A 57671-nucleotide genomic window follows, 5' to 3' on the forward strand; every position below is an offset into this window, starting at 1 on the left:
ACTCCAATGCGGGAGTAGCTCAGTTGGTAGAGCGCAACCTTGCCAAGGTTGAGGTCGAGAGTTCGAGACTCTTCTCCCGCTCCAGAATTCGAATGGCAGAGCTTAACCGGCTGCCGTTTCAGACAAGTCTCCCTCGGCGAGGTAGCAAAGCGGTTATGCAGCGGCCTGCAAAGCCGTCTAGGTCGGTTCGACTCCGATCCTCGCCTCCAGAATTGATGAAGAAATCGCCGCCAGCCGGCGATTTTTCATTTCCGGGTCGACTTTTCAATATAGCGAAAAAGACCATGGGCCACGACATCAAAACCATCAAAGAAGCCATTGCCCTCACGCTGCGCGTGTGGCGCACCGCGTCCGCCTTCTTCCTCAGCATCGAGCTGTGGCTGATGGTGCTGGTGGCTGTGGCGACCGTCAGCGGCGTGTTTTTGGCCTTCATGGGCAGCCCGCTCAGCATGCTCGCCTTCGGCTTCGCCGGCGCCTATGTAGCCACGCGCTCGGTGCTGCACGCCAAACGCATCCTTAACTGGCCGTTCATCTGACGTAGGCACTACTGCCGGGTAGCCTGCACGAGGCTCGTCATTGCGTCGACGTACAGCGTTTTGTCGTCGGCATACAAGGGCAACAGCGGCGTGACCGAGACTTGGTTTAGCTTTGTTCGGCGGCGCTGGCCGGAGGTTGGGTCATCAAATATGGCATACGGCACGTCCTGGATGACATAGGGCTCGCCGTTGACGTGGCCGACAATCATGAGCACATGGCCCGGCACTACGATCAAGTCGCCCACCTGTGCCTTGGCCAGTGCGCGCACGCGCTCTGCGTGCGTGTCCTTTTCGCCGAACGTGCGGTGGCGCAGCGCGGTGCTGGTGCCTTGGATGCTCGAACTGTGCTGCAGCAACACGCCCATGCTGCGATACACCTCGCTGGTGAGGCCGCTACAGTCGCGCGCGTTGAACTGGTGTCCCCAGCCGTAACGTTCTCCCAGGAATTTGAACGCCTGGCGCAGGATGTTCGCGCGCGTCAGCGGCAGATAGCCGGCGGACGTATCCGCCGTGCGGCGCAGCAGTGCGCTGCGAATGGCCAGTGTACCGTCGGCCTGGCGCACAGGCAGTTGAACCACCCATGAGGCGACGCTGCTGGCGCCGTTGACAGGCTCGCCGGGCGGGACATCCGCGCGCGGCAAGGCCAGCCCCATGTCCAGGTCCACTTCCGATACCTCCGGCGCCTCCGGCGTGTACACCGTGCGGACCTGTTCACCCGTCACGACGCGGCTTGGCTCCCGGGCCGCGTAGGCAAATACGGATGCCGCTGAACCCTCGGCGATATCGGTGGCCTTCACCCACGCCGGTCCTTGCGTCGTCACCACCAGCAGCCACGCTCGGTCAGCGCTGTGGTGCGCTATCAGCACTGGCTCGCCTGGAAACAGCACGCCGGCAGTCAGGCTTTCATAGTCGCGCTGGTCATCGGCGGCAAAGTAGCGGCGGTCGGATGGCAGGGTTCTCATCGGGCTGCGACGCACGCTGAGGCCGTATCGTGCCTGCGCCGCCGTGACGCTCTCCGTGGCTGTGTTGCGGCGCAGTGCATCAATCAGCGCATCCGAAACCGGCTGGCCCTTGTCGTCCACGGCGAGCTTGACCGGCGACTGCTCCGCCTGCCGCAGCCATTCGGTGATTTGTTCCCGTGTGAGTGCGGATGGCAATGCTGCGAGGTCGATGAAGCCCCCGCCAGACGCGTAAGCGGCTTTGCGCTGCGCGGCGAGCTGCACTTTGCTGCGCAGGGTCACATCCGGGGACGGCGCTCTGCGGATCCAGTACTCGGCGGACAGCATGTCTTCGCTAATGGCGGGAACCCCCGAGGGGGACACGCCCAGCGGCACGGCTTGGGCTGCATTGGCCAATAGAAGGGCGATCATGAGCGCGGCGGGGGTATGGAAACGCATCGGTGCCCTTCGGATGTTTGGTGGACTCAATATGATAGCCAAATATTCCGGATGGCGCAGGCAGGGTAGCCCTCGTCTTGCCATGCTTCTGTAAATTTGGCCAGTCCGCCTTGCTGTTCTGGTCTGACCAATTTATAATCATTTGATTAAATAAATTGCACAGCCTCAAGAAAGGCCGCTGATATGCACATTGTCAGGCATCATGCATGGGCGAATACGCTCGCCTCCTTGTTCATGGCGTTGGTACTTTTTGCACTCGTGGCTTGTAGCGGAAGCGGCAAGTGGGCCGAAGCTGCCGCCCCGGCTGTCTGCCCGGTTTCCTACGAAGTGGATGGCGTCCCCGCTGTTACGGTCCAGGCGGGCTGCGGCACGCTGCTGACAGCGCCTGCACGGCCGGCCAATGCGGGCGCCTACTTTGTCGGCTGGTTCATCGCCGGCAAGGGCGAAGGCCACATGTGGGACTTCGCGCACCAGACGGTGCGGTCCGGCCTGGTGCTCACGGCAAAGTTTGTAGACTTGTCCGCTTCCAATGTGATCGTGGACGCGTATCTCGACGAAGGGCGGCGAACGGCCTTTACCTTCAGGACGCTGCAAGAACTGAAGGCGGCCAACATTCCGGACGGCGCCACTGTCAACTTCGCGCCCGGCGTTTACTGGACCGACGACTACAAGGATCCCGCCACCGCCAACACACCGGCGCACCCCGGCCTGATCGGCATTTCATTTCCCCAGGCTGGCCTGACCTTCAAAGGGTTGACCTCCAATGCCGACGATGTGCGTATCGCAGGCAACCGGGGCCAGACCGTCGGTTCCAACGGCAACTGGAACGTGATCGGCATCGGTACCAGCTTCTCCGCCTATAACCTGACGGTGGCCAACTACACCACGGTCGACCTGGTCTTCCCGCGCGATCCGTCCCGAAATGTGGCGAGAAGAACCGATGCGCGCGTGCAAGCGCAAACGATTACGGCCGCAGCAGGCGTCTCATCCCTGGACCGGATGTATTTCGAAAACGTCCGCTTCATCAGCTTCTTGAACCTGACCGCCATCGGTCCGGTCCGGGCTTACTTCAGGAACGCCCATTTCCAGCTGACGGATGACGCGATCGCCGGCGGCGCCATCAATGTCTACGATCACTGCAGCTTCGACTTCCACGGCAGCCATCCGTCCTACAGCGGCTCATCGGCTGTCGCCGTGTTCCTGCATTCCACGTTCAACTTCCATAACGGCAGCCCTGTCTTCTGGTGGGCGAAGAATGGCAGGGGAGGCTGGGTCCTGATCGACAACACCTTCAAAGGACCGAAAGAGGAAATCCGCTGGGAGAACATCCAGCGGCCCGACGTCAAGCAGTACGTCCACAACAACCGGTATGCCGACGGCGCGCCCGTCGTCTTCGATCCCAGGTTCCCGGATGTGACCCAGGCGCTGACGCGCGAATCGCTGAAGATCTTCAAGATCGGCGAGGAGTACAACGTTTACAACCTGCTCAAGGGCGGCGACGGCTGGAACCCGTCGAAGCAGGTGGCGAGGCACGACACTGCATACAGGTTCACGCTGGCGGCCAGTACTGCCACCGTCCAGTCGGATCTGCCCTCCAATGAGGTCGTCATCACGCCGGCCGTGGCGCCGGCCTCGTTCGGCGATGCACCGGTCAAGTTCCAGTACGACACCGCGTTGTTCAATGTGCTTGCATCGAGCGACAACACGCTGCGCCTGAATGCGAAGCTGAACGCGAGCGGGAAGGCGCTGGCCACGGTGGTCAAGGCCAGCTTGCCGAACGGGCTGGTGGCCCAGGTCACCTTGCGCATCGACCCGCAGACCGTCGCTGCCCCTGTTGTCGCGGGCGCGCCTTCGATCAGCATCGCCCAGGGTGCGGCAGCCCTGCAAATCGCATACGACCATCCGGAATTTACCGACAGCTCGAGCATCACCTGGTTCAGGGGCAGCGCCCCGGGCGACAAGGCGGTGCAGGTTGCGGTCAGCACGCTTGGCAAGCCCTACAAGAACTACCAGCTGTCCGCCGGCGACATCGGCCACTACCTCACCGCCGTGGTACTTCCCAAGTACGAGTTCAGCCCGGCCGCTGCCAAACCGGTCCAGGTCGCGAGCGCCGCCGCCATCGCGGCCGGGGACGTCGCCAAACCGTCCGCCATCTCCACCAACTTCGCCAATATCAGCTGGACCGGCCATGCGCTCAACCAGCCCGACGTCTGGTACGCCGACGCATTCAAGCCGTCCGATATCGATCAGGCTTGGGCGCCGTCGGGCGCGGCACCGTGGGTCTATGCCATAGGCGACCGGGACGGGGCCGTGGGCGTTGCCGGACTGCAGACCGCCACGCAGGGCGCGCGCCTGCTCTACCATCCGCAAGGCGCCTGGTCGGACATGTCGCTCGCGGTGGACCTCACGCCGGAGAAAATTGCCGGGCAGGGCTTCGGCAGCGCGACCGGCCAGTACTTCGAGGTCTACATCAAATGGAACCCGCTGACGCAGACCGGCTATGCGCTGCGCTTCCAGCGTTTGTCCGCGGACCCGTTAAATGGCGGTAAACCAATCCTGTCTTCGGGGAACTCGGTCCGGGTGTCGATGATGGAATACGTCAATGGGGCAAGGAGGATCTTGCCGGGCGCCTATGCCGAAAGCTCGGTCTATATGCCGGGGGCAAGGGCGGTATTCAGCCTGGTTGGCGATGTGCTGTCGGCGGACGTGGTGACGGCATCCCCCCAGACCAGCACGCAGGCGGGCTACGCATTGCCCGGCGAACTGCATTTCAAGGCGCATGTGGCAAGCGCCGCCAGCACCTCGGGCGGATTCGGTTTCCAGTTCACCGGCACGCCATCGCCGGGGAACCGGACTTTGCTCGAGAACCTCGAGGTAACGCTCAAGTCCCGCTAGGCGGCGGCACCGCCGGTGTGCTGCGCGATGTGCTGCGCCACTTGCTGAAGCAAGGTTTGCAGTTGTTCCACGAGGGCCGTGGCCTGCGCGTACCCGCTGTCCTGCGCGCGCGGCGCCAGCTGCTCCAACTGCTCGCACAAGTCGCCCATGCGGAAGGCGCCGACGGTGCGTGCCGATCCTTTCAAGCGGTGGCCCAGCTCGCGCAAGGCCGCCACGTCGCCGCGCCCCAGCGCAGCCTCCATGTCGCCGATACCTTCCTGCGCACTGTGCAGGAATTTCGCGGCGAATTTGCTTACCTTGCCCTGGTCGTAGCCCAACAGCATGGACAGCACCGTCAGATCGATCACATCCGGATCGCCGCCGCGCATGGCTGCGGGGACAGGCGCCGGCGGCTGCGGTTCTGCCTGCGGCGCGCGCTGCGGCAGCCACTTGGCGATGGTTTGATACAGCAGCGCCGGCTGCACCGGCTTCGAGATGAAATCGTTCATGCCGGCATCGATGCAGCGCACCCTGGCTTCGGTGGTGGCGGTGGCCGTCATGGCCAGCACCGGCAAGTGGCTGAGCCGCGGCGCGGAGCGGATGCGGCGGGTCGCTTCCAGCCCGTCCATGACAGGCATTTGCAAGTCCATCAGTACGCAGTCGAAATCGCCCGCGTGCAGCAGCTCCAGCGCGGCGGCGCCGTTATTGGCAAGGTGAACGGCCGCGCCCACTTCCTCCAGCATCTCCTGCGCGATTTGCTGATTGAAGATATTGTCCTCGACCAGCAGAATGCGGGCCGTCTGCAGCGCCGCCAGCATGGCCGACATGCGGGAACTGGCCAGCAGTTCGCCGGCGGCGTCGCTGATCTGGTTGATCAGCGTGGGCATCGGTATGGACGATACGCCGAGCCGGGCCGTAAACCAGAAGGTGCTGCCCACGCCGGGCTGGCTCTTGACGCCGACGTCGCCGCCCATCAGCTGGGCCAGCTCCTTGCAGATGGCCAGGCCCAGGCCGGTGCCGCCGTATTCCCGCGTGGTCGATGTGTCGGCCTGCTGGAAGGAGACGAATAATTTGGCCATCTCCGCTTCGGACAGGCCGATGCCCTGGTCGCTCACTTCGAAGCGCAGCAGGCAATCGGCGGCGCTGCCGGCCACCATGCGCACGCGAAACACGATCCTGCCTTGCTCGCTGAACTTGATGGCGTTGTTGGCGTAGTTGATGAGCACTTGCTTGAGCCGCAGCGGATCGCCCACCAGCACCGGCGGCAGGGAGGGATCGAGGTCGAACACCAGTTCCAGTCCGCGCGAGGCCGCCTTCGGCGCCACCACCGCCGTCAGCGTCTGCACCACCTGGTCGAGCGAAAAATCGGCATGCTGCAGTTCCATCTTGCCGGCCTCGATTTTCGAAATATCGAGTATGTCGTCTATGATGCCCAGCACGTGCTCGCCGGCAAAGCGGATCTTTTCCAGGTAGTCGCGCTGGCGCGGGTCCAGCTCGGTCTTCAAGGCCAGATAGGCCATGCCGATGACGCAGTTCAGCGGCGTGCGGATTTCATGGCTCATATTGGACAGGAACTGGCCCTTGGCCATGCTGGCCGCCTCGGCCAGCTGCTTGGCCTGCTGCAGCTCCTCGTTCTTGGCCTCGAGCTGCTGCTCGTAGCGCCGTTCGGATGTCACATCGTGATAAATGGTAACGAAGCCGCTGACCGCGCCGTCCGCAGCGTAGATGGGGCGGCCGATGATATTGAGCACCACGCCATCGACCCTGATGCGGGTGAAATTGTGGGGCTGGAACTGCAGGCAAAGCGCCTCGCGGGCCGACACCAGGCCATCGATGGCGCCCGGCCCGTAGTCCCCGCGCGCGGCAAGGGCGCGGAACACGTCGCCCATGGTGACGCCGCTGCGCATCACGCCGTCCGGCAAGCGCTGCAACTGGCAAAACGCCGGGTTCCAGAACCGGATGGTGAGGTCGCTATCGACGATAGTCACCCCAACCGGCATGTATTCCAGCGCGGCCGCCAGCCTGGGGAAATTCAGCCGGATGAATTCTTCATTTTGAGCAGTTGATTCCATAAGCCGATCATACCGCACTGCACAAAAAAAATAGTAATTCCGGGCCACACGATCCGATTACCGCTGCCAGGGCGCGCGGGGGCAGGCCGGCACGGTTAATCCAGCTTGGCCTTCACATCATACGTTTCGCCATTCACGGTGATGCTGAGGTCGACATTGCCGTTGATGTTGCCGGCATTTTCTTTCACGCTGATTTCCGGCGGCTGCTTGCCGTCATACGGATACACAACAGTGGTAAATTTCCGCGTCGCCGCATCCTTTTTGTCCTGCTCGAACACGAAAGCGGGACGCGCCGTTTCCTGCTTGTAGACGTAGGAAACCTTGCCGGCCTCCTGGCTGGCCTGGGTGCCGTCCCGGTCCAGCGACTGGATCAGCAGATTGTTCCCGTCCGGATAGGACGTGTGGATCTTGTTCATCTGCGCACTGAACACTGGATTGCTGTCTTCTTTGAGCTGGAAATGCACGCCGACATTGCCCGTCGCCGACCCGATGGCCTTGTCTATAATCAGGAAGAACTTCTTGTTGATGAACAGCACGCTGCGCTGGTGCTTCAGGTTCCCGTAGCTGGGGTTGGTATAGCTGAGCACGTCCAGATTGGCGCCGGTCTCCCATTTGTGCCGTACCGCCTGGGTGATCACCATGTTCTGGTTGTTCAGGGTGAGCGTGCTGTGGACGCGGCTCTGGCGATACCAGTCCCTCATCCTGGTCACGGCGGCATCGCCGCTATACACATAGCAACCGGAGTCCGGCGTGAAATTCCGCCCCTTTACCCACAGTTCAAAAGTACCATTGTCGGGCTGCGCATGGAATTCGCCGGGCGGGCTGGCCTTCAGCAGCATAACGGTGGACTGCCCGTCCCAGCCGTTTCTGAAGGTGTAGAAGCCCGCGTCCCGCAGCTGGTGCGACAGGTGGGCCGGGGGCGTTCCTTCCTTGCCGGCGCTGGCGAAGTATTTGATGGAAGGAATGTCCGCGAATAGCTTGGCCCATTCCTGGAACTGTTTGATACGGTCTTCCTTTTTGGTCTGCCAGGAATCGCCAAACATGGGCGTGCTGTAGTCCGGGAAGGAAATGTCGGCGGTGGCTTCTATCATCTTCGCGATGGTCTGTACGTAGCTCTTGGGGAACTCGTCCGCCATGCCGGCCATGTTCGCCGACTGGTAGGCTTTGACGAAGATTTCTATCGTCGCGACATGGTAGACGGGGGAGAGTTCCCATTGCATGCCGTCGTCGTACACCTGTTTTTTGATTTCGCGGTTCAGCACCTCGATGCCGCTCCGGCGCCAGGCGGCGGCCGATTTCAATTCCGGGAAAAAGCTCCCTATGCCCAGCACGCGCTGCGCCTCGAACAGCATATGGTTGCCGGATTCGCTGTAGTGATTGCGGACGTACTCTGCCTGCATGCTGGTGCTGCCGAGGAATTCCAGCAAAAACGCGGGCGTGAAATTCGGCGAGGCCACGAACAGGTTGAAAGCGGCCGGGAATATCTGTATCCGCTCGGAAGCCTCGAGCGGACGCCACGCGTAACGGTCGTTCTCGGGCGATAGTCCCAGCTGGTTTTTCCGCGTCCAGTCGCGGAACTGGAAGACCCATTCCTTGGCATATTTTTCGTCGCCGCTGCTGCGGTAGGCAGCGCCCATCACCGGCCACCAGCCCAGGCGGTGCAGCTGCCAGCGGACCTCGTTGTCCTTCACCGGCCAGAAAGTCCAATCTATATCGTCGCCATAGGGGAAGTAGCCGTAGCCCTTGTGCGGCTGGAATTGATGCAGCAGGGCCTTGCCGGCCTTTTCCTCGTTGGCGGCGCCTATCGGCTTGCCTTTGAATCGGGCGGCGTCGTCCAGGTTGAAGCCGGGCAGCTTCACATTGGTCCGGTTCCGATAATAGCTGAGCAATTCAGCGGCGGCGTCCCCGTACCGCGCCGACAGATAGAGCGAGCGGGTTTTCTCCAGGCCGGGGTGGAGCAGGTTAACGTGGTCAAAGCTTTCCTTGCTGATCGCGAGCCCTTGGGCTTGAGCCTGGAACAGCGCCAAGCTCAGCATCAGGCATACCATGATGAATTTCATTTCATTTCCTTAGTGCAGATGGATAGTGTAGCGCTCTCCTAGTGTAGTCAAATTTTGGTATCGTTACCGAAATTATTTGCGAAATGTGGCGAAATTTCGTCGAAAACGTTGACATTTATATATTTATTAAAACGTTTACTTCACATTTGGCAAATAATTTTGGTATCGTTACCGAAATTTGAAGACCGCGCAAACCTTGCGTGGCTGGTGTGATTAGTAGTCAAATCGTTGAAAAGGGGAGAGCAGGAATGAAGAACTATCGCGTCAACAAGAATGCGTTGCAGGTCCGTCCACTGGCAATGGCAGTGGCACTGGCTATGGCCAGCATGGGCCCGGGGGCTGCCTGGGCCCAGCAGGCTGACAAGGCCGGCCAGGCGGCGCCTGCTGCCGATGGCGGCGCCAAGCTGGAGTCGGTGATCGTGACGGCCAACAAGCGGGCCCAGAACCTGCAGGACGTGCCGGCCGCCATCAGCGTGCTGAACGACACCATCCTGCAGAACAACAACGTGCGCGACATGAGCGATCTGCCCGCGCTGTCGCCGGCGCTGACGGTGACCTACGGCGCCCAGCCCGGCAACTTCAGCCTGAATATGCGCGGCATCGGCACCTATTCGCTGGGCGTCGGCGTAGAGGCGGACGTGTCGGTGATTATCGACGATGTGCCGCTGGGCATGCAGGCTTCCGCTTTCAAGGACCTGGCCGACGTGAACCGCATCGAAGTCCTGAAGGGGCCGCAAAGCACCTTGCATGGCAAGAGCTCGATCGCCGGCGCGGTCAGCATCACCACCAAGCCGATAGAAAGCGCCTGGCGCACCCGCACATCGACCCTGCTGAGCAACGACGGCGAATGGCGGCTGGGCGCCAGCACCTCGGGTGCGCTGAGCGACACCGTGCGCGTGCGCCTGGCGGCCAGCAAGACCAGCTTTGGCGGCGTGGTGCACAACCTGACCACGGACGAGCGGTTGAACGGCTCCCGTAACAAGACCTTCATGGCGAAGCTGGAGTGGACCCCGAGCGACCAGTTCGAAGCCGTGTTCTCGCCCTACGCCAACCGCAGCAACATCAATTGCTGCGTGCCGGTGTTCACCTCGATGACGCCGGGCGGCCTGTACCAGAACATCCCGCAGTTGCCGACCTCGGCCCTGCTGGCGGGCATCAAGCTCGGCCCGGGCAATGTGGATGTGCGCAACGACTATCCGGCCGGCGGCAATTCGCGCTCCGCCGGCGCCGGCCTGAAGCTGCAATACACCTTTGGCGACGAAGCCCTGCTGGCCAAGCATGTGCTGACGTCGATCACGTCCTACGCCAGCTACAAGATGAACGACTACCAGGATCTGGACGGCACGGACGGCGACGTCATGCGCTATACCCTGGTCAACGGCAAGCCGACCGGCTTTACGGGCAGCCTGTACCAGTACGGCATGTTCGACGTGAAATCGCGCACCCAGGAAGTGCGCCTGACTTCGCCCGACAGCGGCGCGGTGCGCTACCTGGCCGGCCTGTGGTACGGCGACAACCGCCTGGAGCGCGAACTGACCAAGGCGCCGGCCGGCACGGCGGCCTCGTGGTACAACGCTTGGGCGCGCAACACCAGCTATGCCCTGTTCGGCCAGTCGTCCTGGGAATTCATGAAGGACACCAGCCTGATCGCCGGCCTGCGCCTGAACCGGGAGGACACCGGCTACCGCTTCACCCGCTTCGCGCCGCCGCCGTCGTTCGACCGCATCCCGCAGGAGAAATTCGGCAAGGACGACCGCAACCACGACATCACCGGCAAGATCGGCCTGCAGCACCAGCTTGACCGCGACACCATGCTGTACAGCCTGTACTCCACCGGCCACAAGGGCGTAGCTTACGATCTGACCAGCGGCCTGACGGCGGCGGTGGCCAAGAACCAGCCGGTGCCGGCCGAAACCGCGAAAAACGTTGAACTGGGCGCCAAGCTGTCGCTGCTGGACGGCAAGGCCATGCTGAACCTGGCGGCCTTCCGCACCGGCTTCAAGGGCTTCCAGCAGTCGGCCGGTTTCGTCGACAGCGACGGCATCTACCGCACCACCTTGCACAGCATAGGCGGGCTGCGCACCAGCGGCCTGGAAGCGGACGGTTCGTGGCGCGTAATGCGCGAGCTGACGCTGACCGGCTCCTTCGCCTACACCCGCGCCGTCATCACCGAATTTGAAAACGGCCCCTGCTACGCGGTGCTGAACGCGGCCGGCACGGGACGGGTCCAGGGTGGCAACTGCAAGGCGAATCCGAAGTACAACAATAACGTAGTGGCGGACCTGGCCGGCAAACCGCTGCCCAACGCGCCCAAGGTAAAGGTCAACCTGGGCGCGCAGTACGAGCTGCCATTGCCGTCGCAAAGCTTCAATGGCTTCGTCACCGGCGCGTACCGCTGGCAGAGCGCCACCTTGTTTGCCCTGAGCCAGGACCCAGGCACCATACAAGGCGCATACGGCATCGCCAATCTCGGCTTCGGCATCCGGGACAAGAAGAATGCGTACAAGCTGAGCGTCTTCATCAACAACGTGCTCGACAAGCGCTACGCCAACAACCTTGGCAACGCGATAGGCAGCTCGTACAGCGTGCTGGCGCCCAATCCGAATCCGCACCAGGTCAACCACACCACCTGGATGCCGCCGCGCGATTACACCCGCTACTTCGGCGTGCGTCTGGACACCACCTTCTAAAACAAGCAAGGCGCGGCATGTACGCCGCGCCATCCTTTCTGCAGAGCCCCGATGCGAATCGGGGCTCTGTTTTTTTACGCCTGCTTGCCTTGCGCAGCGCCGGAAGCAGCACGGCCCTCGAAATGCAGGCTGATCTCCTCCAGGCTCTTGCCGCGCGTTTCCGGAAGCAGGAAGGCGGCCATCAGGAAATAGGCGACCGTGCAGCCGGCCCAGGCGAAGAACATGGTGGCGTAGCCGTGCTGGCTCACCGTCGGCAGGAAGGTGGCGGCGATGACCGTCGAAACGAACTGGTTGATCAGCAGCGCGATGCTCATGCCGTTGGAGCGAATGCGGGTCGGCATCAGTTCCGACAGGGCCAGCCAGACGCACACGCCGGGGCCGACGGCGAAGCTGGCGATGAAGGCCAGCAGGCAGGCCAGCATCAGATAGCCCTGCGCCGTGCCGGGCGGATGGCTGAACTGGGCGCGTTCGATCTGCAGCGGCGCCTGCATGGCGGTACGCATGTCGGGGAAGGGATTCAGGTGCATGCGGCGGAACGCGGCGCCGATCACGCTGTCGCCGTCAACGCCGGCGGGCGGCGCCAGCTCCAGCGGCGCGCCGGCGGGCACCAGCCGCACCTGGGTCAGCGGGCCATAGCTGTAGGCAACCTCGAGCTGCTGGCTGGCGCCGGAGGCAAGTCCGCGCATAGCCTCGGCGTCGATGCGCAGGCTGTTCTGCCGAATGCGCGCCGCCAGCTCGCCTTGCACGTCGCGCTTGCCGCCTTCCGCCGCCTGGAACAGCAGGCCCGCCGCGCACAGCGCCAGCACGATGCCGCCGCTACCCAGCATCAGCAGGAATTTGCGGCCTTTGCGATCCACCAGCACCAGGGCCACGATGGTCATCAGCGCGTTGACAAGCTTGAGCGCCAGGTCGCCCCAGTTGGCCAGCGCGCCGGACAGGCCGCTCTCGCGCAGGATGGTGACGGCGTAGGCCATCACGGAATTGATGCCGGTGGCCTGGTTGCAGGCCAGGATGCCGCAGGCCAGCAGGAAGGGCAGCACATAGCGCCGCTGCAGCAGGCTGCCGTCTTGCCGGGCTGCGGCGCTGCCGGGCGCGGCCTGGATGCCGGCCAGTTCCTGCGCGGCGGCGGCGGCGCCACGGGTGCGCGCCAGCGCCTGCAGGGCATCTCCTGCGCGCCCCCGCGCCAGCAGCCAGCGCGGTGATTCGGCCAGGGCCAGCACGCCCGCGCTGAACAGCAGGCCGGGCGGCAAACTCAGCCAGAATACGCGGCGCCAGGCCTGGTCCTGGACGGCGGCCAGCAGCTGCGGCGCGCTGCGCGCGGTGTGCTCCACCTGCTGCGCCACCAGCAGGCCCACCAGCGCCGCCAGCGCCAGGCCCAGCGTCAGCATCAGCTGGAACAGGGCGGTGCCCCGGCCGCGCACGCCAGCCGGCAGGCATTCGGCCAGGTAGAGCGGCACCACCACGCCCACCAGGCCGCCGCTCACGCCCTGCAGCAGGCGTCCCAGCAGCAGCGGCAGGTAGCCGTCGGCCATGGCGATCACGGGGATGCTGGCGCTGAACAGCACGCCGGCCGCCAGCATGGTGGTCCTGCGGCCGATGGCGTCGGCCAGCGCGCCGGCTGCCAGCGAGGACAGCACGGAGCCGAGCAGGACGGCGGCGACCACCAGGCCCAGCTGCTGCGACGACAGATTCCACAGCCGGGCCGCGCTGGCTTCGAGATAGGGCAGGGCGCCGGCGATGATGCCCACGTCGATGCCGTACAGCAGGCCGCCCAGGCCGGCTATCAGCAGCAGGTAGCGCGTCTGGCTGGCGGGAGAGTTCAACAGGCTGGACTTGATTTTGATATTCATGATGGTTCCATGCAGGAGAGTAGATAAGGTTGTGCGGCCAGCAGGGCGGCGCCGCGGGCCACGCCGGCAGTGCCGAATTCCGGCGCCATGATGGGCGGCATGCCGAATCCGCGCAGCAGATGCGGCGCGGCCGCCTGCGCCAGCCGGGAATGCAGGCGCGGCAGCCTGGCCAGCGCGCCGCCCAGCACAATGGCGTGCGGGTCGTAGGCCAGCACCAAGCGGGCTAACGCCGCGCCCAGCAGGTCCAGGTGCAGGGCCAGCACCTGGCACGCGGCGGGCTCGCCGCGCGCGCTGCGCTCGGCCAGTTCGGCCGGGCTTGGACCGGCGGCGCCGGTCAGGTGGACGTGCAGATTGCGCAGCCCCATGGCCGAGACATAGCATTCCATGCAGGCGATGCCGCCGCAGCAGCAGGGAAGCAGGGGCAGCCCGTGCTTGCGCAGCAGGGCGGGCGGCATCGGCCAGTGGCCCCATTCGCTGGCGGCGCCGTGGCGGCCTGCCGGCAGGTGGCCGTTGACCACGCGGGCGGCGCCGATACCGCTGCCCAGCAGCACGCCCAGCATGCTGGGGTAGCCTTGCGCCGCGCCGCCATTGGCTTCGCCGAGCGCGAAACACTGGCTGTCGCTGCCGGCCGTGACCGGCCTGTCCAGCCGGGCGCCCAGCGCGGCGGCCAGCGCACGCTTGCCGAGGCAAGGGATGCTGATGCTGACCGCAGTGCCGTCCTGCGCCGCGGCGATGCCCGGTATGGCGAGGCCGACGGGAGCGCGGCAGTCCAGCTCCGCGTCGGCCTGTTCCACCAGCGCCGCCAGGGTGGCAAGGAAGCGGCGGAAATCGGTGGCGGGCGTGGCTGCCATGCGCCGCAACTGCACGCTGGCGCGGGCGTCGCAGGCGGCCAGCTCGATCCGCTCAGGGGTGACGGCTATTCCGTAAAAGTAGGCTGGAGCGGCGGGGAGCATGGCGCTGGCCGGTCAAGGCGCGCCTTGCACGCTTGCTTGCACGCTCACTTGCAGGGGCAGGGCCAGGCGCGCCGCATAGTTGCGCACGTGCTGCTCCCAGGCCTGGGCGTCCGGGAAATCGCCGCTCTTGCTCCAGCCCGCACCCGCGTAGTACACAAAGGGCTGGCCAGGCAGGGCCTTGCCCAGCGTGAGGTACTGCCCATCGGCCGTGGTGTAGCGGGCGCCGGGCATGACGATGGCGCAGGCGATGCTGCCGTCGTCCCGGTGCGCCGGGGCCCAGTAGCTCATCCACCTGGCGCCCTCGGCGTACTGGCCCGCGCCGTCCCGCTGCGCGATGCCGACACCCACGTCGAGCGGCCGGCCGCTGAAGGTGAAGCGGCTTTCCATGCGGCTGAAATGGGAGCCGGCGTCGATGGACACGCGGCGCCGCTCGGCGACTGCGCGGCCGCCGCCGTCCCAGGTGTCGTAGCCCAGCTCGAAGACCGCGCGCAGCGGTCCGTCGGCCAGCACTTTCCAGCTGCTGAAATTGGCCGAGGCGTGCAGCGCACTGCCGTCGTATACACCCAGCCCGCCGCAGCCGCGCGTCTTGCCCACCGTGTAGAAATCCAGTCCTTCGCCATGGTCGGCGTGATAGTCGCCCTGGGCGTACCATTTGTCGATCACCAGCTTGCGCGTGCGCTTGGCCCACACGTCGATGCCGCTGCTGACCAGCTTCTCCCTGGGGTCGTGCATCACGGCCGGGCCGTAGACGCGGTGCGCGGTACGGTCGCTTTCCCAGGCAAAGTCATCCAGGCGCTCGGGCACGAAGCGGGCATGCACGCGCGCTTCCACCGGCGGCACCGCAGGCAACGACTGGCGCGGCAGCAGCAGGTAGCGGCGCGTTTCCTTGGGCAGCAAGCTGGCCTGGAACAGCAGCGTTCCATCCAGCTCCTGGCTGGGGAGGATGCGCGAGGTCGCCTCGTCCATGACGGCGTAATGGCCGCTCAAGCCGCCCTTGGCCGGCACTTCCACCAGCTCGTCGTAGCGGCTGAAGTTGCCCGCGTTGCCGACCTGGATGCGCAGCGGCCGGGCCTGCTCCGTCAGCTGCATGCGGTAGATCTCGCTGCCGGCCAGCAGGAAGGCGCCCACGCCGTACACTTCCGTGGCGTCCTGGCTGAAGCCTTTCGGATCTTCGCCTATGGGCTGCACGTGGGTCAGCTTGCCATCCGCCGCAACATGCACGGCCAGCGCGTCCCAGGCCTTGCGCACGGCGGGCGCAAACTGTTCGCGCTCCAGCAGGCCCTGGTTGACGCCGTAGGCCAGGGCGTAGACGTACAGGCCGGTGCCGCTGGTCTCCTGCAAGGGGTAGGAGGCCGGATCGAGCAGGCTGGCGCGCCACATGCCGTCGCTTTGCTGCAGGGCCAGCAGGCGCGCCGACATGTCCTTGAATTGCTGCGCGAAGCGCGCGCGCTCCGGGTGGTGCGCGGGGATGTACTGCAGCATGCGCACCAGGCCGCCCATCACCCAGCCGTTGCCCCGCCCCCAGAACACCTTGCGGCCATTGGCCTCCTTGCTGTTGATGAAGCGGCTGTCGCGGAAGTACAGGTGCTCTTTCCGGTCGTAGAGGAAGTCGGAGGTCTTCCACCATTGCCGGATGGCGAAATCCAGATAGCGTTCGTCGCCGGTGGCCGCCGCCAGGCGCGCCCAGGCCGGCGGTCCCATGAACAGCGCGTCGCACCAGGACCAACGGTCGGCCACTTGTCTGGCCTCCCAGTCCAGCGGGCCGTCATGCGGCTGGGCCAGTATGGCGTCGAAGCGCGCGCGCATCGGGGCGATCATCCCGGGCTCGCGCGTCAGCGCATACAGCTCGGCGTAGGTCTGGCCGATAATGTGGTCGTCCGCATGGTAGGGGCGGGGCCCGAGCTTCCATTCATTGCGTTCGCCCATGGCCAGCATGGCGTCGCGGTAGCGCGCTTCGCCGGAGATGCCGGCCAGCGCCATCATGCCGGTGTCGCCAACCGCCTGGGTCCAGTCGTCCTCGGGGTGGCGACTGGGATGGTTCAGCTGCCAGTCCGCGACCCGCTGCATGATGCCGAGCACGGCGGACGGACTGGCGGCGCGCTGGACGGGGACCGTGGGGGCCGCAGGCGCGGCCGGACTGGCGTGGACCGGCATGGCGGCGGACAGCGCCAGGCTGGCGGCGGCCGCCAGCGCGCGCAAGGGGGTGGCCGATGGCCTCGATAGATTCATATGCATTCCTCACAAAAACAGGTTCAGGTTGAGAATTTTTGGTAACGTTACCAAATTTTGCTAAAAAAAACGGACGATGGAGTGGCGCTCCATGCCCTGGCTGCTTGCGTCAGGCGCCCGCGCGGCGCGCGCGGGTGCGCTTGCCGGCGGCCGGCCCTGCAGATCCGCGAATAATGAATTCGCTTGGAAATTCGATGCGCTGGCGCCGCCCCGGCTGGTTCTGGATGCGGCGCATCAACTCTTGCACCGCCGCCTGCGCCATGGCGGCCACCGGCTGGCGCAAGGTCGTCAGGCCGGGCTGGATGGCGCCGGCCATGGGAATGTCGTCGAAACCGATGATGGCGATGTCCTCAGGAATCCGCAGCCCCTTCTCGCGCACCGCCGTCATGCAGCCCATGGCCATGCTGTCGTTGGCGGCGAAAATCGCGGTGGGCGGTTCGGACAGGGCGAGCAGGGCGCGGCCGGCCTCCAGGCCGGAGATTTCGTTGAAGTCGCCTTCCCGCATCAGTTCCGGCGCCAGCGGCAGGCCGGCGCTCTCGAGCGCGCTGCGGTAGCCGAGTTCGCGCTCCGGACTTTGCCCGGTGTGGGCGGTCCCGCTGACAAAGGCGATCCTGCGGTGGCCCAGTTCGACCAGGTGGCTGACCGCGTCGTGGGCGCCGCTCTGGTTGTCGGCCCGCACCACCGGCAAGCTGGTCTCGCGGCAGTAGTTCAGCAGCACCACGGGATGGCTGGTGTCCGCCTCCAGCTGTTTCAGGTAGTCGGGCGAAAGGCGCGGCAGCACGTAGATGAGGCCGTCCCACAGGCCGTGCAGCAGCTGGCTCATTTGCTGCCCCTTGCCGTGCTCCAGTCCGGTTTGCGAGCTGTAGATGAACAAGTCCATATCGTACTTGCGCACCGCGTCGCTGACCGCCGTGGCGAAGGCGTTCACCACCACGGACGACAGGTCGTTGACGATCACGCCGATGACATTGGTGCGCCCGCCTTTCATCATGCGGGCTAGGGTGTTCGGCGTATAGCCCAGTTCCTGGGCCGCCAGCCTGACCTTTTCGCGGGCTTTCTTGGAGGCGCTTTCGTCGTCGTTGAGCGCGCGCGAGGCCGTCATGACCGACACCCCGGCCAGCTTGGCCACATCCACCAGGGTCACAGTCGTCTTCTTCATTGCATTTTCTCCCAAATCCGCCACACTTTTTTGTTAACGTTACCGAATTTCCCTTGAAACCACAAGCGGATTTTTCCCTGAGGCGGGAGAGCCGTCGTCAAATGTGAGTTTCTTGTCGGCGAAAGCGACGAGCAAAATTCTTCCAAGAATTTCGATCTGGGTCGATCATTGCCGGCGCGCCAGCGGCGCCTGGAGCGCAAACGCCGGGCGATCCGGGCATAAGGTCTTATTTGACGTCCAGCAGCTCCACCTCAAACACCAGCGTGGCGCCGGGGGGAATCGGGCCCGCGCCGCCGTCGCCGTAACCCATGGCTGCGGGGACGATCAGCGTGCGCTTGCCGCCCACCTTCATGCCTTGCACACCTTCGTCCCAGCCCTTGATGACCTGGCCGGCGCCCAGCTGGAAGGAGAACGGTCCACGGCCGTTCGAGGTATCGAACTGCTGGCCCTGCAGCTTGGGCGCGGCCGGTTCGTACAGCCAGCCGGTGTAGTTGACCACCGCCGTGCTGCCGGACAGCGCTTCCTTGCCCGTGCCGGCAACGCTGTCGATCTTCTGGAAAGCCACGGCGGGCATGGCGGCCGCCGGCGGGGCCTTGGCGCGCTCGCAGGCGGCCAGCGTCAAGCTCAGGGACAGCGCCAGGGCGCAGGAGGAGAACAATTGTTTCATGTCGTGCTTTCTGGTTGGAAATCGCAGCAGCATACACCAGGATCTTCACAGTGCGGAACCCGGCTAGGCGCTGCTCATCTCCGTGCTGTCGCGAAATGAGAAGGGTTTGTCACCGATTCACATTGCCGCGCCGCGGCCGCGCTTCTACTATCCATGCATAAAAATTCCGCATGGAAATACCCTCGGCTGTGACGACGATACCTACACCATTGAGCGCCGGGACAGCATCCTGTGGCGCAGTACCGCTGGCGTGCCAGCTGGCGCGCGAGGCCAGCGGCGTGCTCGAGCACAGCGCCGCCTTGTTGCGGCTGGCGCTCGCGCTGGGCCAGCAGGGCTGCACGGACGGCGGCCGCATCACCGTCGCGCTGCACGCGCTGTTGCAGCGGCTGGATGCCTGCCTGCCGGAAGCGCAGCGCGTTTCTCCGGCCGAGCTGGCCGCCACTGCCGCCGAGGCGCACCGGCTGAGGCGGCAGGCGGCCGGCGCGGCGCTGCAGATCCGAGAATTGATGGGCGAAACGAACGTCACCGCACGCTTTGGCTGGAACGCCATCCCATCCGGTCCGACGATGTCGGCACTGGATGGCCGGCTGGAGCAGCTGGCCGGGCGCGTCGTTGACGCCGCCGCGCGCTGGCCGGACGCCCGCGGCGAAATCCAGGTCGTTGGCCACCGCATCGGCGCCATGCGCGCCACCATGCGCCAGCACCGCGCCATCGCCGGCGACGCGGCGGCCGCGCTCGACAAACTGCAGCAGCAGGCCGGCTGGCTAGTGCAGTCCCTCAACCAATAATAATGCATCCAAGCGGAGCGAGACATGAAAACGTATAGCATCAAGATGATGTTCGTGGTGGCATTGGCCGCCATGACGACCCTGATGGCCTTGGTCGGCATCGGCATCCGCCAGCTGGGCGCCGCCTCGGACGCGGTGGCGGCCGCCAACCAGGCGCGCTACAGCTCCTATCTGCTGGCCGACGAAATGCGCCAGAGTTCCGACGACCTGACCCGGCTGGCGCGCACCTATGTGGTTTCCGGCGAGCCGAAATGGGAGCAGCAATACACCGAGATCCTGGCCATCCGCAACGGCGCCAAACCGCGCCCCAAGCAGTACGAAAAAATCTACTGGGACTTCCGCGCCGCCGACATCGACCCGGGCAAGGGCAGCGGGCCGGCAGTGGCGCTCAACGAACTGATGAAACGGGCCGGCTTCACCAGCGAGGAATTCGGCAAGCTGAACGACGCGGCGCAAAATTCAAACGAGCTGGTCAAGACCGAAACCGTGGCGATGGGGCTGGTCAAGGGCGGTGCGCCGGAAGATCTGGCCAAGGCGCGCGCCATGATGCACGACGCGGCCTACCACGCCAACAAGGCCCGCATCATGAAGCCGGTCGACGAATTCCTCACCATGCTGGACCAGCGCACCAAGGCCGATATCGAGCGCGCCGAGGCCGTCAAGCAAAAGTGGTTCTACGTGCTGGTATCGCTGGCCGTGCTGCTGCTGGTCAGCATGACCGGGGTGCTGTGCTACGTCTACCGTGTGATCTCCACCTCGCTGCGCCAGGCCGTGAGCCTGTCCGACGCCATGGCCGGCGGCGACCTGTCGTCCGCCGTGCAGGTGCACGGGCCGGCCGAGGTGGCCAGCCTGCTGGGGGCCTTGAGCGCCATGCAGGCCGGGCTGGTGAAGGTGGTGGCGCAGGTGCGCCACGGTTCGGATGGCGTCTCCTCGGCCTCGTCCGAGATTGCCCAGGGCAATATGGACCTGAGCGGGCGCACCGAGGCCCAGGCAAGCGCGCTGGAGCAAACCGCCGCGTCGATGGAGGAGCTCAGTTCCACCGTCAAACAGAACGCGGACAATGCGCGCCAGGCCAACCAGCTGGCGCAGAGCGCCTCGGCGGTGGCGGCCACCGGCGGCGACGTGGTCGGCCAGGTGGTGGACACCATGAAACAGATCAGCGCCGCCAGCACCCAGATCGCCGACATCATCAGCGTCATCGACGGCATCGCCTTCCAGACCAATATCCTGGCGCTCAACGCGGCGGTCGAAGCGGCCCGCGCCGGCGAGCAGGGGCGCGGCTTTGCCGTCGTGGCCAGCGAGGTGCGCAGCCTGGCCGGCCGCAGCGCCGAGGCGGCCAAGGAAATCAAGCGGCTGATTACCGCCAGCGTCGCGCGCGTCGAACAGGGCAGTGCGCTGGCCGACAGCGCCGGCAGCACCATGCAGCAGATCGTGGTGCAGATCAAGCGGGTGGCCGACATCATGGCCGAGATCAGCTCGGCCAGCGTCGAGCAAAGCCAGGGGGTAAGCCAGGTCGGCGAAGCGGTTGCGCAGATGGACCAGAACACCCAGCAAAACGCGGCGCTGGTGGAGCAAATGGCGGCTGCCGCGGCCAGCCTGAAAAACCAGGCGCGCGAGCTGGTGCAGACCGTCGCCGTGTTCACGCTGGCGCCCGGCGCGGCGGCAATACAATAAAACTGACGGAGAGACGAGATGCGCAAAAATTTGCCGGTCACAGGCACGGAATATGAAATGGCGGACGGCAAGCCCATCGTTTCGACTACAGACCTGAAGGGGAAGATCACGTATATCAATCCCTACTTCGTCGAGGTCAGCGGCTTCAGCGAGGAAGAACTGATAGGCGCGCCGCACAACCTGGTGCGCCACCCGGACATGCCGGAGGCGGCCTTCGCCGACCTGTGGCACACCCTCAAGGCCGGCCTGCCCTGGACCGGCATGGTCAAGAACCGCCGCAAAAACGGGGATTATTACTGGGTGGTGGCCAATGTCACGCCGGTGATGGAGGGCGGCCGCGCGACCGGCTATATGTCGGTGCGTTCCAAGCCCAGCCGCGCGCAGATCGCGGCGGCCGATAGCGTTTACCGCGAGCTCGCCGCCGGCAACCCCAGGCGGCTGGCGGTGCGCCAGGGCCAGATCGTGCCCACCGGCCTGGCGGGCAAGGCGCGGGCCTGGAAGGAGCTGCCAATACAGCGGCGCTTCAACATCGGCCTGACGCTGATGGCGGTGCTGAGCGCCGCCACCGGCGGCATCGCCTGTGCGTCGCTGGCGGGCGCGGCGGCCGGCTGGTGCGCCGGCATGGCCGGCTTCAGCGTCCTGCTGGCGCTGGTGCTGGCCAAGGCCCTGCGCGCCACCGTCACCCTGCCGCTGCGCGCCGCCACGGCGGCCGCGCGCGCGCTGGCCGGCGGCGACCTGACCGGCGCGGTCGACGTCACCTGGGGCGACGACATGGGGCAACTGCTGCGCTCGCTGCAGCAAATCAACGTCAACATGATGGCCATCATCGGCGACGTCAGGGCCAACGTCGATGTGATGGGCGCGGCCACGCGCGGCATTGCCGACGGCAATCTGGACCTGTCCGCGCGCACCGAGGCGCAGGCCTCCAGCCTGGAGCAAACCGCCTCCAGCATGGAGGAATTCGCCTCCACGGTGCGCCAGAACGCCGACAACGCGCGCCTGGCCAGCGAACTGGTGGCGGCCACCGCGCAGATCGCGGTCAAGGGCGGCGACTCGGTGGCCGAAGTGCGCGCCACCATGGGTGAGATCAGCACCTCGGCCCACAAGATTGTCGACATCATCGGCCTGATCAACGGCATCGCCTTCCAGACCAATATCCTGGCGCTCAACGCTGCGGTGGAGGCGGCGCGCGCCGGCGAGCAGGGGCGCGGCTTCGCCGTGGTGGCCACCGAGGTCAGGAGTTTGGCGCAGCGCTCGGCGGCCGCCGCCACCGAGATCAAGGGCCTGATCGACGAGTCCGTCAGCAAGGTCGAACTGGGCAACCGCCTGGTCGGCAACGCCGGCAGCACCATGACGGAAATTATCGCGTCGGTGCAGCGCGTGGCCGGCATCATGACCGAGATCGCCTCCGCCAGCCACGAGCAGAGCAGCGGCATCGAACAGGTCAACCGCGCCGTGACGGAGATGGACGAGGGGACCCAGCAGAATGCCGCCATGGTCGAGCAGGCGGCGGCTGCGGCGGCCAGCCTGGACGAGCAGGCCGTGCAGCTGTCGCGCGCGGTCTCGGTCTTCCACGTCCGGCAGCGCGGCACGGGGCAGTGCGGCTTGCCGGCTGGAAGTTCCAGCCGGGGCATGGCCCTCCCTGTTTCCGTCGCGCCTGCATCCGCCGCGCGCGCCGGGGGCAGGCCGGGGCTGGTCGCCAACGCAATTCAGAGCGCCACCCAGTCCTGATCCGCCTCAAGCCGGGCGGCGCGCGGCCGGAGCTGGACCTGCCCGCGCGGGCTGCGGGCGGCCGCCAGCGCGGGCAGGCCCGGCGGCGGCGCCGGCGCCTGCGTGCTGGTCTTGAAAACGCTCACCACTTCGACCAGGCGCGCCGACTGGTCCTGCATGGCGCTGGCGGCGGCAGCGGCTTCCTCGACCAGCGCCGCGTTCTGCTGGGTCACCTCGTCCATTTGGGCGACCGCCTGGTTGATCTGTTCGATGCCGGCCGTCTGCTCTGCGCTGGCGGCCGTGATTTCGCCCATGATGTCGGCCACGCTGCGGATGCTGCTGACGATGACCTGCATGGTCGATCCCGCCTCGCCCACCAGTTGCGCGCCGCTGTCCACTTTGTGCGCAGAGTCGTCGATCAGCTGCTTGATTTCCTTGGCCGCCGCCGCCGAGCGCTGCGCCAGGTTGCGCACTTCGGACGCCACCACCGCGAAGCCGCGCCCCTGGTCGCCGGCGCGCGCCGCCTCGACCGCCGCGTTCAGGGCCAGGATGTTGGTCTGGAAGGCGATGCCGTCGATGACGCTGATGATGTCCACGATGCGGTGCGACGAGTCGCTGATCTGGCCCATGGTCTGCACCACGCGCGCCACCACCGCGCCGCCCTTGGCGGCCAGGTCCGACGCGGACACCGCAAGCTGGCTGGCCTGGCGGGCATTGTCCGCGTTGTGCTTGACGGTGGCGGTCAGCTGCTCCATCGAGGAGGCGGTTTCTTCCAGCGCGCTGGCCTGCTGCTCGGTGCGCGAGGACAGGTCCAGGTTGCCGCTGGCGATCTGGCCGGACGCGGTTGCGATCGTATCGGTGCCGCTGCGCACTTCGCCGACGATGCGCGTCAGCGCCGCATTCATGTCTTTCAGCGCGGCCAGCAGCTGGCCGGTTTCGTCCTCCGACTGCACCTCGATGTGCGCCGTCAGGTCGCCGTCGGCAACGCGGCGCGCGACGGCCACCGCCGCTTGCAGCGGCCGCGTGATGGCGCGCGTGGTCAGCAAGGCCAGCGCCCCGGCCACCACGGCGGCGGCCAGGGCCAGCGCCACGATCAGCAGTTCGGTCTGCTGCGCCTGTGCGGCGGACTGCTTGCCCGATGCCTCCATCAGTTGTTGCTGGAAAGCCAGCAGCTCGTCGAGCTTGTTCATATAGGCCAGTTGCCTGGGCCGCACGTCGGCCAGCAGGGCGCGCAGGGCGTCGGCCTTGCTGCCGCCCCTGGCGAGGTCGAGGAAGCTGTCGCGCGCCCGCAGGAAGGCGCTGCGCATCGCCTCCAGTTGCTCCAGCTCCTTCCTGCCCTGTTCGGTTTTCACCACCCGCGCCAGCTGGGCCAGCCCGGCGGCGGTGGCGCGGCTGCTGTTGGCGATGCTGTCGTGTTCCTTGCGCAGCTCGTCCGGCTCCGACATCAGCAGCAGATTGCGCATATTGCGCGCCTGTTCGTTGACCTCGTCCTTAATCCGGTGCGCCAGCACCGTCTTCGGGTAGCGGTCCTCGTTGGTCAGGCGAATATCTTCGCTCAGGCCCTGCAGGCGCAGGAAGGACAAGCTGGCCAGTGCGATCAGCATGGCGATGACGAAGGCAAAGCTCAGGGCGAGCTTTGTGCCTATGCCCAGGTGTTTGATTTTCATGATGAACTTTCCGCAGCGTGGCGCTCACTAGGTGGGGGAGGGCAGTGCAGGGACGGCTTGTTCTTGCACTGGTGCAAGTCGACAATAGAGGGGCAGCGGCGGCGAAACTTTGATCTGGATCAATATTTCGCCAGCTGCCGCGGAAATGGCGCCCGCGGCCGCGGCCGTGTCTCAAATAGGCACAATATGGAGGAAAATGCGCGGCGCCCGGAGCGGGGCCGCTGCCGGGGAGGCGGCCATGCCGCGCTCCCGGCGGGTGGGGAAGGGTTTACTGCGCGCCGGCCGGTTCGATCTCGTCGGCCGCCATCAGCCTGTCCATGTCGACCAGGATCAGCATGCGCTGCCGCTCGCCTTGCGCCAGGGTGCCGATACCCAGGATGTGGTGGCTGGCGGCGCTGCCGCCGAACTCCGGCGCCGGCTTGATCTCCTCTTCCTTGAGTTCGACCACGTCGGACACCGCGTCGACCACCATGCCGACGGTGCGGCCGGCGATGCTGAGCACGATGGTGACCGTGTTGTGGGCATAGGCCGCCTCGGCCATGCCCAGCTTGATGCGCATGTCCACGATAGGGACGATGACGCCGCGCAGGTTGAGCACGCCCAGCACATGCTGGGGCGCGTTGGCAATGCGGGTCGGCGCTTCGTAGCCGCGGATCTCCTGCACTTTCAGGATGTCGATGCCGTATTCCTCGGCGCCGTTGCGGAAGCTCAGATATTCGCCCGCCAGCGTGGCGCCGGCGGCGGTGGTTTCAGTTGTGCTCATTTTCCAGGCCTTGAATGATGTGGAGGGTGGGGGGACTTAGAACTCTTCCCAGTCGCCATCCGTGGCGTTGGCCACATGGCGGCGCTGTGCGGCGGGTGCCAGTGCCAGGGGGGCCGCAGGGCGCGCCGCCTTGGCGATGCCGGCCACGGCGGCGCGCGCCCGCGCGGGCTGGGGCGCCGCGCCGCTGTCGTGCGCCAGCTTGAACACGGCCACGGCCTGCACCAGCTCGTGGGCCTGTTCATTGAGCGCGGTGGCGGCCGACGCCATTTCTTCCACCAGCGCGGCGTTTTGCTGGGTGTTTTCGTCCAGGGTGGTGATGGCCTGGCCGACCTGGCTCACGCCGCCGCTCTGTTCCACGCTGGCCGAGCTGATCTCGGCCATGATGTCGGTCACGTGCCGGATGGCGCCGACCACCTGCTCCATGGTGGCGCCGGCGCGGTCGGCCAGGGCCTCGCCCTGTTCCACCCGCAGCACGCTGTCGTTGATCAGCTCCTTGATCTCCCGGGCCGCCGCCGCGCTGCGCCCGGCCAGGTTGCGCACCTCGCTGGCCACCACGGCGAAACCGCGCCCCTCTTCGCCGGCGCGTGCCGCTTCCACCGCCGCATTGAGCGCCAGGATGTTGGTCTGGAAGGCGATGCCGTCAATCACGCCGATGATGTCGGCGATCTTCCTGCTGGCGCCGCTGATTTCCTTCATGGTGTCGACCACCTGCGCCACCACCTGGCCGCCCTGGAGCGCCACGTCGGAGGCGTTTTGCGCCAGCTGGTTGGCCTGGCGCGCATTGTCGGTGTTCTGCTGCACGGTGGTGTTGAGTTCTTCCATGCTGGCGGTGGTCTGCTCCAGCGCGCTGGCCTGCGATTCGGTGCGGCCGCTCAGGTCCATATTGCCCTGGGCGATCTGGGTGCTGGCCGACGCCACCGCCTCGCTGCCCTGGCGCACATTGGTCACCACCGTGGCCAGCGCCTGCTGCATGCGGGCCACCGCCGCCGTCACGCTGTCGGTGTCGCCGCTGCGCAGGGGCAGGCGCAGCGACAGGTCGCCGTCGGCCACCCGGCCCACCGCCGCCGACAGTTCGGCCGGCTCGGCGCCCAGCTGGCGCGTGATGCCGCGCGAGATCAGGCCGGCCAGCGCCAGGCCCAGCACGGTGGCCGCGGCGGCGATCGACGCCACCAGGGCCAGGCCGGCCTTGACCGCCTGGTTGGCCTGCTCGCCGATGGCGGCGGCGATCTCCTGCTGCAGCACCAGCGACTGGTCCACCGCGTTGAACAGGGCCGCTTGCTTGGCGCGCAGCGGGCCGGTGATGATGGCGGTGGCCGCCTTCGCATCGTCGCCGGCATTGGTCTCGCCGAGCCGGATCACCTCGGCCAGTTGCTGGTTGTACTCGGGCCGCACGGCGTTAATGGTCTTGAGCAGTTCCTGCACCTTGGGCAGGCGGACCGAGCGCACCAGACCGGCCAGCAGCTCGCTGTTGCGGGCCTGCAGCGGGGCGATTTTCCTCGCCTCGGCGGAAACGTCTTTGGGATCGGTCAGCAGCACCACGTTGCGCACGGCGCGGGCGATCGCGTTCAGGTTGTCTTTCAGTTCATTAAATTCCTGCAGCACCTGCATGCGGTGGTGCACCAGGTCGTCGATCTGGCTGTTGAGCGACTGGAAACGCAGCGCGGCGGTGGCGCTGACAATCAGCAATGCCGCGATGAGCAGGCCGAAGCCGACGCCGAGGCGCGAACCCACCTTCATGTTTTGAAAATTCATTTTTGCTTCCGTTTGTGATTTTTGTTGCGAGTGCCTGGGCGCGCCGCCTTGCCTGGCCGCACAGGCCGGAGGCGCGGGGCGGAGGGAGGGGCTAGTCTTGCGGGCGTGTTCTGTAATTTCCATATGGAAATAACCGATGCAAGAATTTTATGGCGAAAGGGCCGCGCGGCCTGCGCATTGGGCGACAGGCGCTTGCCATGTGGCGACAGGCGCCGGACTCGGTCCGGCGCGCCTCAGGGCAGCTCGCCGTCGCTGTCGCGGTAGCGCGCGGCGATGGCGCGGAATTCGTCCTCGATGGCGCAGAAGGCGTCCGCCACGTCCGGGTCGAAATGGCTGCCGCGCCCCTGGCGCAGGATGGCGGCGGCCTGCTCGTGCGTCATGGGCTCCTTGTAGACGCGGCGCGAGATCAGCGCGTCGTACACGTCGGCCAGCGCCATCAGGCGCGCGCTGACCGGGATGGCGTCGCCCGCCAGGGCCAGCGGGTAGCCGGAGCCGTCCCATTTTTCCTGGTGCGAATAGGCGATCTCCTTGGCCGTCTGCAGGAAGTCGACGCTGCCGTCGAGCTCGGACTCGGCGTGTTCGATGGCGTCGCGGCCCAGCGTGGTGTGGGTCTTCATGATCTCGAATTCCTCCGCCGTGAGCCGGCCCGGCTTCTTCAGGATGGCGTCCGGGATGCCGACCTTGCCGATGTCGTGCAGCGGGGCCGACTTGAACAGCATCAGGATGTTGCGCTCGTTCAGGTAGGCGGCAAAGCGCGGGTGGCCGCGCAGCTGCTCGGCCAGCGCGCGCACGTAGTATTGGGTGCGGCGGATGTGGTTGCCGGTCTCGTTGTCGCGCGTTTCGGCCAGCGAGGCCAGCGCCATGATGGTCACGTCCTGGATCGCCATCACCTCGCGCGTGCGGTGCGCCACTTCGCGCTCCAGGAAAGCGTTCTGGTCGCGCAGGAAGTCGGCCGCCGCCTTCAGGCTCAGATGGGTGCGCACGCGGGCCGACAGGATCAGCGGCCGCGCCGGTTTGGCGATGTAGTCGACCGCGCCGGCCTCGAAGCCGCGCCGCTCGTCGTCGGCCTCGTCCTGGGAGGTCAGGAACAGCACCGGGATGTCGCGGCTGGCCGGGTCGCTTTTCAGGCGGCGGCACACTTCGTAGCCGTCCATGCCCGGCATCATGATGTCGAGCAGGATCAGGTCGGGCGGGCGTCCCGAGGTGGCGATGGCCAGGCCCTTGGCGCCGCTGGTGGCCACCTGGACCTTGAATTCGCCCTGCAGCAGCTGGCTCATCACGGCCAGGCTGGCGGCTGAATCGTCGATGATGAGTATCACCGGTTTGTGCGTGACGCCGTGTTCCTGGTCCATGCTTGCGCTCCTGCTGGTTGACTGCTTGCCGTTGAATTACTGTAGTTGTGCCGCGTCCTGCAGCGTGCGCAGGGCGAGTTCGAAGTCGAATTCCGCCGCCGCCTCGGCGACCGCGTGCAGGCAGGCTTCCTCGTCGGTGCCGCGGGCCTGGCGCGCCAGCTGCTCGGCCAGCGCCAGCGCCGCCGAGTCGCTGTCGGCCAGCAGGGCTGCCAGCCGGTCAAGCTCGGCGCGCGACGCCGGCGCGCCTGCGGCCGGGTCTGCGGAGGCCGGCGCCGGCGCGTCCAGCATGGTCCCGGCCAGGCCGGCCAGCACCTCGCCCAGCGCGGCGTCGGCAATGGCCAGCGCGGCGGCGATGCCGCCGTGGCCGTCCTCGCGGCGGCAGGCTTGCTCCAGCGCGGTGGCCGCCGCCTGCAGCGCCAGCGCCCCTATGGTGCCGGCGGTGCCGCGCAGCGTGTGCGCCAGCAGGCGCGCGCCGGCCGCGTCGCCGGCCGCATGGCAGGCCGAGAAGGCGGCGACGAAGCCGGCCTGGTCGCGCTGGAACTTGCGCAGCATGCGGCGGTACAGGGCGGCATCGCCGCCCATGGCCGCCAGGCCGGCCTGCAGCTTAATCCCGGGCAGCGCGGGCAGGGCCGCACCGCCGGGCGCCGCGTCCGGCTGGGATGCGGCCGGCAGGGCCGCCGCCGGCGCGGGGCGCGCGGGCGTGATCCACTGCGCCAGCGTGAGGTACATCTGGCGCACGTTGATCGGTTTGGCGATATGGTCGTTCATGCCGGCCTCCAGCACGGCGGCGCGGTCGCTGGTCATGGCGTTGGCGGTCATGGCGATAATGGGCAGGGCCCGCCATTGCGGCTGCCGGCGGATGGCGCGCGCGGCGGTGTAGCCGTCCATGACCGGCATCTGGCAGTCCATCAGCACGCCGTCGAAGGGGCCGTCCCGTGCCAGCAGGTCCAGCGCTTCCTGGCCGTTGTTGGCCAGCACGGCGGTCACCCTGGCCTTGCCCAGCAGCTCCAGCGCCAGTTCCTGGTTCATCTCGTTGTCCTCGACCAGCAGCACGCGGGCGCCGGCCAGTTTGGCCATGGCCTGCGCGCCGTCGTCGTCCTGGCTGTGCGCGGCGCGCGGCGCCGCGTCCAGTCCCATGGCCTGCGCCGCCGCCTCGGCCAGCCGGGTGGCGGTGACGGGCTTGGTCAGCACGCCGGCCAGGCGCACCGCGCGCCGCCCCGCTTCGGCGGTGGCGTCCTCGCGGCCGTGGGCCGTCATCATCAGCACCGGCGGCGCCGCGCCGGGACCGGACTGCAGCATCCGGGCGCAGTCCATGCCGTCCAGGCGCGGCAGCTTCCAGTCCATCAGCACCAGGTCCACTGGCTGGGCGGCCAGCAGTTCCAGCGCCTCGACGCCGTCGCGCGCCAGCGCCACCTCCATGCCCAGCGCCAGGCACAGGGACGCCGTGATGTCGAGCGCTTCCGGATTGTCGTCGACGACCAGGATGCGCTTGCCGCGCAGCGCGGCGGCGGCCTGCGCGCCGTCCGCCGCCGGCAGGCCGAAGCGCGCCACGAAGTGGAACACCGAGCCCTGGCCCGGCGTGGATTCGACCCAGATGCGCCCGCCCATCAGCTCGGCCAGTTCCTTGCTGATGGCCAGGCCGAGGCCGGAGCCGCCGTATTTGCGGGTGGTTGAATTGTCGGCCTGGCTGAAGGACTGGAACAGGCGCTCGCATTGTTCGGCCGACATGCCGATGCCGGTGTCGCGCACCGAGAAGCGCAGCGCCACGGCGTCTTCGTCCGGCGCCGCCTGCGGCTCCACCGCCACCGCCACCACGATCATGCCGCTGTCGGTGAATTTGAGCGCGTTGTTGCCCAGGTTGATCAGGACCTGCCCGAGCCGCAAGGGATCGCCCTGCAGGTCTCCCGGCACGCCGGCGTCCACGCGGAACAGCAGCTCCAGGCCCTTGGCCTCGGCCCGTATGCCGAGGATGTTGGCCAGGTTTTCCATCACGTCGTCCAGGTGGAAGGCGATCGACTCCAGCGCCAGCTTGCCGGCCTCCACGCGCGAGAAGTCGAGGATGTTGTTGATGATGCCGAGCAGGTTCTCGGCGGCGCGCTGCACCTTGTCCAGGTAGCCGCGCTGGCGCGGTCCCAGCTCCAGTTCCAGCGCCAGCCCGGTCATGCCGATGATGGCGTTCATTGGCGTGCGGATCTCGTGGCTCATATTGGACACGAAGGCGCTCTTGGCCTGGCTGGCTTCCTGCGCCCGCGCCAGCGCCACCGTCAGTGCCGCCGTGCGTTCGTCCACCAGCTGCGCCAGGTTCTGGCGGTGGCGCTCCAGTTCCGCCGCGCTGGCGCCCAGCGCGCGTTCGGCCAGGGTCTTGCGGCGCACCTGCCACAGCAGGGCCGCGATCAGCGCCACCAGCAGCAGGATCACGGCCGCCGTGGCCAGCACGGCGTCGCGGTACTGCACCCAGATCGGCGGCGGGCGGTTGATGAAGACGGTGCCGGCCGGCAGGCGCGCCGGGTCGGCGCCCCAGCGCTGCAGCTGCAGCCAGTCGTACATGGTGACCTGCTGCGGGGCGATGATGCTGACGCCGGGCACGGCCCGGCGCAGTCCGGTGCTCAGGTCGTAAGCATGGTCGGCCGCGCGCCGCGCTTCGTCGCGGATGCTGAACACGTGGCCGCCGAGGAAGCCCCGGTCGCCGATGCCCAGGTCGTACAGCACGAAGAAGGGGGCACGGGCGCTGCGCGCCACCTGCTCCAGCGCCTCGAGCCGGTTGAAGTTGCGGCCGGTGCGGTCGCGCCGCAACGTCAGGCCGAGCACGATGGAGTGCGGCGGCAGGGCGGCCACGCGCGCGGCCGTTTCCTCCAGCGACAACGCGCTGGTGTCGCCGATGGTGACCGGCCGCCCGGTCGCCTGCATGGCGGCGCGCAGGCCGGCCAGCTCGCGCGCTTCGCTGGCGCTGGCGCCCGCCACCACTTCCACATGGCGGGTGGCGGGGAACAGGGCCATGGCCTGCTGGAAGGTGCTGGCGTAGTTGAAGCTGCGGCTCATCGCGAGGATGGCGCGCCCGCCCAGCGGCAGTTCGGGGCGCAGGTCGGCCAGCACTGTCACCAAGGCGGCGCCGGGCGCCAGTTCCGGCGCGTCCAGCAGCAGGTAGTCGAGTGAGGGTTGCAGCACCGTGACAAGCACGCCGATGCGGCGCGCGCGGTATTTGTCGAGCAACAGCTGCTTCAGGTTGCGGCGGTAGGCCGGGTTGTCATTGCGCTCCAGGTCCAGGTGCTCGATGTAGATGTCGGCCGAATTGTAGCCGCGCGCCATCAGCTGCTGGCGCAAGTCGGCCGCGAACAGGTCCACGCCGGGCGCGCCCGGACCATAGGGCAGCAGCACGGCGATGCCGGGCGCGGCGGCTGGCGCGGCCGGCGCGGCCAGGCATGGCGCGCAGCACAGCGCCAGCAGTAGCGCCAGCCAGGGCGCCAGCGCGCGCAGCGCCAGGCGCAGCAATCGCTCGGGCAGGGGCGCGGGCATGGAGGTCGGCATCGGCGGGCGCCCTTATGCGTCGCGCCAGCGCGCGCGGATCTGGGCCACCTCGGGCAGCAAGCCCAGGAACAGGTCCACCAGGCCGGGGTCGAAATGGCTGCCGCGCTGCTGGGTCAGGTAGGCGATGACCTGCTCGTCCGGCCACGCGGCCTTGTACGGGCGGGCCGAGGTCAGCGCGTCGTAGACGTCGGCGATGGCCACGATGCGGGCGGCGATGTGGATCTGCTCGCCGGCCAGGCCGTTCGGATAGCCGCTGCCGTCGAACTTCTCGTGGTGTTCGAGCGCCACCCGGTGCGCCAGCCTGAGCACGCCGGACGGGTGCTCGCCGATGATGTCGGCGCCGATCGCGGCGTGGGTCTGCATCACGGTCCATTCGTCGGCGTCGAGCTTGCCCGGCTTGAGCAGGATGTGGTCGGGAATGCCGATCTTGCCCACGTCGTGCATGGGCGCGGCGTGCAGCAGCTCGTCGGCCAACGCTTCGCCCAGGCCGGCCGCCAGGGCCAGCAGGCGCGCGTACTGGCTCATGCGGATCACGTGCATGCCGGTTTCGTTGTCCTTGTACTCGGCGGCCCGGCCCAGGCGTTGCACGATCTGCAGGCGGCTGGCGCGCAGCTCCTCGTTGCGCACCAGCGACAAATGGGTGCGCACCCGCGCCTGCACGATGGGCGGGCTGACCGGCTTGCCGATGTAGTCCACCGCGCCGCAGGCGAAGCCGCGCACCTCGTCGGCCGTCTCGCCCTGAGAGGTGACGAAGATGACGGGGATGGCGGCGGTGGCCGGGTCCGCCTTCAAGCGGCGGCACACCTCGTAGCCGTCCAGTTCCGGCATCACCACGTCGAGCAGGATCAGCTCCGGCTGCATGTCGCGCGCCAGCGCCAGGGCGCGTTCGCCGTCCTTGGCGCACAGCACGCGGTAGGTGTCGCCCAGGATCACGCTGAGCATGCGCAGATTGCCGCTTTCGTCGTCGACCGCCAGGATCAGTTGTTTGTCCATTGTTTGCTATTCCTCGTTGTCTTGTCGGCCTCAGGCCAGGGTGACGGTGACCACGGTGCGGTCCTCTTCGTCGCTGCTGTGCAGGTCGACCCGGCCGCCCTGGGCTTCCAGCAGCAGGCGCGCCGAGTAGGTGCCCAGGCCGCTGCCGCCGGCCTTGTTGGTGGCGTACTTGGTGAACAGGCGCGGCCGCATGGCGGCCGGCACCGCGCCCGGGTTCTCCAGCACCACGCTGGGCGGTGCGGTGGCGAGCAGGCGCAACTGCACGGTGGCGCCCGGCGGCGCCGCCTCGCAGGCGTTTTTCAGCAGGTTGTGAAACACCGCGCCGTACAGCAGCGGGTCGCCGGTGGTGGCCGCGCCGGGCGCCGCCGTGGTGTCGCAGTGCACCAGCACCGGCTTGCTGGCGAAGCTGGCGCGCAGCAGCGCGGCGGCCTGCTCGAGCAGCGGCGCCAGCGGCACCGGGGTAGTGCGCCGCGTGTAGGCCCCGCTTTCGATCTTGAACAGTTCGGCCGACAGGGCGATGCTGTCGAGCGCCTGCAGGCTGGCGCGCGCGATCAGCTGCGCCAGTTCGGCGTGCTGCGGCGGCAGGTCGGCCGCCCCGGCCAGCTGCTGCGCCAGGCCGGCCACGCCGCCCAGCGGGCCGAGCAGGTCGTGGCGCAGCATGCGTTCGACGTCGGCGCGCAGGCGGGCGTGCGCCAGCATGTCGTCGTACTCGGCCTGGCGGTCCTTCTGGCGCAATATCCAGCGCGCGAAGTTGTGCACCCGCAGGCGCAGGATGTCGGGATCGATGGGCTTGCTGATGAAATCGACCGCGCCCAGGCCCAGGCCGCGCCGCTGCGCCGCCACGTCGTTCATGGCGGTGACGAAGATGATGGGCATGTGTTCGCCCTGCGGCAGGGCGCGCAGGCGGCGCGCCACCTCGAAGCCGTCCATGCCGGGCATCATGATGTCGAGCAGCACCAGATCGGGCGGCTGCTCCGAGGCGCAGATGGCCAGCGCTTTTTCGCCGTTGTGGGCCAGGCGCACCCGGAACTTGTCCTCGAACACGCGCGAGATCAGGCGCAGGTTGTCCGGCGTGTCGTCCACCGCCAGGATGGTGAGGCGCTCGTCGTCGTCCGCGGGGTCGGCCGGAGGCGCCGCAGCGGCGGCCGCGTTGGCTGCGGCTGCGGCTGCCGCTTCGGCAGCGGCCTGCTCGGCGAAACGCTGGGCCGCTTCGGTGGCCGCCAGCTCGGCCGCCGCGCGCCGGCTGCTGCGCTGCAGCACCTTGAACACCTTGTCGCCCAGGCGCTGGGTGGTGTAGGGCTTGACCAGCAGCTCGGACACGCCGCTGGCGATGGCCTCCTGGACCCGGTTGCGCTCCGATTCGGCCGTCACCATGATGATGGGCAGGTTGGCCAGCTCGGCGTCGGCGCGCACCGTGCGCAGCAGCTCGATGCCGGTCATGACGGGCATGTTCCAGTCGGCCAGCACCAGGTCGCAGTGGCGGGTGCGCAGCAGCGCCAGCGCGGCCGCGCCGTCGGGCGCCTGCTCGATGTGCTGCGCGCCGAGCGCGCGCAGCTGGTCGACGGTGAGCTTGCGCATCACCTCCATGTCGTCCACCACCAGGAAGCGTATCGGTCCCAAACTCATGCGGCGTCTCCTATTTGTGTGGTCTGGTGCGCGGCCCAGGCCGCGTCGAGCACGGCGTGCGCCTGCTCGAAGTCAAACTGGTCCAGCGCGGCCTCCAGCCTGGCGCAGGCCGGGCCGAAGGCGGCGCGCAGCAGGGGCGCTTCGTCCAGCAGGACGTTCTCGGCCTGCGAATCGTTGTTGGCCAGCAGGCCGAGCAGGCGCTGGCAGATGGCGGCCAGGCGCGCTTCGTCGAGCCCTGCGGGCAGGCCTGCCGGCGGCTTGGCCGGCGCGTCTGCCGGATTGGCCATTGCGGCCGCTGCGGCCGGGGCGGGCAGCGCGGCCCGGATCGCCGCCAGCACGGCGGCCAGTTCAGCCGCCAGCGCCTCGCCGCGCGTGGCCAATTCGGCCGCCGTCTCCAGCGGCAGCGCCAGTTCCATCGCCAGCGCCAGCTGCTGCACGCGGTCGGCGCCGATGTTGCCGGCCACACCGCGCAGCGTGTGCAGCAGGTGCTGCGCGGCGCCGCTGTCGCCGGCCGCCAGGCTGGCCGTTAGCAGGGCCGGCAGCGGGCCCTGGTCGCGCACAAAGGTGTGCAGCATCTTGTTGTAGGCCGGCAGCTTGCCCAGCACGCGGCGCAGGCCGGCCGCCGTGTCCAGGCCGGCGATGGCGGGCGTGCTGTCCGGCGAGCCGGCCGGTGCGTCTGCGGCGTCTACGCCCCGCATGGCGGCCTCGGGCAGCGCTGCCGCGCCGGGCCGGCGCGGCGGTATCCAGCGCAGCAGCATGGCCCACAGCGCTTCCGGCTCGATGGGCTTGGCCAGGAAGTCGTTCATGCCGGCCAGCTGGCAGCGCGCGCGGTCCTCGGTCAGCACATTGGCGGTCATGGCGACGATGGGCAGCTGGCCGTGGCGGCGCTCGGCGCGGATCGCCGCGCTCGCCTCCAGGCCGTTCATGACCGGCATCTGCATGTCCATAAGTACCAGGTCGTAGTGCCGCTCCGCGAGCAGGGCCAGGGCTGCGGCGCCGTCGCTGGCGATGTCGGTCTCGACCCCGGCGGCGGCCAGCAGCTCGCAGGCCACTTGCTGGTTCAGTTCGTTGTCCTCGGCCAGCAGCACGCGCGCGCCGGCCAGGCAGGCCAGGTCGGCCGGGCCGGGGGCGCCGCCGGGTTGGCCGCCTTGCTTGCCCGGCGCGGTGTGCGCCGCGCTTTCCGGCTCCAGGCCGGCCAGGTGCAGCAGGGTGTCGAACAGCAGCGCGAAGCTGGCCGGTTTGCTCAGCACCTGTTCTATGCCCAGCAGTGCGGCCTGCTGGCGCAGTTCGTGCCGCGCGTGGGCGCTCAGGATGGCCAGGCGCGGCGGCGGATTGAGCTCCAGCGCGTGGATCGCCTTGGCCGTTTGCACCCCGTCCAGACCCGGCATCTGCCAGTCCAGCAGCACCATGCGGTAGGGATGCCCCTCGGCGGCGGCTTGCGCCAGCGCGCGCAGCGCTTCGGCGCCGCTGTCCGCATGTCCAACCTGCAGGCCCAGCGCGGCCAGCTGTGCCGCCACGACCGCGCGCGCGCTGTGCTGGTCGTCCACCACCAGCACCGGCAGGCCGAGCAGGCCCGGATGGCCGGCCGGGCGCACCCGTTCGCGCGCGCCGGCCCGCACCGTGCACCAGAACGTGCTGCCCTGGCCCAGCACGCTGTGCACGCCGACCTCGCCGCCCATCAGCGCGGCCAGCTTGTGCGAGATCGCCAGGCCCAGGCCGGTGCCGCCGTATTTGCGCGAGGTCGAGGTGTCGGCCTGGCTGAAGGACTGGAACAGGCCGGCGTGCTGTTCGGGCGACAGGCCGATGCCGGTGTCCTGCACCGCGAAACGCAGCAGGACCGCGCCGTCGGCCTGCGTTTCAAGCAGCTGCACCGACAGGGTGACGCTGCCCTGGTGGGTGAACTTGACCGCGTTCCCGGTGAAGTTGACCAGGATCTGGCCCAGGCGCAGCGGGTCGCCCACCAGCTCGCGCGGCACGTCGGGGGCGACGTCCAGGTGCAAGGCCAGGCCGCGCGCGCCGGCCTGTTCGGCGGTCAGGCCCAGCACGTTGTCGAGCACGCTGTCCAGCTGGAAATCGATCTGCTCGGCCGTCATCATGCCGGCCTCGATCTTGGAGTAGTCCAGGATGTCGTTGATAATGCCCAGCAGGTGCTGGCCGGCGCGCTGGATCTTGCTCACGTAATCGTGCTGGCGCGGCGACAGTGCGGTCTGCAGCGCCAGATGGCTCATGCCGAGGATGGCGTTCATCGGGGTGCGGATCTCGTGGCTCATATTGGCCAGGAAGTTGGATTTCACCTGCAGGGCGGCCTCGGCCGCCGCCATGGCCTGGCGCAGCGCCTGTTCGGCCTCGCGCGCCGCCGTCACGTCCTCGAAATAGCCGCTCCACAGGCCGAGCTGGTCCGGCGCCGTGTGCGCCCGCGCGTGCCAGCGCACCCAGCGCTCGCGGCCGTCCAGGCGCACCGGCAGCACATGGTCGATCACGCCGGCGCCGCGCCGCAACGCCTGCCAGTCGAAGCTGCCGCGCAGCCGGGCCGCCGCCTGCGGCTCGACGTGGCGCCAGCCGGCCGCGCCGTCGGCCATCAGCTCGGCGGCGTCCACGCCGATCAGTTCGCGCACCGGCGCGCCGACGAATTTGAAGCGGGCTTTGTCGTCCGTGCCCACGCGCAGCTGGAACACCGCCACCGGGATCGCCTGCGTCATGGCCACCATGCGGTCCAGCTGCAGCCGGTTGTCGGCCATGTGGCCCAGCAGCGCGGCCTGCATGCGCGCCAGCGCCGCCAGCAGTTGGCCGGTCTCGCCGCCGGCGCGGGTCTCGATGCGTCCGTCCAGGTCGCCGGCGGCGATGGTCTCGGCCAGGCCGATCGCCGCGTGCAGGGGCTGGGTGATGCTGCGGCTGACCAGCCAGGCGATGATTGCGCCGCTCAGCAGCGCGCAGCCGGCCAGCAGCGCCGCCCACAGGCGCGCGTTTTCGTAGTCGCGGCGCGAGGCCTGCGCCGACTGCTCCGAGTGCCGCTTCTGGAACTGCGCCATCTCGTTCATGACGGCGATCCACACCAGCTGGGCCGGCCGGGACACTTCCAGCAGGGTCGCGCTGCCTTCCTCGGCGTGGTTGATGCGGCCCAGCGCGGCGGCCTTGTCCATGACCGGGATGGCGACCGCGTCGGCGGCCTTGATCCGGGCCAGGATCTCGCCGCCCTGTCCGGTGCCGGCCAGCGCGCCGAGCTGCGCGGCGCGCCGGCGGTAGCTGGTTTTTTCCTGCAGGTAGTGCGCCATGACCGGCGCCATGGCGCGCTCCTCGGTCATGAAGATCAGGTCGCGCGCGTCGAGCGCCATGTTGCGCGCGTTGTCGAGCATGCCGTTGGTCAGCTCGACCTTGACATTGTCGGTCTGGACGATGTGCTCCAGGTTCTCCTGGATGGCGCTCATCTGCGCCACGCCCAGCCCGGCCATGACCAGCAGCAGTGCCAGCACGGCGCCAAAGCCGAGGCCGAGGCGCAGGCCGATGTTCATGTGCTGGAAGCGCGGCAGCCGGTGTGGAATGGGGAAACGCATCGTGCCTCTTCAGCCTGTTCAAGTTGATATCAAGCGCTAAGCCACTGCCGCCATGCCGACGGCACGTCTGCAGGGAGTGTAGCAGAGCCCGCAGGGAAAAAAACCGTCTGCGCGCCCGGTCCGCCATGTTGCTGGTTAGTGCCTTTGGGTAAGACGCTTTGGGCGTCACCGGCTAGGCATTTGGCGACAGGCCGGCCTGGCGGTCGCTCCAGCGGCGCCGGATCGCGTCCACTTCGGCTTGGCTGGCCAGGAACAGGTCGACCAGGTCCGGGTCGAAGTGGCTACCGCGCTGTTCCAGCAGATAGGCCACCACCTGGTCGTCCGGCCACGCCGCCTTGTAGGGACGGGCCGAGGTCAGGGCGTCGTAGACGTCGACAATGGCCACGATGCGCGCGGCAATATGGATCTGCTCGCCGGCCAGGCCGCGCGGATAGCCGCTGCCGTCGAACTTCTCGTGGTGCTCGAGCGCCACGCAGTGCGCCAGCTGCAGCAGGCCGGAAGCATGCTGGCCGATGATGTCGGCGCCGATCGCCGCGTGGGTCTGCATGATGGCCCATTCCTCGGCGTCCAGCTTGCCCGGCTTGAGCAGGATGTGGTCCGGGATGCCGATCTTGCCCACGTCGTGCATGGGCGCGGCGTGCAGCAGCGCGTCGGCCATCTGCTCGCCCAGGCCGGCCTTGAGCGCCAGCAGGCGCGCGTACTGGCTCATGCGGATCACGTGCATGCCGGTCTCGTTGTCCTTGTACTCGGCGGCCCGGCCCAGGCGCTGCACGATCTGCAGGCGGCTGGCGCGCAGCTCCTCGTGGCGCACCAGCGACAGATGGGTGCGCACCCGCGCCTGCACGATGGGCGGGCTGACCGGCTTGCTGATGTAGTCCACCGCGCCACAGGCGAAGCCGTGCAGCTCGTCGTCGGTGGCGCCGCGCACCGAGATGAAAATGACGGGGATGGCGGCGGTGGCCGGATCGGCCTTGAGGCGGCGGCACACGTCGTAGCCGCCCAGGCCGGGCATCACCACGTCCAGCAGGATCAGGTCGGGCCGCGCCGCGTGCGCCAGTTCCAGCGCCCGCTCGCCGTCCTTGGCGCACAGCACGCGGTAGGCGTCGCCCAGCACTTCGCTCAGCAGGCGCAGATTGGCGCTTTCGTCGTCGACGGCCAGGATCAGTTGTTTTTCCATGATGGTTCAGTCGTTGCAGTGTCGAATAGGGGGGCGCTCAGGCGGCCACGGTGCGGTTGCGGCCCAGTTCCTTGGCGCGGTACAGGGCGGCGTCGGCGCGTTCCTGCGCCGCTTCCAGGGCGGTCTCGCCGGGCAGCAGCAGGCTGATGCCGATGCTCACCGTCTGCGTCAGCACGGCGCCGCTGTCGATCTTGATGGGGGTGGCGGCGATGGCCAGGCGCACACGTTCGGCCACCGCGTGCGCCTGGGCCGCGTCGGCGCCCGGCAGCAGCAGCGTGAACTCCTCGCCGCCGAGGCGGGCCGCCAGGTCGCCGTCGCGCATGGCGCCGCCGATCAGGCGCGCCACCGTGACCAGCACCTGGTCGCCGGCCGCGTGGCCATGCGTGTCGTTGACGCGCTTGAAGTGGTCCAGGTCCAGCGCCAGCAGGGCCAGCGGGGCGCCGTGCGCGGCGCTGGCCGCCAGCGCCGCCGCCGCCCCTTCGGCATAGCCGCGGCGGTTGGCCAGCCCGGTCAGCGGATCGCGCATGGCCGCCCCCACCAGGGCGCTCATGCGCTGCTGCTGGTCGGTCACGTCGACCAGGCTGAGCAGCCAGTAGCGCGCGGCGCGCGCCTGCAGTGCGGTGCAGTGGGCTTGCGCCACCATATCGCCGCGCCGGCAGCACATGGCCAGCGCGTCGGCCTTGCCGGCTGCGGTCAGGGCATGCCAGTCGGCGCCGTCGGCGAACAGGCGCGCCACCGGTTGGCCCGGGCCGCCCAGCGCGCCGAAGCGCTCCAGCAGCGCCGAGTTGCCGACCGCGATGGCGCCGTCCTGCTCGACCAGGGCCAGCGGCGTGGGCAGGGTGTTCAGTACCTGGCCCAGCAGCTGCATGGTGCCGTCGGCGCGCGCCACTTGGGCGCGGCGCCGGTGGTAGGCGCGCAGGTGGCCGAACAGCATGACCAGCAGCAGCGCCGAGATCATCAGGTTGAAGAGCACGCTGCTGTTCCAGGCGCGCCGGTAGTCGCCGGTGCCCTGGCCGTACTGCAGCAGCCAGCGCTGGCCGGGACCGGCCCAGGCCAGTTGCAGCGGCACTTCGGCGGCCAGGCGCTGCTGGCCGTCCAGCGGCGAGTCCTGGAAACCGGACTGGAACCGGCCCGGCAGCGGCGCGCCCACGGGGAAGGGCGTGCCGGGCAGCGCGGCCGGGCCGGCCGGCCACTGCGCCAGCGGCCGGCGCGCTTCGTCGAGCAGCGTGATGGCGCTGAGCGGCAACAGGGTCAGCCCGGCCGCCTGCCGGCCCATGCTGCTGCCGGGCACGCTGGCCAGCAGCACCGCCGCCAGCTTGCCGCCGGCGTCCAGGTGGGGCTTGACCGTGACCCAGGCCGGGCCGTGCAGCGCGTTTTCAATGCTGGTGCCGCCGCCGCGCCGCGCCTGCCCCAGCAATGCGGGCAGGCGCGGCAGCTGGTTGGGCAGCTGCGCGTCGCTGGCCAGCAGGACCGCGCCGTCGGGGCTCAGGATGGCCAGTTCGCTGCCGGGCAGCGCGTGGTCGAGCGCGTCGCGCAGCGCCAGCAGTGCGTCCGTGGCGCCGGCGGCGTTGCGGCCGGCGCCGGCCGCCGCCAGCCCGTCCATGCCGCGCAGGGCGTCGGCCAGCAGCCGGAAGTGCTGGTTGGCGGTCCCGCCCAGCACGGTGGCAACGTTGCGCACGTTGTGCGCGGTGGCCCGGTCCAGTTCGATCCGGTCGTTCCAGGACTGCATGGCCATCAGGACCAGGGATAGCAGGACGGCGGCCGACAAGGTCCAGACCGGCCAGCGCGGCGGGGGCGTGACGCCCAGTTGTTTCGGAGTTGCTAGAGAGAGGGGCATGGACGGTCAGTATTCGGTAAATTGTTTGGTAAGGAATTGCCGGTAGGGTTGGGGCGCCGACGGCGCCCCCCGGGACGCGGGTCAGGCCGGCGTGCCGTGGGCGGCGGCGCGCGCCTGGCAGGCGCCGGCCAGCAGCGCGTGGGCGCGGTCGAAGTCGAACTGGTCGAGCGCCGCCTCCAGCTCGGTGCAGACAGCGCCGAAGGCGGCGCGCAGCAGGGCCGCCTCCTCCAGCACGACGTTCTCGGCCTGCGAGTCGTTGTCGGCCAGCAGAGGCAGCAGGCGCGCGCAGACGGCGGCCAGGCGCGCCTCGTCGAGCGCGGCAGCCGCGCCGGCGCCGGGCGCGGCACCGCCCTCGGCATGGTCGGCCGGCAGCGCGGCGCGCACCGCCCCCAGCACGGCTTGCAGCTCGGCCACCAGGGCGGCGCAGCGCACCGCCAGTTCGGCCGGGGTTTCCAGCCGCAGCGCCAGCTCGAGCTGCAGCGCCAGCTGCGCCACCCGCACCGCGCCGACGTTGCCGGCCACGCCGCGCAGCGTGTGCAGCAGCATCAGGGCGCCGTCGGTGTCGCCGGCTGCCAGGCGCACCGTGATCAGTTCCGGCGCCGGGCCCTGGTCGCGCACAAAGGTGTTGAGCAGCTTGTAGTAGGCGCCCAGCTTGCCCAGCACGCGGCGCAGGCCGGCCGCCGTGTCGAGCCCGGCGATCGCGGGCGCGGCGTCCAGTGGCGGCGCGGCCGGCGCCGGCCCGGCGCCGCTGCCGGCGCTGCGCGACGGTATCCAGCGCAGCAGCATGGCCCACAGCGCCTCAGGCTCGACCGGCTTGGACAGGAAGTCGTTCATGCCGGCCTGGTGGCAGCGCGCCCTGTCCTCGGTCAGCACGTTGGCGGTCATGGCGACGATGGGCAGGCCGGCGTGGCGCTTGCCGGCGCGGATCGCCTCGGTAGCCTGCAGGCCGTTCATCACCGGCATCTGCATGTCCATCAGCACGAGGTCGTAGTGCTGCTGGGCCAGCATGGTCAGGGCCTCGGCACCGTGGTTGGCGATGTCGGCCACGACCCCGGCGGCGGCCAGCATTTCGCTGGCCACCTGCTGGTTCAGCTCATTGTCCTCCACCAGCAGCACGCGCGCGCCGCGAATCGCCTCCAGCGCGGCCGTGTCGACGGCGGCGCGCGGGGCGGCAAGGGCCGGCAGCAGCTGCTCCGGTTCCTGGCCGGCCAGGTGCATCAGCGAGTCGAACAGCAACGAGGCGTTGACCGGCTTGCTCAGCACCAGTTCGATGCCCAGCAGCTCGGCCTGCTGGCGCAGCTCGTGGCGCGCATGCGCGGTCAGGATGGCCAGCCGGGGCGGGGCGGCCAGCGGCAGGGCCTGGATGGCCTTGGCGGTCTGTACTCCGTCCAGCACCGGCATCTGCCAGTCCAGCAGCACCACCTGATAGGGCAGGCCCGCCGCGCCGGCGCTTTCTAGCGCGCGCAGCGCCTCGGCGCCGCTGTCCGCGTGGCCCACGTCCAGGCCCATGGCCGCCAGCTGGGCTTCGACCACCTGGCGCGCGCCTTCTTCGTCGTCCACCACCAGCACGCGCAGGCCGTGCAAGGCCGCGTGGCTGAGGTGGCGGCCCTGGCGCAGGCCCACGCGCGCGGTGAACCAGAAGGTGCTGCCTTGGTCCAGCACGCTGTCCACGCCGACTTCGCCGCCCATCAGCGCGGCCAGCTTGTGCGAGATCGCCAGGCCCAGGCCGGTGCCGCCGTACTTGCGCGAGGTCGAGGTGTCGGCTTGGCTGAAGGACTGGAACAGGCCGGCGCGCTGCTCGGGCGACAGGCCGATGCCGGTGTCCTGCACCGCGAAGCGCAGCAGCGCGCTGCCGGGATGGCCGTCGTCGCCGCCGTCGTGCTGCTGCACCCGCACCGACAGCGTGACGTTGCCCTGGGGCGTGAATTTGACGGCGTTGCCGGCGAAATTGATCAGGATCTGCCCCAGGCGCAGCGGATCGCCCACCAGATCGTGCGGCACGTCGGCGCCCACGTCCAGGTGCAGCGTCAGGCCGCGCGCGCGGGCCTGCTCGGTGGTCAGGCCCAGCACGTTGTCGAGCACGCTATCGAGCTGGAAATCGATCTGCTCGGCCGTCATCATGCCGGCCTCGATCTTGGAGTAGTCCAGGATGTCGTTGATGATGCCCAGCAGGTGCTGGCCGGCGCGCTGGATCTTGCTCACGTAGTCGTGCTGGCGCGGCGACAGGTCAGACTGCAGCGCCAGATGGCTCATGCCGAGGATGGCGTTCATCGGGGTGCGGATCTCGTGGCTCATATTGGCCAGGAAGTTCGATTTCACCTGCGAGGCCGACTCGGCCGCCTCCTTGGCTTCGCGCAGCGCCTGTTCGGCCTCGCGCGCGGCCGTCACGTCCTCGATGTAGCCGTTCCAGATGCCGCGCTTGTCCGGCGCCGTGTGGGCGCGCGCGCGCAGGCGCACCCAGCGCTGCCTGTCGTCCCATTGCACCGGCACCACGAAGTCCACCACGCCCGACTCGGCCGCCGCGCGGCTCCAGTCCAGGCGGCTGCGCAGCTCGTCGCGCAGGGCCGGCTCGACGTGGCGCCAGCAGGTCGTGGCGTCGCGCATCAACTCGTCGGGGTCAACCCCGATCAGCTCGCTGGCCGGGGCGCCGATGAACTTGAAGCGGGCCTGGTTGTTGTCCAGGATGCGCAGCTGGAACACCGCCACCGGGATGGCCTGCGTCATGTCCACCAGCCGGTCCAGCAGCAGGCCGCTGGCGGCCATGTGCTGCAGCAGCGCCGCCTTCATGCCGGCCAGCGCGGCCAGCAGCTGGCCGGTTTCGCCGCCGGCGCCGACCGCGATGTCGCCGTCCAGGTCGCCGGCCGCGATGCGGCGCGCGATGGCCACCGCCTGCGCCAGCGGCGTGCGGATGGCCTGGTAGACCGACAGCAGCATGGCCGCCAGCGTGAGCAGCACGGCGCCGTTCAGCAGGTACACCAGCTCGGCCATGCGCTCCGCGTCGGCCCGGGATTGCGCCACGCGGGCCTCGGTGCGCTGGTCGAGCATGACGAAGAACTCGTCGAGCGGGTGGTAGATGGCCGCCTTGTTGATATGGTAGGTCGCGTTGTGCAGCATGTGGCGCGCCAGCTCGGGGTCCGGCGCGCGCCGCACGGTGTAGTTGCCCTGGCCGTCGTCGTAGAGGCCGCGCACCGCGTTCATGGCAATGCGCTCGGTCCGCACCAGCGCGTCCGAGGCGGCCTTGGCCTCGGACAACTTGGCCAGCTCGGCCGGGGTGATGCCGGAGCGGCTCAGCAGCTTGGCCATGGGTACGGTTTCGCCGTCCGGCCGCGGCGCCTTGCCGTCGGCCGCGAGGAAGTCCCAATAGATGCGCTCGTAGTGCTGCGGGCGAGGGCGCGCGCCTTCGCGGATCGCGAGCACGGCCTGGTATTGCTCGGCGTAGCGTTCTTCGCCGGTGACGGCGAAGGTGCGCGCCAGCCGGGTCAGGTCCTCGGAGCTCTGGCGCAGTTCGTTGGCCAGCAGGAAGTTGGCGTGGCGGTCCTGGTTGGCCTGGTCCAGCCGTGCGTTGCTGCGTGTGACGGCGCTGGAGGCGGCGATGGCCAGCGCCATCAGCAGCGCCACGGCGCCGGCCAGCAGCATGAAATTCTGTCGTATTGAAAGCTTGCGCAGGAAGGAAAGCGTCATGGTTGCACCGGAGTGGTTTCCTGTTGGAAACTAAATCAGTATGATGTAGCAGGCCGCCGGACGCCGCTGCGCACTGGGCGACAACGGCTGTGCAATCAGCGACACGGAAGCGCGCGCGGGGCTTGCGCGCGTCGCCAAATGCGCAGCCGCTGTCGCCAATTACGAGCGCGCCACCGGCGCGCCGTGCCAAGCCTGTGTTTTTGTTCGCTTGCCAGAGCGGCCCGCAGTTTCGCGCTGCCCGCCGCCCCGCGCGCGCAACTGAACTATATACCTTCGGCCTCGACAGCTCTCACTACCAAACACAAGGAAGCATCATGACAGCCGCAAACCAGTTTGACCAGCCAGCGACATAGCTACGACGCCTTCACCGTGGTGATCGTGCTCAGCACCTGGCCGGCACTGGCGCGCTCGACGAGCGCATGATTATCCTGGACGACATCGGCCGCCTGAGGGGAAACCCCCGTCTGTCATCGAATGACAAGACTTTGACGTGTATTGCGTAGCGGCGTTGCGCTCCGCGCCATATACTCTTGTTTCCATTCGGCAACACCACAACACTGTGTCCGCCGCGCAGCCCCCCTGATTGCCTACCGGACGCCCGGCCTTTTCGCCAGGCGCTTCCCGGTCCCTTTAGTCCGCACCACGTTCCTGTGCGGCGCTTTGCCTTTTCCGCTTCCTTGTCGCTCGAGCCGTCCCCCGTCCATTCGGGCAGGTCCGCTCGCGCCTGGATTGCCCGACTAAAAATAATAGGAGTAATGGTTTGAAGAATATGAAAATTGGCCGCCGTCTCGGCCTCGGTTTTGGCGTGATGCAAATGTTTATGCTGGTGCTGGCCGTGCTGGCCATGGTGCGCCTGGCGCACATCCAGCAGAACCTGGACTTCCTGGTCAACGACAGCTATGCCAAGGTGGAGGCGGCCAACCGCATGCTGGACCATTCGCGCAACATCGCGCTGGCGGTGCGCGACCTGATGATTATGGACGACGAGCGCGACATGGCGCCCGTCGCGGCGCTGATCGCCGCCGAGAAGAAAGCCTACCAGGAAGACGCGGAACGCATGGCCGATCTGATCAGCTCGGACGAGGGCAGGGCGTTGATGGCCAAGGTCGCCGCTGCGCGCGGCGTGGCCGAGCCACTGCTGGACCGCGCCGCCGCGCTGGGCGTCGCCAACAAGACCGAGGAAGCGAGTAAAGTACTGCTGGAGCAATCGCGGCCGGCCCAGCTGAAATGGCTGGGCGCGCTGGACGCGATGGCGCTGCACCAGGCCAAGCGCGCCGCCACCGCGCAGCAGGAAGCGCGCGCGGCCTATGAAGACGCCCGCCTGTGGACTGTGCTGCTGACCGGCGCCGCCATGCTGGCCGGCTTCATTGTGGGCCATTACGTCACCCGCAGCATCACCCAGCCGCTGGACACCGCCATCGGCCTGGCCCAGCAAGTGGCCGCCGGCGACCTGTCGGCCCGCGTGGTGGTGGACCGCCGCGACGAAGCCGGCCAGTTGCTGCAGGCGCTGGCCGACATGAGCGTCAGCCTGGCCGGCATGGTGCGCGACGTGCAGGGCGGCAGCGAAACCATTGCCACGGCGGCGCGCGAAATCGCGGCCGGCAACCTGGACCTGTCCACCCGCACCGAGCAGCAGGCCGCCGCGCTGGAGGAAACCGCGTCGTCGATGGAAGAACTGACCTCCACCGTGCGCCAGAGCGCCGACAACGCGCAGCAGGCCAATGGCCTGGCCGAATCGGCGTCGGCGGTGGCGCTCAAGGGCGGCGCCGTGGTGGCCGAGGTGGTCGACACCATGGCTGCGATCAACACCTCGTCGAAGAAGATCGCCGACATCATCAGCGTGATCGACGGCATCGCCTTCCAGACCAACATCCTGGCGCTGAACGCGGCAGTGGAAGCGGCCCGGGCCGGCGAACAGGGCCGCGGCTTCGCGGTGGTGGCCACCGAGGTGCGCACGCTGGCCCAGCGCAGCGCGGCGGCGGCCAAAGAAATCAAGGGCCTGATCGACGACTCGGTGGGCAAGGTGGACGCCGGCAGCGCGCTGGTGGCCCAGGCCGGCGCCACCATGGACGACATCGTCGGCAGCGTGCAGCGCGTGACCAACATCATGGGCGAAATCTCGGCCGCCACGCGCGAGCAGACCGCCGGCATCGAGCAGGTTAACCGCGCCATCGCGCAGATGGACCAGGGCACGCAGCAGAACGCGGCGCTGGTGGAAGAATCTGCGGCTGCCGCGCAGTCCATGCGCGAACAGGCAGACGCGCTGGCGCAGACGGTGGGCATGTTCACGCTGGACGGCGCGCCGCAGGCCGCCCTGCACGCCGTGCCGCACGCCGCGCCTCAATCCGCCGCCGCGCGCCGCGCCGCGCCGCGCGCGCACGCCCCCGCCAGGCTGGCGCTGGCGGCCTGAACGCCGGCCGCCTTCCCGCAGCTCCCCCCGCCCTGTCCATTTTGCGACAGCGGCTATCCATTGCGTGACAGCCGCCCGTCCGGGCGCGCTGGCCGATTGACGCGGCCGGCGCGCCGGCGCGAGACTGTGCCCCTTGCTGGCGCCGCGCCTTGCGGCTAGCCCCCTTCAAGGAGAAATACATGAATCAGGAAGTTTTCGTACTCAGCGCCGCCCGTTCGGCTATCGGCGCCTTCGGCGGCGCCCTGTCCGACATGGAGCCGGCCGAACTGGCGGCCATCGTGATGCGCGAAGCCATGCTGCGCGCCGCCGTCGACCCGCAGGCGGTGGGCAACGTGGTGCTCGGCACCTGCATCCCGACCGACGCCCGCTACGCCTACGTGTCGCGCATGGCCGCGCTGCGCGCCGGCCTGCCGGACCACTCGGTGGCCATGCAGGTCAACCGCCTGTGCGCCTCCGGCCTGCAGGGCGTGCTGACGGCGGCCCAGGGCATCGCGCTGGGCGATTTTGAATACGGCATAGGCGGCGGGGTGGAAGTGATGTCGCGCGGCGGCTATATGCTGCCGGCGCTGCGCAGCGGCGCGCGCATGGGCGACAGCGCCGCCATCGACATGATGGTGGCGGTGCTGACCGACCCCTTCGGCGCCGGCCATATGGGCATCACGGCCGAAAACCTGGCCGAAAAGTGGGACATCAGCCGTGAACGGCAGGACGCCTTTGCGCTGGAGTCGCAGCGCCGCGCCGCCGTGGCTATGGCCGAGGGCCGCTTCGCCGCGCAGATCGTGCCCATCGTGCGCGAGACGCGCAAGGGCACGGTCTGTTTCGACACCGACGAGCATCCCAAGCCGGCCACCACGCTAGAGGCGCTGGCGCGCATGAAGCCGGCCTTCAAGGCGGGCGGCACGGTCACGGCGGGCAACGCCTCCGGCCTGAACGACGGCGCCGCCTTCCTGGTGCTGGCCGGCCGGGCGGCGGCGGTGCGCCACGCGCAGGCCCCCCTGGCGCGCCTGGCCGGCTACGCGCTGGCGGGCGTGCCCAGCCACATCATGGGCGAGGGTCCGATACCGGCCACGCGCCAGGCGCTGGCCAAGGCCGGCCTGCGCCTGGACCAGATGGACGTGATCGAGTCCAACGAGGCCTTTGCCGCGCAGGCGCTGGCGGTGCAGCAGGCGCTGGAGCTCAATCCTGCGCTCACCAATCCGAATGGCGGCGCCATTGCGCTGGGCCACCCGGTGGGCTGCTCGGGCGCCTTCATCGCCACCAAGGCCATCCACGAACTGCAGCGCACAGGCGGGCGTTACGCCCTGGTCACCATGTGCATCGGCGGCGGGCAGGGCATCGCCGCCATTTTCGAGCGCTGCTGAACGCCTTGCGGCGCAGCGGCGCCGCAACGCAAAAGCGGCCTTGTCGTGAAATGCATAGTGGCCGTCATGAATTGACTGCGGGATTGCGCTGCGGGAATTCTATGATGGCTCATCGCTGGCCCGGACCGGGCGACACAAGCCCGGCCGGTACCGCCAGCGACCAAAATAATGAGGAGACACTTCATGCACACCCCTGTAGCCGCGCGGCATTCCGCTGCCGGCGTCCGTCCCGTCCTGCGCGCCATGGCCGCAGCCCTGTGCGCAATCGGTGTGGCACACGCCGCCGAGATCGAGACCGGCAATCCGGATCTGACGGTCCGCTTCGACAACACCATCAAGTTCAACTACGGCCAGCGCCTCAAGCACCAGAACGCCGCGCTGCTCAAATCGGTCAACTTCGATGACGGCGACCGCAACTTCAACCGCGGCCCGGTATCCGAACGCGTCGACTGGCTCACCGAGCTGGACGTGGTGTTCCAGCAGAAGATGGGCATGCGCGTCACCGCCGCCGCGTGGTACGACCGCGCCTACCAGAAGCTGGACAACACCAACCCTGCAAGCTCCAACCACCTGGAGGCGGGCAAGCCGGCCGTGGGCCTGTCGGACCACACCAAGCGCTTCCACAAGGGCTCGGGCGAGCTGCTGGACGCCTTCCTGTTCACCAGCTTCGAGGTGGCCGACATGCCGGTCAACGTCAAGCTGGGCCGCCACACCTTGTACTGGGGCGAGAGCCTGTTCACCCCTATCCACGGCGCCAATTACGGCCAGTCTCCGGTCGACCTGCTGAAGGCCTATTCGGTGCCCGGCACGGACGCCAAGGAACTGTTCATGCCGCGCGCGGCGCTGTCGGTGCAGATGTCGCCCACGCCGGAACTGGGCCTGAGCGCGCAGTACTTCCTGGACACCAAGCCGGCCCGCCTGCCGGAGTCCGGCTCCTTCCTCGGCTTCTACGACTACGCCTTCCAGGGCGCGGAAACCTTCAACCTGTCCGCGCTGGGCCTGCCCGGCGCGCTCAAGGCCGCCGACAGCAAGCCACACAAGCGCGGCGACTTCGGTGTGGCCGCGCGCTGGAGCCCGGCCTGGCTGGACGGCACCGCCGGCCTCTACCTGCGCCGCACCTCCGACCTGCTGCCGCAGGCCAATCTGCGCCTGGCCGCCTTGCCGACCGCGCTGTTCGGCGCCACCGGCGCCGGCCTGTGCAAAGCCGCCATCCCGGGCGCCGCCGTGGCCGGCAATCTGTGCCTGTTCTATCCGGCCACGCTGGGCACCAACAGCTCCTACCAGCTGGAATACGCCGACCATATCGACCTGCTGGGCCTGTCGCTCGCCAAGAGCGTAGCCGGCGTGTCGGTGGGCGCGGACCTGTCCTACCGCCGCAACATGCCGCTGAACGGCACCCCGGCGCTGTTGATGCCGGCCGGCACCAACCCGGCCATACTGACCGCGCTGAACGGCAAGCTCAACCCCGTGCTGGTGGTGACGGCGGCCGACCTGCCGGCGCAGGGCCAGGTCAGCGGCGCGCGCGGCAACACCTACCACGGGGTGGTCAACCTGCTGGGCGCGATCGCGCGCACGCCGCTGTCGGACGCCGCCACCTGGGCGGTGGAAATGACCTGGAACCGCCTCGACAAGGTGACCCAGGGCGCCGCCTTCTTCAAGGGCCGCGACAACTACAACGGCGTCGACAAGGTGACCAAGGACTTCTTCGGCCTGCAGGCCACCTTCACGCCGACCTGGTTCCAGGCCCTGCCGGGCGTGGACGTGTCCGCGCCGCTGGCCTGGTCGCGCGGCATGTCGGGCAACTCGGCGGTGCAGGTGGGCGGCAACAAGGGCGCCGGCACCTACAGCGCCGGCGTGGCCTTCGACATCCGCCAGAAGTACCGCTTCGACGTGAAGTACGTGAGCTTCTTCGGCCCGCTGGCGCTGGACGCCAACGGCGCTGTTTCCTCCTTCGGCGGCGCCTCGGCGCTGCTCAAGGACCGTGGCTTCCTCGCGGCCACCTTCAAGACCACTTTCTGACAGGACGCACATCATGCTGAAGTTTAAATACACCATCCTGGCCGCCGCGCTGGCGGCTGGCCTGAGCACTGCGGGCGGCGCGCATGCCGCCGTGCCGGCCGACGAAGCCAAGCAGCTGGGCGCCACCCTGACCGCCGTGGGCGCGGAGAAAGCCGGCAACAAGGAAGGCACCATCCCCGAATACACCGGCGGCCTGAGCGCGCCGCCGGCCGGCTACGTGAAGGGCAGCGGCACCCGTCCCGACCCGTATGCGGCCGACACCCCGCGCCTGGTCATCACCGGCAAGAACCTGGCCGGCATGGACGACAAGCTGACCGCCGGCACCAAGGAACTGCTGAAACGCTTCCCGACCTTCCGCGTCGACGTCTACCCCAGCCACCGTCCGGTGCTGCTGCCCAAGGCGGTGCTGGAGAACACGGCGAAGAACGCCGTCAACGCCAAGGCGGCCGACGGCGGCGTGGGCGTGGAAAACGCGCTCAACGGCGTGCCTTTCCCTATCCCCAAGTCCGGCTATGAGGTGATGTGGAACCACTTGCTGCGCTACCAGGGCCAGGCGCTGACCACCAAGTACGAGTCCTGGAACGTGGACGCCTCCGGCGTGCCCAGCCTGGCCACGGCGGGCGAGATCACCTCCGAGTTCCCGCTGGCCGACGTGAAAAACACCGAAGCGGCCAAGCAGGGCGACGTGTTCTTCCGCACCCGCGTGATCTACAACGCGCCGGCGCGCCGCGCCGGCGAAGGCCTGATGGCTTTCGACGCGGTCAACCCGGTGGTGCAGCCGCGCAAAGTGTGGCAGTACCTGCCTGGCCAGCGCCGCGTCAAGCTGGCGCCGGACGTGGCTTACGACACGCCCAATCCCGGCACGGCAGGCATAGCCACCTACGACGACGCCTGGATCTTCAACGGCGCGCTGGACCGCTTCGACTTCAAGCTGATCGGCAAGAAGGAAATGCTGGTCCCGTACAACAACTACAAGCTGTTCGGCGCCAAGGTGGCGGCCGATGTGGTCAAGGCCGGCCACATCAACCCGGACTTCCTGCGCTGGGAACTGCACCGCGTGTGGGTGGTGGAAGCGACGCTGAAACCGGGCAAGCGCCACATCTACGGCAAGCGCGTGTTCTACGTGGACGAGGACAGCTGGGTGGCGCTGGCTGCCGACCAGTACGACGCGCGGGGCCAGCTGTACCGCTCCTCGTTCGACCACATGGTGTACGCCTACGACGCGCAAGCGACCTATAACGGCAACCACGTGATCTACGACTTCGTCAGCGGCGCCTACAACCTGTCGGGCATGTCCGGCGCATACGGCGGCCTGAAATATATCGAGCCGTTGAAACCGATCCAGTGGTCGTCCGAAGCGCTGTCCGGCGCCGGCGTGCGCTAACAAGGCAAGCCTGCTGTTCTCCCTTGACCGCCAGCCGACGCGCCGGCGGTCTTTTTTTCGCGAGTCACTATGAAACATCTTTACCGCGCCGCCGTCCTGGCCGGCGCCGCCTTGCTGCTGGCGCCCCAGGCAGCCCAAGCCGGCTTTGCCGATCCGCTCGACACTCCCGCGCTGGCCACGCCGCTGGCCAGCCGCGCCCTGGTGAACAGCCTGGCCCTGGCCGGCAGCCGCGTGGTGGCGGCCGGGCAGCGCGGCCACGTGCTGTATTCCGACGACCAGGGCGGCAGCTGGCGCCAGGCCGCAGTGCCGCTGTCGGTCGACCTGGTGGCGCTGCGCTTCACCAGCCCGCGCGAAGGCTGGGCGGTGGGCCACGACGGCGCCATCCTGCACAGCGCCGATGGCGGCGCCAGCTGGCAGCGCCAATTCGACGGCCGGCGCGACCCGCAGGCCGGCGACAAGCCGCTGCTCGACGTCTGGTGCGACGCCGCCGGCCACGGCCTGGCGGTGGGCGCCTTCGGCCTGGCCCTGCGCAGCGAGGACGGCGGCCGCAGCTGGCTCCACGCGGAAGACCTTATGGACAACCCCAACGGCCTGCACCTGAACGCCATCCGCGCGGTGGGGCCGGACCTGTACATCGTCGGCGAGCAGGGCCTGGTGCTCAAGCGCGCCGCCGGCGCCGCGCGCTTCACCGCGCTGCCCACGCCCTACCAGGGCAGCTTCTTCGGCCTGACCGGCGACGCCAAGCGCCTGCTGGTGTTCGGCCTGCGCGGCACCGCGCTGCTGAGCACCGACGGCGGCGCCAGCTGGGCGCGCGCCGAGACCGGCACCCAGACCGCGCTGGCGGCCGGCGCCGTGCTGGAGGATGGCAGCCTGCTGCTGGTGAGCCAGTCCGGCCAGCTGCTGCGCAGCGCCGACGGCGCGCGCTTTTCGCCCCAGGCCGGCGTGCCGCCCGGCCCGGCCGCCACCGCGCTGCCGCTGGCGGACCGCCTGCTGATCGGCGGCCCGCGCGGCCTGCGCGTGCAGCCCCTGAAACAGGCCGACCTGAAGAAGTAAGGAAAGAACATGGATATGCATACCCCCAATCTCGACGCCATGCCCGTGGTGCGCTCGCTGGACCAGTTCGACCAGCGCTCCGGCAGCCTGCTGGAGCGCCTGGTGTTCAACAACCGCCTGGCCATGGTGCTGCTGTGCCTGCTGGCCACGCTGGTGCTGGGCCACCTGGCCGCGACCCGCCTGACGCTCAACGCCAGCTTCGAGAAGATGCTGCCGCAGGGCCAGCCCTACATCCAGAACTATTTGCAGAACCAGGCCGCGCTGCGCGGCCTGGGCAACGCGCTGCGGGTGGTGGTGGAAAATCCGCAGGGCGACATCTTCGAGCCGCGCTACCTGGAGCAGCTCAAGCAGATCAACGACGAGCTGTTCCTCACGCCCGGCGTGGACCGCGCCTGGATGAAGTCCATGTGGACCCCCAGCGTGCGCTGGAACGAGGTGACGGAGGAGGGCTTCCGCGGCGGCCCGGTCATGCCGGACAACTACGACGGCTCGCCGGCCGCCGTCGAACAGCTCAAGATCAACCTGGCGCGCTCCGGCATCGTCGGCAGCCTGGTGGGCAAGGACCACAAGTCCGCCATGATCTTCGTGCCGCTGCTGGCCAAGGACCCGGCCACCGGCAAGGCGATCGACTACGCGCAGCTGGCCGGCGCCATCGAACACATCGTGCAGGCGCGCCAGGGCGGCGCCTATCCGGTCTCCATGCACGTGACCGGCTTCGCCAAGCTGGTGGCCGAGCTGCTGGCCGGCATGCTGCAGGTGCTGGCCTACTTCGCCGCCGCCGCGCTGGTTGCCACCGCCATCATCTACGCCTACACGCGCTGCGTGCGCTCCACCGCGCTGGTGGTGGCCTGCTCGCTGGTGGCGGTGGCCTGGCAGCTCGGCCTGGTGGCCGCGCTGGGCTATGCGCTCGACCCGTTCTCCATCCTGGTGCCTTTCCTGGTGTTCGCCATCGGCGTGTCGCACGGCGCCCAGAAGATGAACGGCATCATGCAGGACGTGGGGCGCGGCACGCATTTGCTGGTGGCGGCCCGCTACACCTTCCGCCGCCTGTTCCTGGCCGGCCTGACGGCCCTGCTGGCCGACGCGGTCGGCTTCGCCGTGCTGATGACCATCGACATCCCCGTGATCCGCGACCTGGCGCTGACCGCCTCCATCGGCGTGGCCGTGCTGATCTTCACCAATCTGCTACTGCTGCCGGTGCTGCTGTCCTATGTCGGCGTGTCGCCGTCGGCGGCCAAACGCTGTGTGGCGCACGAGGCCGAAGGCGCGGGTGAACCGACTGGGCTGTGGCGCGCGCTGGCCCGCTTCACCGAGCCGCGCCGCGCCGCCATCGCCGTGGGCGTGGCAGTGCTGCTGGCCGTGGCCGGTTTCGCGGTCAGCCTGCAGCTCAAAATTGGCGACCTCGATCCGGGCGCGCCCGAGCTGCGCGCGGACTCGCGCTACAACCGCGACAACGCCTACATCACCGGCCACTATTCGCTCTCGTCGGACCAGTTCGCGGTGATGGTGAAAACGCCCAAGGACGGCTGCCTGAAATACGAAACCCTGGTGGAGGCCGACCGCCTGGCCTGGCGCTTGCAGCAGGTGCCGGGCGTGCAGGCCACCGTGTCGCTGGCCGACGCGGTGCGCCAGGTGACGGCCGGCACCTCCGAAGGCAATCCGAAATGGCTGACCATCGCGCGCAACCAGGACATGCTCAACTACGGCGGCCAGCAGGCCTCGGTCAACAATCCCGAACTGTTCGACCGCGACTGCACGCTGATGCCGGTGATCGCCTACCTGGCCGACCATAAGGCCGAAACGCTGGAGCGCGTGGTGCAGGCTGCGGACAGCTTCGCGAAGGAACACAGCACGCCGGACCGGCAGTTCCTGCTGGCCGCCGGCAGTGCCGGCATCGAAGCGGCCACCAATATCGTGGTCAAGGAAGCCAACCACAAGATGCTGCTGTATGTGTACGCCGCCGTGATCGCGCTGTGCTTCATCACCTTCCGCAACTGGCGCGCCGTGCTGGTGGCCGTGCTGCCGCTGGTGCTGACTTCCATCCTGTGCGAGGCGCTGATGGTGGCGCTGGGCATGGGCGTGAAGGTGGCCACCTTGCCGGTGATCGCGCTCGGCGTGGGCATCGGCGTGGACTACGCGCTCTACCTGGTGTCGGTCCAGCTGGGCCGGCAGCGCGCCGGCGAAAGCCTGGAGCAGGCCTACCGCCATGCGCTGCAGTTCACCGGCAAGGTGGTGGCCCTGGTGGGCGTCACGCTGGCCGCCGGCGTGGTGTGCTGGGCCTGGTCGCCGATCAAGTTCCAGGCCGACATGGGCATCCTGCTCACCTTCATGTTCGCGCTGAACATGGTCGGTGCGCTGGTGCTGGTGCCGGCCCTGTCGCACTTCCTGCTGCGCAAGGTGCGCTGATGGCGGCGCGCCTGACCCCGCCGCGCGTCTTGCCGGCCGCCGTGCGCGCCAGCATGCGCGAGCTGCGGGCGGCGGGCGCCTCCTTCAACGCCATCGCCGCCGCGCTGAACCGGCGCGGCGTGCCGGGCAAGGGCGGCGGCCGCTGGTTCGCCGCCTCCGTGCGCCTGTGCCTGCTGCAGGAGGCGCGCGGCCCACGACAAGAACAACTTTTCAGGAGTAAGCAATGCTAGGCATGATGCAACACCAACCGCTGCTGGTCTCGTCGCTGATCGAGCACGCCTGCCACAACCATCCGGAGCAGGAGATCATTTCGCGCCAGCCGGACGGCACGCTGCAGCGCAGCACCTACGCCAGCGTGGCGCGCCGCGCGCGCCGGCTGGCCAACGCGCTCGCGCGCCTGGGCGTGCGCCCCGGCATGCGCGTGGCCACCCTGGCCTGGAACGGCTACCGCCACATGGAGCTGTACTACGCCGTGTCCGGCATGGGCGCGGTGCTGCACACCATCAATCCGCGCCTGTTCGCCGAGCAGATCACCTATATCGCCAACCATGCGGAAGACCACGTCCTGTTCTTCGACACCAGCTTTGCGCCCCTGGTCGAGGCGCTGGCGCCGGCCATGCCGGGCGTGAAGCACTTCGTGGCCATGGCCGCGCGGGAGGACATACTGGAGCGCGGCCCGGCCGGCGTGCTGTGCTACGAAGACCTGCTGGCCGCCGAGAGCGATGAATACGCATGGCCGCTGCTGGACGAGGCCAGCGCTGCCTCGCTGTGCTACACCTCCGGCACCACGGGCAATCCCAAGGGCGTGCTGTACTCGCACCGCTCCACCGTGCTGCACGCCATGGCGGTGTGCAGCGTGGACGGCCTGGGCCTGTCCGGCGCCGACACCGCGCTGGTGGTGGTGCCCATGTTCCACGTGAACGCGTGGGGCATGCCTTACGCCGGTGCGCTGTGCGGCGCGCGCCTGGTGCTGCCCGGCGCGGCGCTGGACGGCCACAGCGTGTACCAGATCATGCGCAGCGAGCGGGTCACGCTGGCGCTGGGCGTGCCCACCGTGTGGCAGATGCTGTTCGCCTACGTGGAGCAGCAAGGCCTGTCGCCGCGCCAGGATCTGTGCCTGGAGCGCTGCGTGATCGGCGGCGCGGCCGCCTCGCAGGCCATGATAGAGCGCTTCGAGCAGGACTTCGGCGCGCGCGTGATCCACGCCTGGGGCATGACCGAACTGTCCCCGCTGGGCACCGTGTGCCACCTGCAGCCCAAGCACGCCGGCCTGGCGCCGCAGGAGCGCCTGCGCCTGCAGCAGAAGCAGGGCCGCGCCGTGTTCGGCGTGACGCTGAAAATCGTCGACGACGAGGGACGGCGCCTGCCGCACGACGGCAAGGCCGCCGGCCGCCTGAAGGTGCGAGGCCACTGGGTGGCGGCGGGCTATTACAACAGCGCCGAGCAGGTGATCGACGGGGAGGGCTATTTCGACACCGGCGACGTCGCCACCATCGATCCGGACGGCTATATGCACATCACCGACCGCGCCAAGGACGTGATCAAATCCGGCGGCGAGTGGATCTCGTCGATCGACCTGGAGAACGCGGCCATGAGCCACGCGGCCGTGGCCGAGGCGGCCGTGATCGGCGTGGCCCATCCGACCTGGCAGGAGCGCCCGCTGCTGGTGGTGGTGCGCAAGCCCGGCGCGGCGGTCACGCGCGAGGCGCTGCTGATCCATTTGACGGGCCTGGTGGCGAAGTGGTGGGTGCCGGACGACGTGGTCTTTGTCGACGCGCTGCCGCACACGGCCACCGGCAAGCTGCAGAAGATGCGCTTGCGCGAGCTGCTGAAGGACTACCGCCTGCCGGTGCAGGCCTGAGGGGGAAGGCATGATGCAATCAAATGCCAAGGCCACGCTGCTGATCGTGCCCGGCCTGCGCGGCGAGGCGCCGCAGCACTGGCAATCGCTGCTGGCGGCCGAAGTGCCGGGCGCGCGCACCATACCGCCCATGAGCGAGAACGGCTTGAGCTGCGCGGCCCGCGTGGCGGCCATCGAGGGGGCGATGGCCGACATCGCCGGTCCGGTGATCCTGGTGGCGCACAGCGCCGGTGTGCTGATGGTGGCGCACTGGGCCGCGCTGGGCACGCCGTCCAGCCGCCGCGTGGCCGGCGCGCTGCTGGCCGCCCCGCCGGATCTGCGCGCGGGCGAGTGGCCGGCCAACTATCCGCAGCCGGAGCAGCTGCGCGCCCAGGGCTGGTGCCCGCTGCCGGAAGGTCCGCTGCCTTTCCCCAGCATCCTCGCCGCCAGCAGCGACGACTACCTGTGCGGCATGGCGGCCAGCCGCCGCCTGGCCGCAGGCTGGGGCAGCGAACTGGTGGAACTGGGCGAGGTGGGGCATCTGAACCCGGCGGCGGGCTACGGCCCCTGGCCCAGCGCGCTGCCGCTGATAGAGCGGCTGCGCTGCGGCCTTGT

General features: G+C 68.4%; 34 protein-coding genes and 2 tRNA genes (1 of these 36 running past the window's edge). 17 read left to right on the forward strand and 19 right to left on the reverse strand.

Annotated features, from left to right (window positions below):
• Positions 1-8 precede the first annotated feature (8 nt).
• From AC07S4_RS00005 to AC07S4_RS00015, 3 genes are all read left to right on the forward strand, one after another.
• Positions 9-84 (forward strand) — tRNA-Gly (locus AC07S4_RS00005).
• Positions 85-135: 51 nt separating this feature from the next.
• Positions 136-209: transfer RNA gene (locus AC07S4_RS00010), tRNA-Cys, on the forward strand.
• Between the two features lie 75 nt (positions 210-284).
• A complete protein-coding gene (locus tag AC07S4_RS00015; protein ID WP_494984643.1) occupies positions 285-536 on the forward strand; it encodes a hypothetical protein in 252 nt (83 codons plus the stop codon).
• An 8-nt stretch (positions 537-544) separates the two neighbouring features.
• On the opposite strand, the gene AC07S4_RS00020 is transcribed toward AC07S4_RS00015, so the two are convergent.
• Positions 545-1933 (reverse strand): SH3 domain-containing protein, encoded by a 1389-nt coding sequence (locus tag AC07S4_RS00020; RefSeq protein WP_494984644.1) that lies wholly within the window; start codon positions 1931-1933, stop codon positions 545-547.
• A 183-nt stretch (positions 1934-2116) separates the two neighbouring features.
• Here AC07S4_RS00020 and AC07S4_RS00025 point away from each other — a divergent pair, with 183 nt between their 5' ends.
• The gene (locus AC07S4_RS00025) at positions 2117-4828 is read left to right on the forward strand and encodes a pectinesterase (RefSeq protein ID WP_494984645.1); all 2712 of its coding nucleotides are present in this window, start codon (positions 2117-2119) and stop codon (positions 4826-4828) included.
• On the opposite strand, the gene AC07S4_RS00030 is transcribed toward AC07S4_RS00025, so the two are convergent.
• Positions 4825-6879, reverse strand: a complete 2055-nt coding sequence (locus tag AC07S4_RS00030) for a response regulator (protein WP_494984646.1) — start codon at positions 6877-6879, stop codon at positions 4825-4827. The two genes, AC07S4_RS00025 and AC07S4_RS00030, sit on opposite strands and share 4 nt — an antisense overlap.
• Before the next feature lie 95 nt (positions 6880-6974).
• Positions 6975-8939 (reverse strand): heparin-sulfate lyase HepC, encoded by a 1965-nt coding sequence (hepC, locus tag AC07S4_RS00035; RefSeq protein WP_494984647.1) that lies wholly within the window; start codon positions 8937-8939, stop codon positions 6975-6977.
• Between the two features lie 248 nt (positions 8940-9187).
• Here hepC and AC07S4_RS00040 point away from each other — a divergent pair, with 248 nt between their 5' ends.
• Positions 9188-11629: a TonB-dependent receptor gene (locus tag AC07S4_RS00040; RefSeq protein WP_494984648.1), complete on the forward strand. Its 2442-nt coding sequence runs from the start codon at positions 9188-9190 to the stop codon at positions 11627-11629.
• Between the two features lie 74 nt (positions 11630-11703).
• On the opposite strand, the gene AC07S4_RS00045 is transcribed toward AC07S4_RS00040, so the two are convergent.
• From AC07S4_RS00045 to AC07S4_RS00065, 5 genes are all read right to left on the reverse strand, one after another.
• Positions 11704-13479 carry an MFS transporter gene (locus tag AC07S4_RS00045; RefSeq protein WP_494984649.1) on the reverse strand — a complete coding sequence of 592 codons (1776 nt, stop codon included), beginning with the start codon at positions 13477-13479 and terminating at the stop codon, positions 11704-11706.
• A complete protein-coding gene (locus AC07S4_RS00050; protein WP_494984650.1) occupies positions 13476-14432 on the reverse strand; it encodes an ROK family protein in 957 nt (318 codons plus the stop codon). Before AC07S4_RS00050 ends, AC07S4_RS00045 begins: the two co-directional genes overlap by 4 nt.
• Positions 14433-14444: 12 nt before the next feature.
• A complete protein-coding gene (locus AC07S4_RS00055; RefSeq protein ID WP_494984651.1) occupies positions 14445-16661 on the reverse strand; it encodes a glycoside hydrolase family 88 protein in 2217 nt (738 codons plus the stop codon).
• Positions 16662-16770: 109 nt separating this feature from the next.
• Positions 16771-17820 (reverse strand): LacI family DNA-binding transcriptional regulator, encoded by a 1050-nt coding sequence (locus tag AC07S4_RS00060; protein WP_494984652.1) that lies wholly within the window; start codon positions 17818-17820, stop codon positions 16771-16773.
• 226 nt (positions 17821-18046) lie between these two features.
• Positions 18047-18487 (reverse strand): FKBP-type peptidyl-prolyl cis-trans isomerase, encoded by a 441-nt coding sequence (locus AC07S4_RS00065; RefSeq protein ID WP_494984653.1) that lies wholly within the window; start codon positions 18485-18487, stop codon positions 18047-18049.
• Positions 18488-18696: 209 nt separating this feature from the next.
• Between AC07S4_RS00065 and AC07S4_RS00070 the strand changes: the two genes are divergently transcribed.
• Genes AC07S4_RS00070 through AC07S4_RS00080 form a run of 3 tightly spaced genes read left to right on the forward strand, consistent with a single transcriptional unit; the run spans position 18697 to position 22680 of the window.
• Complete coding sequence (locus tag AC07S4_RS00070) at positions 18697-19275, forward strand: hypothetical protein (protein ID WP_494984654.1); 579 nt, start codon at positions 18697-18699, stop codon at positions 19273-19275.
• A 24-nt stretch (positions 19276-19299) separates the two neighbouring features.
• On the forward strand, positions 19300-20949 hold the full coding sequence (locus AC07S4_RS00075; RefSeq protein WP_494984655.1) for a methyl-accepting chemotaxis protein: 1650 nt from the start codon (positions 19300-19302) through the stop codon (positions 20947-20949).
• Between the two features lie 18 nt (positions 20950-20967).
• Positions 20968-22680, forward strand: coding sequence for a methyl-accepting chemotaxis protein (locus AC07S4_RS00080; RefSeq protein ID WP_494984656.1), 1713 nt, complete (start codon positions 20968-20970; stop codon positions 22678-22680).
• Here AC07S4_RS00080 and AC07S4_RS00085 read toward each other — a convergent pair.
• From AC07S4_RS00085 to AC07S4_RS00135, 11 genes are all read right to left on the reverse strand, one after another.
• Entirely contained in the window at positions 22659-24326 is a 1668-nt protein-coding gene (locus AC07S4_RS00085) for a methyl-accepting chemotaxis protein (RefSeq protein WP_494984657.1), read from the reverse strand. The genes AC07S4_RS00080 and AC07S4_RS00085 overlap by 22 nt on opposite strands.
• Positions 24327-24594: 268 nt before the next feature.
• Positions 24595-25089: a chemotaxis protein CheW gene (locus AC07S4_RS00090; protein ID WP_494984658.1), complete on the reverse strand. Its 495-nt coding sequence runs from the start codon at positions 25087-25089 to the stop codon at positions 24595-24597.
• 36 nt (positions 25090-25125) lie between these two features.
• Positions 25126-26841 carry a methyl-accepting chemotaxis protein gene (locus AC07S4_RS00095; protein WP_494984659.1) on the reverse strand — a complete coding sequence of 572 codons (1716 nt, stop codon included), beginning with the start codon at positions 26839-26841 and terminating at the stop codon, positions 25126-25128.
• A 233-nt stretch (positions 26842-27074) separates the two neighbouring features.
• Complete coding sequence (locus tag AC07S4_RS00100) at positions 27075-28193, reverse strand: response regulator (protein ID WP_494984660.1); 1119 nt, start codon at positions 28191-28193, stop codon at positions 27075-27077.
• Positions 28194-28229: 36 nt separating this feature from the next.
• Positions 28230-31718: a hybrid sensor histidine kinase/response regulator gene (locus tag AC07S4_RS00105; RefSeq protein WP_494984661.1), complete on the reverse strand. Its 3489-nt coding sequence runs from the start codon at positions 31716-31718 to the stop codon at positions 28230-28232.
• Positions 31719-31730: 12 nt separating this feature from the next.
• A complete protein-coding gene (locus tag AC07S4_RS00110; RefSeq protein WP_494984662.1) occupies positions 31731-32711 on the reverse strand; it encodes a response regulator in 981 nt (326 codons plus the stop codon).
• A gap of 30 nt (positions 32712-32741) precedes the next feature.
• Complete coding sequence (locus tag AC07S4_RS00115; RefSeq protein ID WP_494984663.1) at positions 32742-34337, reverse strand: ATP-binding response regulator; 1596 nt, start codon at positions 34335-34337, stop codon at positions 32742-32744.
• On the reverse strand, positions 34334-37888 hold the full coding sequence (locus AC07S4_RS00120) for a response regulator (RefSeq protein WP_494984664.1): 3555 nt from the start codon (positions 37886-37888) through the stop codon (positions 34334-34336). Before AC07S4_RS00120 ends, AC07S4_RS00115 begins: the two co-directional genes overlap by 4 nt.
• 172 nt (positions 37889-38060) lie before the next feature.
• Complete coding sequence (locus AC07S4_RS00125) at positions 38061-39065, reverse strand: HD-GYP domain-containing protein (RefSeq protein WP_494984665.1); 1005 nt, start codon at positions 39063-39065, stop codon at positions 38061-38063.
• A 37-nt stretch (positions 39066-39102) separates the two neighbouring features.
• A complete protein-coding gene (locus AC07S4_RS00130; protein ID WP_494984666.1) occupies positions 39103-40902 on the reverse strand; it encodes a sensor domain-containing diguanylate cyclase in 1800 nt (599 codons plus the stop codon).
• A gap of 81 nt (positions 40903-40983) precedes the next feature.
• Entirely contained in the window at positions 40984-44583 is a 3600-nt protein-coding gene (locus tag AC07S4_RS00135) for a hybrid sensor histidine kinase/response regulator (RefSeq protein WP_494984667.1), read from the reverse strand.
• A gap of 769 nt (positions 44584-45352) precedes the next feature.
• On the opposite strand from AC07S4_RS00135, the gene AC07S4_RS00140 reads away from it, so the two are divergent.
• From AC07S4_RS00140 to AC07S4_RS00180, 9 genes are all read left to right on the forward strand, one after another.
• Positions 45353-46993 (forward strand): methyl-accepting chemotaxis protein, encoded by a 1641-nt coding sequence (locus AC07S4_RS00140; protein WP_494985572.1) that lies wholly within the window; start codon positions 45353-45355, stop codon positions 46991-46993.
• Between the two features lie 179 nt (positions 46994-47172).
• A complete protein-coding gene (gene bktB, locus AC07S4_RS00145; RefSeq protein ID WP_494984668.1) occupies positions 47173-48354 on the forward strand; it encodes a beta-ketothiolase BktB in 1182 nt (393 codons plus the stop codon).
• A 183-nt stretch (positions 48355-48537) separates the two neighbouring features.
• Positions 48538-50373: a DUF1302 domain-containing protein gene (locus AC07S4_RS00150; protein ID WP_494984669.1), complete on the forward strand. Its 1836-nt coding sequence runs from the start codon at positions 48538-48540 to the stop codon at positions 50371-50373.
• A gap of 13 nt (positions 50374-50386) precedes the next feature.
• Positions 50387-51757: a DUF1329 domain-containing protein gene (locus AC07S4_RS00155; RefSeq protein ID WP_494984670.1), complete on the forward strand. Its 1371-nt coding sequence runs from the start codon at positions 50387-50389 to the stop codon at positions 51755-51757.
• Positions 51758-51826: 69 nt separating this feature from the next.
• Entirely contained in the window at positions 51827-52810 is a 984-nt protein-coding gene (locus AC07S4_RS00160) for a WD40/YVTN/BNR-like repeat-containing protein (RefSeq protein ID WP_494984671.1), read from the forward strand.
• A 9-nt stretch (positions 52811-52819) separates the two neighbouring features.
• Complete coding sequence (locus tag AC07S4_RS00165) at positions 52820-55216, forward strand: efflux RND transporter permease subunit (RefSeq protein WP_494984672.1); 2397 nt, start codon at positions 52820-52822, stop codon at positions 55214-55216.
• On the forward strand, positions 55216-55446 hold the full coding sequence (locus AC07S4_RS00170; RefSeq protein WP_494984673.1) for a recombinase family protein: 231 nt from the start codon (positions 55216-55218) through the stop codon (positions 55444-55446). The genes AC07S4_RS00165 and AC07S4_RS00170 overlap by 1 nt, the downstream gene beginning before the upstream one ends.
• Positions 55440-57077, forward strand: a complete 1638-nt coding sequence (locus AC07S4_RS00175; RefSeq protein WP_494984674.1) for a 3-(methylthio)propionyl-CoA ligase — start codon at positions 55440-55442, stop codon at positions 57075-57077. Before AC07S4_RS00170 ends, AC07S4_RS00175 begins: the two co-directional genes overlap by 7 nt.
• Positions 57078-57090: 13 nt before the next feature.
• Positions 57091-57671, forward strand: the 5' portion of a protein-coding gene (locus AC07S4_RS00180; RefSeq protein ID WP_494985573.1) for an RBBP9/YdeN family alpha/beta hydrolase. 10 nt of this gene lie beyond the right edge of the window; only the first 581 of its 591 coding nucleotides appear in the window; it begins with the start codon at positions 57091-57093; the stop codon falls past the right edge of the window.

The organism is Pseudoduganella sp. GW821-FHT05F09, assembly GCF_059419605.1.

Coding starts and splice junctions, on each gene's coding strand:
- AC07S4_RS00015 (WP_494984643.1), top strand. CDS start 285: ATGGGCCACGACATCAAAACCATCAAAGAAGCCATTGCCCTCACGCTG.
- AC07S4_RS00020 (WP_494984644.1), bottom strand. CDS start 1,933: ATGCGTTTCCATACCCCCGCCGCGCTCATGATCGCCCTTCTATTGGCC.
- AC07S4_RS00025 (WP_494984645.1), top strand. CDS start 2,117: ATGCACATTGTCAGGCATCATGCATGGGCGAATACGCTCGCCTCCTTG.
- AC07S4_RS00030 (WP_494984646.1), bottom strand. CDS start 6,879: ATGGAATCAACTGCTCAAAATGAAGAATTCATCCGGCTGAATTTCCCC.
- hepC (WP_494984647.1), bottom strand. CDS start 8,939: ATGAAATTCATCATGGTATGCCTGATGCTGAGCTTGGCGCTGTTCCAG.
- AC07S4_RS00040 (WP_494984648.1), top strand. CDS start 9,188: ATGAAGAACTATCGCGTCAACAAGAATGCGTTGCAGGTCCGTCCACTG.
- AC07S4_RS00045 (WP_494984649.1), bottom strand. CDS start 13,479: ATGAATATCAAAATCAAGTCCAGCCTGTTGAACTCTCCCGCCAGCCAG.
- AC07S4_RS00050 (WP_494984650.1), bottom strand. CDS start 14,432: ATGCTCCCCGCCGCTCCAGCCTACTTTTACGGAATAGCCGTCACCCCT.
- AC07S4_RS00055 (WP_494984651.1), bottom strand. CDS start 16,661: ATGAATCTATCGAGGCCATCGGCCACCCCCTTGCGCGCGCTGGCGGCC.
- AC07S4_RS00060 (WP_494984652.1), bottom strand. CDS start 17,820: ATGAAGAAGACGACTGTGACCCTGGTGGATGTGGCCAAGCTGGCCGGG.
- AC07S4_RS00065 (WP_494984653.1), bottom strand. CDS start 18,487: ATGAAACAATTGTTCTCCTCCTGCGCCCTGGCGCTGTCCCTGAGCTTG.
- AC07S4_RS00075 (WP_494984655.1), top strand. CDS start 19,300: ATGAAAACGTATAGCATCAAGATGATGTTCGTGGTGGCATTGGCCGCC.
- AC07S4_RS00080 (WP_494984656.1), top strand. CDS start 20,968: ATGCGCAAAAATTTGCCGGTCACAGGCACGGAATATGAAATGGCGGAC.
- AC07S4_RS00085 (WP_494984657.1), bottom strand. CDS start 24,326: ATGAAAATCAAACACCTGGGCATAGGCACAAAGCTCGCCCTGAGCTTT.
- AC07S4_RS00090 (WP_494984658.1), bottom strand. CDS start 25,089: ATGAGCACAACTGAAACCACCGCCGCCGGCGCCACGCTGGCGGGCGAA.
- AC07S4_RS00095 (WP_494984659.1), bottom strand. CDS start 26,841: ATGAATTTTCAAAACATGAAGGTGGGTTCGCGCCTCGGCGTCGGCTTC.
- AC07S4_RS00100 (WP_494984660.1), bottom strand. CDS start 28,193: ATGGACCAGGAACACGGCGTCACGCACAAACCGGTGATACTCATCATC.
- AC07S4_RS00105 (WP_494984661.1), bottom strand. CDS start 31,718: ATGCCGACCTCCATGCCCGCGCCCCTGCCCGAGCGATTGCTGCGCCTG.
- AC07S4_RS00110 (WP_494984662.1), bottom strand. CDS start 32,711: ATGGACAAACAACTGATCCTGGCGGTCGACGACGAAAGCGGCAATCTG.
- AC07S4_RS00115 (WP_494984663.1), bottom strand. CDS start 34,337: ATGAGTTTGGGACCGATACGCTTCCTGGTGGTGGACGACATGGAGGTG.
- AC07S4_RS00120 (WP_494984664.1), bottom strand. CDS start 37,888: ATGCGTTTCCCCATTCCACACCGGCTGCCGCGCTTCCAGCACATGAAC.
- AC07S4_RS00125 (WP_494984665.1), bottom strand. CDS start 39,065: ATGGAAAAACAACTGATCCTGGCCGTCGACGACGAAAGCGCCAATCTG.
- AC07S4_RS00130 (WP_494984666.1), bottom strand. CDS start 40,902: ATGCCCCTCTCTCTAGCAACTCCGAAACAACTGGGCGTCACGCCCCCG.
- AC07S4_RS00135 (WP_494984667.1), bottom strand. CDS start 44,583: ATGACGCTTTCCTTCCTGCGCAAGCTTTCAATACGACAGAATTTCATG.
- AC07S4_RS00140 (WP_494985572.1), top strand. CDS start 45,353: ATGAAAATTGGCCGCCGTCTCGGCCTCGGTTTTGGCGTGATGCAAATG.
- bktB (WP_494984668.1), top strand. CDS start 47,173: ATGAATCAGGAAGTTTTCGTACTCAGCGCCGCCCGTTCGGCTATCGGC.
- AC07S4_RS00150 (WP_494984669.1), top strand. CDS start 48,538: ATGCACACCCCTGTAGCCGCGCGGCATTCCGCTGCCGGCGTCCGTCCC.
- AC07S4_RS00155 (WP_494984670.1), top strand. CDS start 50,387: ATGCTGAAGTTTAAATACACCATCCTGGCCGCCGCGCTGGCGGCTGGC.
- AC07S4_RS00160 (WP_494984671.1), top strand. CDS start 51,827: ATGAAACATCTTTACCGCGCCGCCGTCCTGGCCGGCGCCGCCTTGCTG.
- AC07S4_RS00165 (WP_494984672.1), top strand. CDS start 52,820: ATGGATATGCATACCCCCAATCTCGACGCCATGCCCGTGGTGCGCTCG.
- AC07S4_RS00170 (WP_494984673.1), top strand. CDS start 55,216: ATGGCGGCGCGCCTGACCCCGCCGCGCGTCTTGCCGGCCGCCGTGCGC.
- AC07S4_RS00175 (WP_494984674.1), top strand. CDS start 55,440: ATGCTAGGCATGATGCAACACCAACCGCTGCTGGTCTCGTCGCTGATC.